Source organism: Streptosporangium sp. NPDC048047 (assembly GCF_040653115.1).
Classification (GTDB): Bacteria; Actinomycetota; Actinomycetes; order Streptosporangiales; family Streptosporangiaceae; genus Streptosporangium.
This window is the reverse complement of sequence record NZ_JBEZNH010000050.1, coordinates 1-56,399: the sequence shown is the minus strand read 5'-3', so window position 1 is coordinate 56,399 and position 56,399 is coordinate 1. Positions and strand designations below refer to the sequence as shown.

Annotated in this window: 55 protein-coding genes and 1 pseudogene; 22 read left to right on the top strand and 34 right to left on the bottom strand. The window is 69.2% G+C overall.

The genetic code is table 11. The annotated features are described in order from the left end of the window. Window positions 1–90: 90 nt before the first annotated feature. A complete protein-coding gene (locus AB0D67_RS30790) occupies window positions 91–678 on the bottom strand; it encodes a hypothetical protein (RefSeq protein ID WP_362943822.1) in 588 nt (195 codons plus the stop codon). Between the two features lie 208 nt (window positions 679–886). Here AB0D67_RS30790 and AB0D67_RS30785 point away from each other — a divergent pair, with 208 nt between their 5' ends. From AB0D67_RS30785 to AB0D67_RS30760, 6 genes are all read left to right on the top strand, one after another. Next, window positions 887–1,549, top strand: coding sequence for a hypothetical protein (locus tag AB0D67_RS30785; protein WP_362943819.1), 663 nt, complete (start codon window positions 887–889; stop codon window positions 1,547–1,549). Window positions 1,550–1,844: 295 nt separating this feature from the next. Next, window positions 1,845–3,461 carry an MFS transporter gene (locus AB0D67_RS30780; protein WP_362943816.1) on the top strand — a complete coding sequence of 539 codons (1,617 nt, stop codon included), beginning with the start codon at window positions 1,845–1,847 and terminating at the stop codon, window positions 3,459–3,461. Between the two features lie 47 nt (window positions 3,462–3,508). Continuing rightward, window positions 3,509–3,988 (top strand): S-adenosylmethionine decarboxylase, encoded by a 480-nt coding sequence (locus AB0D67_RS30775; RefSeq protein WP_362943813.1) that lies wholly within the window; start codon window positions 3,509–3,511, stop codon window positions 3,986–3,988. After that, on the top strand, window positions 3,985–4,614 hold the full coding sequence (locus AB0D67_RS30770) for a biliverdin-producing heme oxygenase (protein WP_362943810.1): 630 nt from the start codon (window positions 3,985–3,987) through the stop codon (window positions 4,612–4,614). Before AB0D67_RS30775 ends, AB0D67_RS30770 begins: the two co-directional genes overlap by 4 nt. Before the next feature lie 63 nt (window positions 4,615–4,677). Beyond that, window positions 4,678–5,727, top strand: a complete 1,050-nt coding sequence (locus AB0D67_RS30765; protein ID WP_362943807.1) for a hypothetical protein — start codon at window positions 4,678–4,680, stop codon at window positions 5,725–5,727. Between the two features lie 159 nt (window positions 5,728–5,886). Next, the gene (locus AB0D67_RS30760; RefSeq protein ID WP_362943804.1) at window positions 5,887–6,498 is read left to right on the top strand and encodes a chorismate pyruvate-lyase family protein; all 612 of its coding nucleotides are present in this window, start codon (window positions 5,887–5,889) and stop codon (window positions 6,496–6,498) included. Window positions 6,499–6,690: 192 nt separating this feature from the next. Here the strand turns inward: AB0D67_RS30760 and AB0D67_RS30755 are convergent, their stop codons facing one another. Genes AB0D67_RS30755 through AB0D67_RS30735 form a run of 5 tightly spaced genes read right to left on the bottom strand, consistent with a single transcriptional unit; the run spans window position 6,691 to window position 13,514 of the window. Continuing rightward, window positions 6,691–8,325 carry a helix-turn-helix domain-containing protein gene (locus tag AB0D67_RS30755; RefSeq protein WP_362943801.1) on the bottom strand — a complete coding sequence of 545 codons (1,635 nt, stop codon included), beginning with the start codon at window positions 8,323–8,325 and terminating at the stop codon, window positions 6,691–6,693. A gap of 2 nt (window positions 8,326–8,327) precedes the next feature. Beyond that, the gene (locus AB0D67_RS30750; RefSeq protein WP_362943798.1) at window positions 8,328–9,401 is read right to left on the bottom strand and encodes a DUF917 domain-containing protein; all 1,074 of its coding nucleotides are present in this window, start codon (window positions 9,399–9,401) and stop codon (window positions 8,328–8,330) included. A 10-nt stretch (window positions 9,402–9,411) separates the two neighbouring features. Beyond that, window positions 9,412–10,548 carry a DUF917 domain-containing protein gene (locus AB0D67_RS30745; protein WP_362943795.1) on the bottom strand — a complete coding sequence of 379 codons (1,137 nt, stop codon included), beginning with the start codon at window positions 10,546–10,548 and terminating at the stop codon, window positions 9,412–9,414. Window positions 10,549–10,562: 14 nt separating this feature from the next. Beyond that, window positions 10,563–12,119 (bottom strand): hydantoinase/oxoprolinase family protein, encoded by a 1,557-nt coding sequence (locus AB0D67_RS30740; protein WP_362943792.1) that lies wholly within the window; start codon window positions 12,117–12,119, stop codon window positions 10,563–10,565. A gap of 57 nt (window positions 12,120–12,176) precedes the next feature. Then, window positions 12,177–13,514, bottom strand: a complete 1,338-nt coding sequence (locus tag AB0D67_RS30735; RefSeq protein WP_362943789.1) for a cytosine permease — start codon at window positions 13,512–13,514, stop codon at window positions 12,177–12,179. Between the two features lie 503 nt (window positions 13,515–14,017). Between AB0D67_RS30735 and AB0D67_RS30730 the strand changes: the two genes are divergently transcribed. Continuing rightward, a complete protein-coding gene (locus AB0D67_RS30730) occupies window positions 14,018–15,133 on the top strand; it encodes a hypothetical protein (protein ID WP_362943786.1) in 1,116 nt (371 codons plus the stop codon). Between the two features lie 767 nt (window positions 15,134–15,900). Here AB0D67_RS30730 and AB0D67_RS30725 read toward each other — a convergent pair. The 5 genes from AB0D67_RS30725 to AB0D67_RS30705 all read right to left on the bottom strand — a co-directional run bounded on the left by AB0D67_RS30725 (window position 15,901) and on the right by AB0D67_RS30705 (window position 19,641). Beyond that, complete coding sequence (locus tag AB0D67_RS30725; RefSeq protein ID WP_362943782.1) at window positions 15,901–16,185, bottom strand: hypothetical protein; 285 nt, start codon at window positions 16,183–16,185, stop codon at window positions 15,901–15,903. An 85-nt stretch (window positions 16,186–16,270) separates the two neighbouring features. After that, a complete protein-coding gene (locus tag AB0D67_RS30720) occupies window positions 16,271–16,963 on the bottom strand; it encodes a GNAT family N-acetyltransferase (RefSeq protein WP_362943779.1) in 693 nt (230 codons plus the stop codon). Then, window positions 16,960–18,321 carry a hypothetical protein gene (locus AB0D67_RS30715; protein WP_362943776.1) on the bottom strand — a complete coding sequence of 454 codons (1,362 nt, stop codon included), beginning with the start codon at window positions 18,319–18,321 and terminating at the stop codon, window positions 16,960–16,962. Before AB0D67_RS30715 ends, AB0D67_RS30720 begins: the two co-directional genes overlap by 4 nt. A 109-nt stretch (window positions 18,322–18,430) precedes the next feature. After that, window positions 18,431–19,129, bottom strand: a complete 699-nt coding sequence (locus AB0D67_RS30710; RefSeq protein ID WP_362943773.1) for a hypothetical protein — start codon at window positions 19,127–19,129, stop codon at window positions 18,431–18,433. A gap of 281 nt (window positions 19,130–19,410) precedes the next feature. Next, a complete protein-coding gene (locus AB0D67_RS30705; RefSeq protein ID WP_362943770.1) occupies window positions 19,411–19,641 on the bottom strand; it encodes a hypothetical protein in 231 nt (76 codons plus the stop codon). Window positions 19,642–19,737: 96 nt separating this feature from the next. Between AB0D67_RS30705 and AB0D67_RS30700 the strand changes: the two genes are divergently transcribed. Both AB0D67_RS30700 and AB0D67_RS30695 read left to right on the top strand, forming a co-directional pair. Further along, complete coding sequence (locus AB0D67_RS30700; protein ID WP_362943767.1) at window positions 19,738–20,025, top strand: hypothetical protein; 288 nt, start codon at window positions 19,738–19,740, stop codon at window positions 20,023–20,025. A 391-nt stretch (window positions 20,026–20,416) separates the two neighbouring features. After that, the gene (locus AB0D67_RS30695; RefSeq protein WP_362943764.1) at window positions 20,417–20,704 is read left to right on the top strand and encodes a hypothetical protein; all 288 of its coding nucleotides are present in this window, start codon (window positions 20,417–20,419) and stop codon (window positions 20,702–20,704) included. Window positions 20,705–20,876: 172 nt separating this feature from the next. Here the strand turns inward: AB0D67_RS30695 and AB0D67_RS30690 are convergent, their stop codons facing one another. Next, a complete protein-coding gene (locus AB0D67_RS30690) occupies window positions 20,877–21,242 on the bottom strand; it encodes a hypothetical protein (protein ID WP_362943761.1) in 366 nt (121 codons plus the stop codon). Between the two features lie 392 nt (window positions 21,243–21,634). Here AB0D67_RS30690 and AB0D67_RS30685 point away from each other — a divergent pair, with 392 nt between their 5' ends. Further along, on the top strand, window positions 21,635–22,429 hold the full coding sequence (locus tag AB0D67_RS30685) for a neutral zinc metallopeptidase (RefSeq protein WP_362943758.1): 795 nt from the start codon (window positions 21,635–21,637) through the stop codon (window positions 22,427–22,429). 87 nt (window positions 22,430–22,516) lie between these two features. On the opposite strand, the gene AB0D67_RS30680 is transcribed toward AB0D67_RS30685, so the two are convergent. After that, window positions 22,517–22,732, bottom strand: a complete 216-nt coding sequence (locus AB0D67_RS30680; RefSeq protein ID WP_362943755.1) for a hypothetical protein — start codon at window positions 22,730–22,732, stop codon at window positions 22,517–22,519. Window positions 22,733–22,791: 59 nt separating this feature from the next. Next, a pseudogene (locus tag AB0D67_RS30675) lies at window positions 22,792–22,932 on the bottom strand (IS1380 family transposase); the annotation flags it as partial. A 218-nt stretch (window positions 22,933–23,150) separates the two neighbouring features. On the opposite strand from AB0D67_RS30675, the gene AB0D67_RS30670 reads away from it, so the two are divergent. Next, window positions 23,151–23,912 (top strand): aminoglycoside adenylyltransferase family protein, encoded by a 762-nt coding sequence (locus AB0D67_RS30670; protein ID WP_362943752.1) that lies wholly within the window; start codon window positions 23,151–23,153, stop codon window positions 23,910–23,912. A 140-nt stretch (window positions 23,913–24,052) separates the two neighbouring features. On the opposite strand, the gene AB0D67_RS30665 is transcribed toward AB0D67_RS30670, so the two are convergent. The 3 genes from AB0D67_RS30665 to AB0D67_RS30655 all read right to left on the bottom strand — a co-directional run bounded on the left by AB0D67_RS30665 (window position 24,053) and on the right by AB0D67_RS30655 (window position 27,179). Then, window positions 24,053–24,553 (bottom strand): NUDIX hydrolase, encoded by a 501-nt coding sequence (locus tag AB0D67_RS30665; protein ID WP_362943749.1) that lies wholly within the window; start codon window positions 24,551–24,553, stop codon window positions 24,053–24,055. A 182-nt stretch (window positions 24,554–24,735) separates the two neighbouring features. Beyond that, complete coding sequence (locus AB0D67_RS30660) at window positions 24,736–25,725, bottom strand: phosphotransferase (protein WP_362943838.1); 990 nt, start codon at window positions 25,723–25,725, stop codon at window positions 24,736–24,738. Window positions 25,726–25,772: 47 nt separating this feature from the next. Further along, complete coding sequence (locus AB0D67_RS30655; RefSeq protein WP_362943746.1) at window positions 25,773–27,179, bottom strand: tetratricopeptide repeat protein; 1,407 nt, start codon at window positions 27,177–27,179, stop codon at window positions 25,773–25,775. A gap of 884 nt (window positions 27,180–28,063) precedes the next feature. Here AB0D67_RS30655 and AB0D67_RS30650 point away from each other — a divergent pair. From AB0D67_RS30650 to AB0D67_RS30635, 4 genes are read left to right on the top strand one after another with little or no spacing between them, the layout of a single operon-like run. Then, window positions 28,064–29,263, top strand: coding sequence for a hypothetical protein (locus AB0D67_RS30650; RefSeq protein WP_362943743.1), 1,200 nt, complete (start codon window positions 28,064–28,066; stop codon window positions 29,261–29,263). Next, complete coding sequence (locus AB0D67_RS30645; RefSeq protein ID WP_362943740.1) at window positions 29,256–29,537, top strand: phosphopantetheine-binding protein; 282 nt, start codon at window positions 29,256–29,258, stop codon at window positions 29,535–29,537. Before AB0D67_RS30650 ends, AB0D67_RS30645 begins: the two co-directional genes overlap by 8 nt. Further along, entirely contained in the window at window positions 29,534–30,739 is a 1,206-nt protein-coding gene (gene fabV, locus AB0D67_RS30640) for an enoyl-[acyl-carrier-protein] reductase FabV (protein WP_362943737.1), read from the top strand. The genes AB0D67_RS30645 and fabV overlap by 4 nt, the downstream gene beginning before the upstream one ends. A 14-nt stretch (window positions 30,740–30,753) precedes the next feature. Next, window positions 30,754–31,320 (top strand): hypothetical protein, encoded by a 567-nt coding sequence (locus AB0D67_RS30635; protein ID WP_362943734.1) that lies wholly within the window; start codon window positions 30,754–30,756, stop codon window positions 31,318–31,320. 88 nt (window positions 31,321–31,408) lie between these two features. Here the strand turns inward: AB0D67_RS30635 and AB0D67_RS30630 are convergent, their stop codons facing one another. Next, the gene (locus AB0D67_RS30630; RefSeq protein ID WP_362943840.1) at window positions 31,409–31,534 is read right to left on the bottom strand and encodes a hypothetical protein; all 126 of its coding nucleotides are present in this window, start codon (window positions 31,532–31,534) and stop codon (window positions 31,409–31,411) included. Here AB0D67_RS30630 and AB0D67_RS30625 point away from each other — a divergent pair. Beyond that, window positions 31,490–31,840: a lasso peptide biosynthesis B2 protein gene (locus AB0D67_RS30625; RefSeq protein ID WP_362943836.1), complete on the top strand. Its 351-nt coding sequence runs from the start codon at window positions 31,490–31,492 to the stop codon at window positions 31,838–31,840. The two genes, AB0D67_RS30630 and AB0D67_RS30625, sit on opposite strands and share 45 nt — an antisense overlap. Further along, window positions 31,837–32,931, top strand: a complete 1,095-nt coding sequence (locus tag AB0D67_RS30620) for a methyltransferase domain-containing protein (protein ID WP_362943730.1) — start codon at window positions 31,837–31,839, stop codon at window positions 32,929–32,931. Before AB0D67_RS30625 ends, AB0D67_RS30620 begins: the two co-directional genes overlap by 4 nt. Window positions 32,932–33,431: 500 nt before the next feature. Here the strand turns inward: AB0D67_RS30620 and AB0D67_RS30615 are convergent, their stop codons facing one another. From AB0D67_RS30615 to AB0D67_RS30595, 5 genes are all read right to left on the bottom strand, one after another. Beyond that, window positions 33,432–33,605 carry a hypothetical protein gene (locus AB0D67_RS30615; protein ID WP_362943727.1) on the bottom strand — a complete coding sequence of 58 codons (174 nt, stop codon included), beginning with the start codon at window positions 33,603–33,605 and terminating at the stop codon, window positions 33,432–33,434. A gap of 529 nt (window positions 33,606–34,134) precedes the next feature. Next, window positions 34,135–35,361 (bottom strand): methyltransferase, FxLD system, encoded by a 1,227-nt coding sequence (gene fxlM, locus AB0D67_RS30610; RefSeq protein ID WP_362943724.1) that lies wholly within the window; start codon window positions 35,359–35,361, stop codon window positions 34,135–34,137. Between the two features lie 106 nt (window positions 35,362–35,467). Beyond that, complete coding sequence (locus AB0D67_RS30605; RefSeq protein ID WP_362943721.1) at window positions 35,468–36,733, bottom strand: lanthionine synthetase LanC family protein; 1,266 nt, start codon at window positions 36,731–36,733, stop codon at window positions 35,468–35,470. Further along, a complete protein-coding gene (locus AB0D67_RS30600; RefSeq protein ID WP_362943718.1) occupies window positions 36,723–39,593 on the bottom strand; it encodes a lantibiotic dehydratase in 2,871 nt (956 codons plus the stop codon). The genes AB0D67_RS30605 and AB0D67_RS30600 overlap by 11 nt, the downstream gene beginning before the upstream one ends. A 161-nt stretch (window positions 39,594–39,754) precedes the next feature. Further along, window positions 39,755–39,913, bottom strand: coding sequence for a hypothetical protein (locus AB0D67_RS30595; RefSeq protein ID WP_362943715.1), 159 nt, complete (start codon window positions 39,911–39,913; stop codon window positions 39,755–39,757). Between the two features lie 393 nt (window positions 39,914–40,306). Between AB0D67_RS30595 and AB0D67_RS30590 the strand changes: the two genes are divergently transcribed. Beyond that, entirely contained in the window at window positions 40,307–41,656 is a 1,350-nt protein-coding gene (locus AB0D67_RS30590) for a hypothetical protein (protein ID WP_362943712.1), read from the top strand. A 241-nt stretch (window positions 41,657–41,897) separates the two neighbouring features. Here AB0D67_RS30590 and fxlM (AB0D67_RS30585) read toward each other — a convergent pair whose 3' ends face one another. The 3 genes from fxlM (AB0D67_RS30585) to AB0D67_RS30575 form a co-directional block, all read right to left on the bottom strand. Then, window positions 41,898–43,130 (bottom strand): methyltransferase, FxLD system, encoded by a 1,233-nt coding sequence (gene fxlM / locus AB0D67_RS30585; RefSeq protein WP_362943709.1) that lies wholly within the window; start codon window positions 43,128–43,130, stop codon window positions 41,898–41,900. A gap of 286 nt (window positions 43,131–43,416) precedes the next feature. Next, window positions 43,417–44,091 (bottom strand): hypothetical protein, encoded by a 675-nt coding sequence (locus tag AB0D67_RS30580; protein ID WP_362943706.1) that lies wholly within the window; start codon window positions 44,089–44,091, stop codon window positions 43,417–43,419. A 140-nt stretch (window positions 44,092–44,231) separates the two neighbouring features. Further along, window positions 44,232–45,089, bottom strand: coding sequence for a hypothetical protein (locus tag AB0D67_RS30575; RefSeq protein WP_362943703.1), 858 nt, complete (start codon window positions 45,087–45,089; stop codon window positions 44,232–44,234). A 384-nt stretch (window positions 45,090–45,473) separates the two neighbouring features. Here AB0D67_RS30575 and AB0D67_RS30570 point away from each other — a divergent pair, with 384 nt between their 5' ends. Continuing rightward, on the top strand, window positions 45,474–46,241 hold the full coding sequence (locus AB0D67_RS30570) for a class I SAM-dependent methyltransferase (protein WP_362943700.1): 768 nt from the start codon (window positions 45,474–45,476) through the stop codon (window positions 46,239–46,241). A gap of 146 nt (window positions 46,242–46,387) precedes the next feature. Here the strand turns inward: AB0D67_RS30570 and AB0D67_RS30565 are convergent, their stop codons facing one another. Beyond that, entirely contained in the window at window positions 46,388–47,005 is a 618-nt protein-coding gene (locus AB0D67_RS30565; protein WP_362943697.1) for a hypothetical protein, read from the bottom strand. 127 nt (window positions 47,006–47,132) lie between these two features. Continuing rightward, window positions 47,133–48,059: a PASTA domain-containing protein gene (locus AB0D67_RS30560; protein ID WP_362943694.1), complete on the bottom strand. Its 927-nt coding sequence runs from the start codon at window positions 48,057–48,059 to the stop codon at window positions 47,133–47,135. A 317-nt stretch (window positions 48,060–48,376) separates the two neighbouring features. On the opposite strand from AB0D67_RS30560, the gene AB0D67_RS30555 reads away from it, so the two are divergent. Then, window positions 48,377–49,528: a hypothetical protein gene (locus tag AB0D67_RS30555; RefSeq protein WP_362943691.1), complete on the top strand. Its 1,152-nt coding sequence runs from the start codon at window positions 48,377–48,379 to the stop codon at window positions 49,526–49,528. Between the two features lie 462 nt (window positions 49,529–49,990). Beyond that, window positions 49,991–50,542 carry an NUDIX hydrolase gene (locus AB0D67_RS30550; RefSeq protein ID WP_362943688.1) on the top strand — a complete coding sequence of 184 codons (552 nt, stop codon included), beginning with the start codon at window positions 49,991–49,993 and terminating at the stop codon, window positions 50,540–50,542. A 147-nt stretch (window positions 50,543–50,689) separates the two neighbouring features. Here AB0D67_RS30550 and AB0D67_RS30545 read toward each other — a convergent pair whose 3' ends face one another. The 4 genes from AB0D67_RS30545 to AB0D67_RS30530 form a co-directional block, all read right to left on the bottom strand. Then, a complete protein-coding gene (locus AB0D67_RS30545; protein ID WP_362943685.1) occupies window positions 50,690–51,340 on the bottom strand; it encodes a 3'-5' exonuclease in 651 nt (216 codons plus the stop codon). Window positions 51,341–51,587: 247 nt separating this feature from the next. Next, window positions 51,588–51,851 (bottom strand): hypothetical protein, encoded by a 264-nt coding sequence (locus tag AB0D67_RS30540; RefSeq protein ID WP_362943682.1) that lies wholly within the window; start codon window positions 51,849–51,851, stop codon window positions 51,588–51,590. 212 nt (window positions 51,852–52,063) lie between these two features. Further along, complete coding sequence (locus AB0D67_RS30535) at window positions 52,064–53,839, bottom strand: hypothetical protein (protein WP_362943679.1); 1,776 nt, start codon at window positions 53,837–53,839, stop codon at window positions 52,064–52,066. After that, window positions 53,839–54,765 carry a hypothetical protein gene (locus tag AB0D67_RS30530; RefSeq protein WP_362943676.1) on the bottom strand — a complete coding sequence of 309 codons (927 nt, stop codon included), beginning with the start codon at window positions 54,763–54,765 and terminating at the stop codon, window positions 53,839–53,841. The genes AB0D67_RS30535 and AB0D67_RS30530 overlap by 1 nt, the downstream gene beginning before the upstream one ends. Before the next feature lie 72 nt (window positions 54,766–54,837). On the opposite strand from AB0D67_RS30530, the gene AB0D67_RS30525 reads away from it, so the two are divergent. After that, a complete protein-coding gene (locus AB0D67_RS30525; RefSeq protein ID WP_362943834.1) occupies window positions 54,838–55,146 on the top strand; it encodes a helix-turn-helix transcriptional regulator in 309 nt (102 codons plus the stop codon). Window positions 55,147–55,398: 252 nt separating this feature from the next. Here the strand turns inward: AB0D67_RS30525 and AB0D67_RS30520 are convergent, their stop codons facing one another. Together AB0D67_RS30520 and AB0D67_RS30515 are read right to left on the bottom strand one after the other, a co-directional pair. Then, on the bottom strand, window positions 55,399–55,920 hold the full coding sequence (locus AB0D67_RS30520) for a hypothetical protein (RefSeq protein ID WP_362943673.1): 522 nt from the start codon (window positions 55,918–55,920) through the stop codon (window positions 55,399–55,401). A gap of 166 nt (window positions 55,921–56,086) precedes the next feature. Further along, window positions 56,087–56,290 (bottom strand): metalloregulator ArsR/SmtB family transcription factor, encoded by a 204-nt coding sequence (locus AB0D67_RS30515; RefSeq protein WP_362943831.1) that lies wholly within the window; start codon window positions 56,288–56,290, stop codon window positions 56,087–56,089. Window positions 56,291–56,399: the final 109 nt, after the last annotated feature.

Sequence of the window (56,399 nt, the reverse complement as noted above, 5' to 3'; positions counted from 1 at the left end):
AGTTGTTATGCGGCCGCCCCGGATTTCCCGGGGCGTTTCGCATTTATGGGGCTAGCGTTTCGGCCTCCTGCAGGATGTGCTCATGGGGTGTCACGCCGCCGCGTCGCAACACACGCTGGTGACTTGGTCGCGTCGGACGAGTTGGCGGTAGTACTCCGCCACGCTGATGCCGAGGCAATCCGCGGCGGTGGAAGCCTTGCGGTAGATCTCCGCGTCGACCTGGAAGACCGCGTTGGATCCGCCGGGGGTGACGTTGGGAGGTTCGGGTGTCCAGGCGGGCCGGCCTTTCTCATCGACAACGTCGTTCCGGACGAGCTGGCGGTAGTACGCGGACACGCTGATGTTGTGAAGTGTCGCGCCTTGGCGAGCCAGCCGATCGACCTCGAGGTCGACCCGGAAGTTCATCGAGATCGCGGTTCGCTTCTCAGGGTTCGAGATGCGAGGTCCGTTGCCGCGCTGGGCGCGGCCGCGTGGTGCACCGGCCATGGGCGAATCATGGCGCATCGCGGATGGCATTGCACTATCAACGGCGGGGTTCGGCGTGTCGCTCGCAGGTGTGGTGGTGTTGTCGGAGCGTTGAGATGACGGTGTCTCAGGGGTGGTGAGCCTGTTGAAGGCCACCTTTGGGCGCCGGGTTCCCTGCTTCACCAGGTGAAACACGGATAGCTTCATGATCACCTTTCTCTCCCATCGCCGTTTGTCACAACTTGATAACAAGACTTGGCTTGTCACGTTTGCTTACTGACGTTGTCAATTCTCACTGTCTACACTCTCGATCACTCTTCTGACAATAGAGTCACTCCAAGAGTCAAGAGTGCTGTAAGACTCCTTCCGGGTGGCCCGTTTGTCGCACTTCGCAACGGAGGCACCACATATGGCCGCGGATATGACCCGGGTGATCCAGCGCATCGGAGCGCGCGTGATCCCTGCCGCCTCGATCGGTATCTCTCCTCTCGACGTCGGAGGAGTGCGGGTACGCGTACACCAGGACGATCAGGCCGACTGGCTGGCCACCCACACCCTGCTTCGCGAGCTGCGCCTGGTGGGCTGGGAGGTCAGCACCGACCGGGCCGGACTGCTGGTGCTGGGCTGGAGCGCCGCCAACCTCACTCATCGGATCCAGACGCTGCGGATCAGCGTCGGCGGGTTGAGCGACTGCGTGCGCACGGTGGCCACAGCGGTCGCGGCCGCCGAGAGTTACCTCGCGGCGTTCCCGGCCGCCTCCATGGAGGAGGTCTTGACCGCTGTTGTCGAAGAGGTTGAAGCCGCGCATCTGCGCTGGCCGGCTCGGGCCCGGGAACTGGCGGACCTGGAGCGTGCCTCAGCCGATCCTCTGGTCGGCATGTTGCTACGCCACAGCGTGACGCTGGAGCAGCAGGTGTTGGAGCTGTGCGGGCGGCACGTGACGTCAGCTGCCGCCGCCGTCACGGCGTTGTACGACGCCCACGCTCGGCAGCTGAGCCCGGACGGCGCCCGGCATCTGGCCCTGCGCAACGTCGGCGCATCTGCTGCCGCTTCGGATACGGCGGAGTTGGGTCGCGCTTCCTGACGACCGGTCGGGGCGGCCTCTGCCGGCGGCACGTGTCCACACAGGATGACCCCCGCCCGCCGCCGGCAGAGACCCTCCTGACCGGCACATCGTGTGGTCGACGCTCGTCCCTGCCTTCCGGGTTTTCTCCCCACCGGTCCCGGCGTCACCGCCCCACAGCACCTTCTCGTCTCCTTGGAGTGCCTCAATGGCCGCTACCAGCACCAGATCCCGCGCAGCCCGGCCCCGGCATGCGCCGTCCGCTGTGGGTCGCGCGCCGCGGCCGCGGCTGCTGCTCATGATGTGCGCGGGGGTCATGGCGATCACCATGGCCGATGTCGTGGCTGCCTCGTTCGGCTTGCCGCTGCTGCGGGCCGATGCCGGGTTCGCGGCGTCTGCCTCATCGGTGCAGTGGGTCTCCACCACGTATTTCGCCGCGTTCTCCGCGTCGCTGACGGTCGCTGGACGGCTGGCTGATGTGATCGGTCGCCGTACGCTGCTGGCGCTCGGCGCGGCTGGTTTCGCCGTGGCGGCGTGTGCTGTGGTGCTTGCACCCGGTTGGGGGGTGTTGCTGGCTGCGCGGGCGCTTCAGGGTCTGGGGGCGGCGGCGATGGTGCCGGCGTCGCTGGGCGTGCTGCTGAGTGACCTGCCGGTCGAGCGGCGGGGGCGGGCGATCGCGACCTGGTCGGCGGGCGGGGGGCTCGGCGCGGTGGCGATGCACGCGGCCGGAGGCTGGATCGCCACCTTCGGCTGGAGAGCTCTGTTCCTGCCCAGCGTGGTGATTGGTGTGGCGCTGGTGCTGGCGGCCGCCCGGCTGCCGCGCGGCACAGGTCGTACGACAGCGCTGCCGGATATGGCCGGGGTGGGTCTGCTCGCGGTGAGCGTGGCCGCGCTGGTGCTGGCGATCTCCAAGGGGCAGGAGTGGGGATGGGCCTCCCCGGCGTTGCTGGGATGCATAGGCGGTGGAGCCGGTGCGCTGGCCGGTGTGCTGGTGCGTGCACGGCGGCACCCGGTGCCGGCGATCGACATCGCCTTATGGCGACGGCGCGGATTCAGCTGGGGCTGGGGGCTGTCGCTGCTGTACGGCCTGATCTCGTTCACGGTGCTGGCCTGGGCGCCGATGTACTTGCGGGAGTGGGGCTACAGCGGCCTGAGCGGCGGCATGGTGCTGGTGCCGATGTCGGCGGCGGTGATGATCACCGGCTGGCTGGCCGGGGCAATCGGGCAGCGCTGCGGGATGAATGTGATCATCTACGCCGGTGGCAGCCTGATAGCGGTGGCCGGGGTGCTGGTGGTGGCCGACGGTTTCGTCTCCTGGGACGGATCGGCCCTGGCCGGGATCCTTGGCCCGGCGGCGCCGTCCTGGGCGACTCTGGTCGCCTCGGTGATCTGCGGGGTAGGTCTGGGCTGCCTGGCTACCGGCTGCTCCACCCTCAGTGCTCTGGCCGCGGATCCGGCGCAGTACGCCACCGCGGTGGGGGCGAGCATGACCGCGCGGCAGGCCGGTGGAGCCGTCGGCGTGGCGGGAGCCGCTGTCATGGTGGAACACCCCGTATTCGCCAGGCCGCTGGACGAGCCGATGGCCGGCTACCTGTCGGTGTTCGCCGCGGTGCTTGCCCTCGCGGTGGTGACGGCCGTGATGGCGCTGCTGCGTAGCCTGCTGAGCCGGGAGGGCACGCTGCGTGTTGCCCGGCCCGTCAACGGCGACCCGACCGAGATGATCGCGATCCCTCGCGCGACCCTGCTGGCGGTGCGCCAAGCGCTGGCCGAGGTGACCGACGCTGCTCATGAGCTGCTGCCGGTGAAGGGGCCTTCCTCCGGTTGCGGCTGCCACCCTCAGCTGGACACCGCGGCCTCGGCGTTGCTGCACGACCTGGACCGCTTCCACGCGCCGTCGCTGCGCTCCGCCGTTCCTGCGGCCATGCGCCGTTGAGCGGCCGCATGCCTTATCCCACGGTCGTTGCCTCGAAAGGGGTGTCCATGTCCGATGATGTGATCACACCGCTGCGCCCCAGCAGGTCGTCGCATGCCGGCAGTCTCCATGTGCTGGCCGCCCTGCACGGAGTGGCCGAGACCGTGCTGGGTGACGCGGCGCTGTTGGCCGATGCGCTGCATGAGGCGCTGTGCCGCGCGGGAGCACCCGCCGCCGAGAACGCTCAGCAGGCGCTTCCCCCGGGCATTGCCGTGCTGGCGTGGTCGGCCTCTTCCCACGCCATCGTGCACACCTGGCCCTCATGCCGACTCGTGCGGGCCGACATCGTCACCTGCGGTTCAGCCGACGCCGAGCAAGCGCTGCAGGCACTGATCCTGCGGCTGCAGCCCCAGTGGACCGAGCAGGTGATGGTCCGCTGGCTCACCGGCCCGATTGCGTCGCCGTCTGCGCCGAACCGGCGCCGCCATTCCCGCAATCCCACCTCACAGCTGCCCGTCAGCCCCCTTTCGTTCAGGAGCCCCTCGTGACCGTTTCCTCTCCCGCCTCTGCCGCTCCGGCCGGTTTCTCCAGCCACGTCATCCGCCAGATCTGGGAGGCGGTCCTCGCGGTGCACTCCGAGGAGGCTCATCAGCTGCACGCCTTGCGCGATGTGCGCGATGTCGACGGATACCGCGACGCGCTGATGTGCCTGTACGGCGTCCACCAGCCGGTGGAGGCCGCGTTGGCTGCGGCGAGCCCGCTGTGGAGGCCGCTGGGCGTCGACCTGGCGGGGGTGTGCCGTCTTGCCTCGCTGCGCAAGGACCTGGCCGCCGTCGGTGTGAGCGACGCCGAGTGCGCCGCGCTGCCTCGGTGCAGCATCCCGCCGATCCTGTCACTGCCGCAGGCGTTGGGGGTGACGTTCACGCTGCTCGGCAGCGTGTTCGGTGGTCGGAAAACCTGCGAACGGGTTGCTGAGATCCTTCCCGGCGCGCCTACGGGGTTCTTCAGCGACAGCGGCCCGGTGAGCTGGAAGCGCTTCGCCGAAGTCACCGAGGCCGCTCTGCCTGATCCGGCCGGCCGGGAGCAGGCGGTCCAGGCGGCGGTCGCCACCATGCGATGTGTGGCGTCCTGGGCTGCGGCCTGGACGGTATCCGCCCGTTCTTCCCGCGCGTAGCGGACGCGTCGCCGTCAGAGGCCTTCGTTGTCTTCGCCGCCTTCCATCCTCTCGAGGAGAGACATGCTCCATCCCCGGACCGCAGCGGTCGTGATCAGCAGCGCGGCGCTGCTGATCACGGCCTGCGCGACGTCTCCCGTGGCTGCCATCAGACCCGCACCGCCGAAAGCCGCCGACACGGGTGCGGCACCGCGCGCTGCTCAGCAGAGCCCGCTGCCTGAGGTCGCCGCGCAGCCGGCCTTGATCCAAAAGGAGGCCGCCACCGTTCATGCCCGCTACTACCGCCTTCTGAGGGAGATCTCGCGTCGCGGCGGAAAGGGCATCGAGCAGGCCGAGGCGGGGGCCGGTCTGCAGATGAGTCGTGCGCAGTACCGCATCGCCGAGATCGACAAGCGGCCGCGCAAGCCACCGACAGCGGTCGCCCGGACCCGCTTCTTCATCCCGCGGCCCGTCCCCGGGCAGCCACGCTGGTTCCTGGCGGCCGACACCCCCCGTGGCTCCCACGGGAGCATCCACCTGGTCTTCTCCGAGCGCCATCCCGGTGAGTGGCGGGTGGTGTCGGGCACCTACACCTCATCGCAGGACATGCGCCGGCTGCCTGATCTAGCCGTGGGCGTCGACGGACTGGCCGACGCGGTCGGTGAGAGCTCCCGGGGCACTTTGCTGATCTCTCCGCGGTCGCTGGCGCAGGCCTATGCCCGTTACATCTCGACCTGGGGCAAGTCTCACCGGAAGCTGTTCGCCACGGGCCGCAACACCAGCGAGCGCGTCGAAGAGGAGAACGGCGAGCGCGCTGCCGTGAACGGGCGGTGGAGCATGCAGCTGCGTTCCCGTGCGCTGCCCGGTGTCTACAGCCTGCGCACCGTCGACGGGGGGGCGGTGAGCTGGATCTGCCGCACGCAGGAGGAGGCCTTCACCTCACAAGCACCAGGAGTTTACGCCAAATTCTCTGACCCTGATATGCGGGCGCTGAGCGGCGGGGCGAGCTTCTATCACGAGGTCACCACCCGCAAGGTGGGCTGCTACTTAGCCGTGGTGCCAACAGCCGCCTCGGGCCGCAAAGTGCTGGTCGTGGGGGATTGGTCCAGCTGGATCAGCGTGGAGGGCTCCTAGTGGATCCGGAAACAGGGTGCAGCTTCCGAGCCGCTCTGGAGGTGGGCTGAAAGGAGTAGAAGAGTTCACTCAACAGAGCATCGTCAATGAATTAGGTACGGCGGAATGCGGCAGCCGACAGTCGATACGCCGACCCGTCCCGAAAAGGTGTTCCTATACATGTCCGTCGAAACGCTCGCGAAGCGAGCCGCTGCGTCTTCTTCTCCTGGGCCGATTACCCGCCTTGCCTTGGCTCACGATGGTTCAACGACGCGCTTTCTGACCTACCTGCTCGGCCAGCGTCTCCATGTTCGCGTCATCTCTCAACGCCGCCGTCCCGCCATCGCCGTACTGCCGCCCGTCGCGCGAGCTCAGTTCCATCCCGCCGCAGGCCAGTTCGCCATTGCGCGCCGCTCGCAACTGGTGCGCTCTGACGGTTCGGCCGTCTCAAGCAACAGAGTGGTGATGGTTAATCACCCAGTCGTCAATGAGGTCGTGCACGGTGGATCCACTCCATTGGGATTGGTTCTGCGTGACGGAGGGATTGAGCAGCGCCGGCAGATTCTTCAGTACGGTGCGCGCCGGCAGGCCTGGGCGCCCGATGCCGAAAATCTCCTGAGCCCGTGCCGGTCATATGTGATCATGATTTCGGGGAACCCGGTCTTCTACATTGAAGAGACGTTCCATCCGGACGTCATCCCTGCCGACGGCCTGCCGCTGGTACACTTGTCCGCCGGCGACAAGCTGGCCGCTTTGGATGATTTCCTTGATCAGCGTCTTATGGCGAGCTGAATGAAATGAATCGCGCCGGAGTCTTCGGTGACTTCGCAGCCGCAGGTTCTCATCTGTTTGCGGATACTCCCGATACGCGGCCCCGAGCAGAACGCTCAAGGACCGCACACTGAGGCTTTTCCAACCTGATCGCGAAGGTCGGCAGGGGAGGCGCCGGGACGGGTTCGCATGAGAAGAGGCTCACTATGAGCCTTAACTCAGGAGGCTGGTCATCTGAAATCCAGACGGTGGTCGTTCCCTGCCGCTGTTTTCAGTCTTGAGCGCTAAGCAGGCTAGGTGTACGACCATCCGGTTACGTTCCGATAAGGGCTCTCCAAGGAGCTCCTCGATTGCGGTGATGCGCTTGCTGACGGTATTGCGGTGCAAGGCGAGGCGCTGAGCTGTTTTGATAGCCGACGAGCCGGTGTTCAGGTAGACGAGTAGAGTCTCTCTCAGCTCCTCGGAATCCGGTGCGGTTAACAACTTTCCGAGGATCTGCCGGGCATTGGCGCGAAACGCTGGGTCGGTGTACCAGCTCGCGAGCAAACGCTCAGGCCCCAGGTCACCGATGTACTCGACGGCACCGGGTTGACCCGTGGAACGGGCGGCGATTGCCGCCTGGTGCGCTTGCGTCAAAGAGGAAGCGATCGCGCTAGGGCCGATGGCGGGCTGGCCTACTCCGCCCACCATAAGCAACTGGTCAGAGTCCCCGCTACGAGCGTTATGGATGGTAAGGGATTGACGCAGACGTGTCAGCAGTTGGTGAATACGGGTGGAATCAGGTTTAACGGGGCTGGTCACCCACAGCGACCAACCGTCGGCCCGGGTGAAAACGGGAACCTTGATTCCTTGGGTAGTCAGGATGTGCTCGAGATGTGTGGCGGTGGACACATCATCGGCGTTTTTATGGATGCGGCCATCGTGCCAGGTCACATGAATGCCCATATGCCAGCCGTCCAAGGTGATGCCGGCCGTGGCCGCTTGGCTGGCAACGTGCTCAGGTACGCGACGGGCGCGGTCTAGCTGCAAAATCTCAGCGAGCAGACTGTGGAGGCGGCGGCTGTCTCGTTCGGCGCGGAGCCGCTCCCGGGTAAACCACCCGGCGACGGCAGGCACAGCGGTCTGCAGAGTTGCGCGAGCTACCTCATCCCAAACTGGCCCGCCCTCGGACGCCTCGCAGGCCAGCCACAGAGTGTGGTCAGTGCCGAAGACAGGGCAGGAAGCCAGAATGTAGCCGGACACGCGCTCGACAACGGCGGCGGGGTGGCGGGTCACGTCTGTGGGACGCGCACGGTGCAATTGACCGGCGATGATGGTTCCCTCAGCTGTAACCAGAGCGGCCTGGGCATTGAGGATGCCGCCCACGATGTGGAGGATGCTGTCGATGGTGTCGGCACGGGCGAGCCTAGGGGCGGCGGTGCGCAAAGCTCGGGCGTAGAGGATGTCGGGGTTATGAGTCATCGCCAGCACGCGCGCGGCCACTGCGGGAGCCGATCGAATAGGTCCCGCAGCTAGCTGAAGCGCAACGACAGGCAATGCCAGGCGGTTGGCCAGGCGGATGGTGGCCAGGCTGACGGCTTCGAGACGGCCGACCACAACCAGCATGCGGCCACCGAGCTGGTAAAGGCGTCGGCAAAAGCTCTCGATCAGATGCTGGCTGCTCACGCCGCCGGAGTCATTGATGTCGATGATCGCTACCGCTGCAGGCGGCAGCTGGCTCAAGTCGGCTTCGGTATGAACGAGTGCAGCGTCACGGACGACATGGTCCAGGCCATCTGCGCCACCGAGCACCTGATGGCCGGTGAAGATGGGGTCATTGAGGAGGTCTCGTGCGGTGATCGCGGTCACGACTAGACGTCTTCCGTCGAGCGGCCCAAGAGGGGTTCTAGCAATCGTAGCCCGAATGAAGCCGGGGCAACCAGGTGGTAGGCGCTGGAGGTTCGCCATTGGCTGGGCGCGGGTAGCCGTATCACGTCGACGTGGCGCCCCGCCGTAACGTCTTCGGTGGTAATGCACTGCCAGGTGCGTGTATCGAGAAGACAGATGATATCGGGGACGCACGCGGTGACCTGGCCGTCGTCAATCGTTAGGAGGTATTCGTCGGCCATCTCAACCCGCAAGGTGCGACGAGGGTCGTTGTGGTGCTCGATTGACAAAGTGGCGCCGGTGCGGGGGGGGAGGTAGCGTAAGACTTCCAGTATGGTGCCGGAAAAAAGCAGGTCGGCGCTAGATGCGGTGAGCATGCCGACGCGGGCGCGAGGGCGGTGCTGGGCGTCGCGGAGCTTGCGGCCAAGAGCAATGGCCTTGCTATAAGAGCCGGTAATGGCGTGCTCAGCGGCTTGGCTGGCTCGCATTGGGTAGATCGCGTTGGCCGCCCAACCGCCCATGGCCGATATCGCGGCTCGCAGGAGCCTCTCGGCGGAACTGTTGTCTTGGGAGCTGATCAGCATTTGATTACCGCTGGGGTCGGCCAGCGCGATAGGGGTGGCGCTGAGTCCGCCGGCGTTGAAGGTGACTTGGTCAATCCCGTTGAAGGCTCGTCCCATTCCGTCACCGTCGACCAGAGGTAGCCCGGTCCACGCTGCGGCGGCCACCGCGACCAAGGCGTTGGCTCCGCCGATTTCGAAGCCGTGCACGGCGGCTACTTGAGTCTCGAGATGGTGGCCGATCTGGTGAACGGCTTGGACGAATTCCCTGCCCGAGGGCAGCCGCTCCAGCATCACAGTGATGGAGCCTGCAGCTCCTACGGGCACGACCAACGCCTCAGCAGGCAACTGCGTGGGATCGATCAGCCTGACGGGGCCGTACTGGGTGAGGGTGTGTCGCAGCAGGTCTGCCAGAGTGGTCGTATCACCTCCGCCGCCGGAGCCGAGCAGGGCAGCTCCGGCGGACAGGTCGTCGACGTCGACAGCCGAAATGATCATAAGCTCAGTTTTACTGGCTGGCTTGGGTCAGAGATTCGGCCTCGGCCGCGGCGGCGAGTTGTTCGATAGGGACATAGCGTTCGTTCAGCCCGAACGCGGTTGGGCCGAAGCACTTCAGCGCGGCGTCGGTACGCATGATCTCGGGGGTGGAGATCCCGTACACGGTGATGCGCTGACCGTATGCGAGCGCTTCGGTGTTGACCGGCTGGCCGGTTTCGCTGTTGAGCGTGCAGATCAGGTCGGGCACGATCGCCGCGACTCGTCCGTTGTGGCGGGCTATGAGGTGCTCGTTCTGGTAGGTGATGATCATTTGATCGTCTCTGTCGTCGAGGCCAACCAAGGTGACCTGACCACGGGTGAACCCCTCGACAGTCTTGCGGTCGACGTCGATCACCTTGCCCCGAAAGAGCGTCCGTCCATGTGAGTAGAACGTGTCGGCCAGGGTCTGCGTCAGTACGGCGAACGGATCTCGGTGATCGATGCGGGCCCTGCGCAGGGCGACCCCGATCTTCAGGGCCAAGCTGAGCGTGCCGGGCACCGCGGTGCGCCGGACGGTGGCCGCGTCCATCAGGAAATTGGCGGTATAAGCGGCACCGCCCATCCGGATGGTCAGCCCGCGAGCCAGCCATTCCATGCGCTCGTTCTGCACGGTCTCAAGGACACTAGTCTCACCGTGATCGGATGCGATGCCCATGGGGGAGCCGGAGATACCCAGGACGTTCCAGGTGACCATCTGCAGTTCCGGAAAGGCCCGTCCCATCCCGTCGGCATCAACGACTGGCAGTCCGAGTTGGGCGGCCACGACGAAAGGCATCATCGAATTCAGGCCGCCGCACTCAATCGGCATCACCGCATCCACGGTGCGTCCCACGTGGCGTTCCAGGGCGCGCAGCGCAGCCACTGCGGGCTGCGGAGAGGGTAGCTTCTCCACGAAGATCGTAGGTGCTCCCATCATCGCTGTGGCCACCACCAGCGCGTCATCGGCCAGCGCTTCGGCGCTGACCACCCGTACGGGGCGGCCGGTCCGCCGTAGCTGCTCTTCTACCAGCAACCGGCCGATGTAGGGATCGCCACCTCCGCCGGTGCCGAGCAACGCCGCACCGTCGGCCAGATCGTGCAGATTGTCCATGGTCAAGTCGAATCCCATGGTTGATCCTTTCCTTACGCCTGGCCAGCGGGGGTGTGTTCGAGATCACCGACGGCGTGAACCTGTATGCGCACACCGCCGGGCAGGTAAGCCACAGGGGCCTCGTTGACATCGACGATCTTGACGCTGTCGGAAGCGGCTCCTGCAGAAACAGCGATCCGCATCGCCTCTTCTCGAGCCTCGTCTAGCAGTTGCTCGCGCGTGCGGGCACCGATGGTGAACACGCGGTCGACGGAACCACCGACTTGACCGACCGCAGCGCCGATAGCGTTGGCCACCGCGTAGTGCTCGGGCCGGTGCACTGCCAACCCTCCGGGCAGGGTCTCGGGCACGAGCACGCTGCCGCCGCCGACCACGACCACGGGCAGCGGTTGGGCAGACACGCGCATCCGCTCGACGAGTTCGGCGACCTGGTCAGCCATCAAGTCGACGACACGCCGAACCATACTCGGGTTCAGATGCCGTACCAGCGCCGAGTCGCCCATGTCGGCCATGCCCGCGGCGACTGCGATGTCGGAGGCGGTGAGTTGGTCTCCTCCGAAGACCAATGCCTGATTGGTCAGCTCATAACCCACGCTGTCGGGCCCCACGGCCAGGACTGGCGCGGTGGTGACCCGGCTGCCGCCGCCCAGGCCGATCGACAGCACATCCGGCATGCGGAAGTTGGTCCTCACGCCCCCAATGTCGGCTTCACCGGTGGCCTGGCGTGGGTAACCGCCATTCAGCACTCCGACATCAGTGGTGGTACCGCCGATGTCGACCACCGCGCAGTCGAGGTTGCCGGCCAGGAACGCAGCACCGCGCATGGAGTTGGTCGGCCCTGAAGCGAACGTGCGCACCGGATAACGCCGGGTGTACTCGGCGTCCATGAGAGTGCCGTCGTTTTGCGACAGGTACAAAGGAGCGATCACTCCGACGGTATGCAGTGCCTCGATGAAGCCGTCGACGATCTCATCGGCCAGATCCCGCAGGCATGCGTTGATCACTGTGGCGTTCTCACGTTCCAGCAGTCCAATTCGGCCGATCTGGTGGGACATGCTGATGTGCAGGTGGGGCAGCTCAGCGAGAAGGATGTCGGCGGCCTCCTCCTCCAGACGCGCGTTGACGGGAGAGAAAACCGAACTGATCGCCACCGTGCCGATGTCGTGGGTGTGCAGTTCCTCCGCCACGCGCAGCAGCTCATCTCGCCGTAAAGGAGAGATCGGGCGACCGTCGAGTTCGTTTCCGCCATGGCACATGTGAATGCTCGGGTTGATGACCTGGTAGAGCCGACCGGGCCAGTTCACCATGGGAGGCAGTCCGGAAGTGGCGGGCAGTGCCAGCCGCACCACCGCGGTGCGCGCCAGGCGCCGGCCGGTGACGAGTGCGTTCGTGAAATGAGTCGTACCGATCATCACGGCTGTGATCTGGCTGTGGTCGATGCCGCTGGAGGTCAGCAGTTGCTGCAGAGCGGTAACCACTCCGCTGGTGACATCTGACGTGGTCGCTGTTTTGACCTCGGCCAAAATTTCGGCGTCGGTCATGAGAACCGCATCGGTGTGGGTGCCGCCCACATCGATCCCAACACGCACGGTTGGTGCTCCTATGTCTACTGAAGGTGCTGTTGATAGGGAGCGAAGGCAAGGAGTTCAGGCTGGCTCGGCCGGATGCCGGCGGGGGAAATCGGTCAAGCCGAGCTTGCCCGCGATCACATAGGCCACGAAGGCAGCCACCAGCGCGTTGAGCGCAGGGATGCCCCAGGCGAGGTACTTGCCGATCAGTGCGGCACCCAGCCAGATCACCAGCGTGACCGGCACCCAGTCGGGCGTAGCAGAGGGGAGGTCGCCTGTGGCGGCGGATGCCTCGAGCTCCGGGCGCCAGCGGCGTACCACGTAGTACTCGGCGACCATGATTCCGGCGACCGGTGGCATCGCGACACCGAGGAGGATGAAGAAGTCGATGAGGTGATTCATGATTCCAGCAGCGGCCAGGGCGGTGCCCACCGCGCCGAGGACGACGGTGATCAACACGCGTCCCGGTCGCAAGCCAAAAGCGGTATGCAAGACGTTGGCCATGCCCAGGGAGGCGGCGTACAGATTCCAGTCGTTGATCTTCAAGGTGGCGGTGACGAGCACGATGGTACCGATCACTCCAGAAGTGGTGGTGACGATGGCCAGAACGTCACCAGTGCGTAGCGCATGCGCTAAAAGCACCCCGACCAAAGCGATGACGTATTCTCCCAGCGTCATCCCGACCACGGTCTGCTTCACCACGTCGGCGGCACTGCGATTGAAACGAGTCATGTCCGGGGAGATGATCGCGCCGATGATGAAGCCGCCGGCGACCAGGGTGGCTCCTTCGGCCAGACCGAGCGATGGCCCGGGCGGAGCGGAGGCGACCAGGGCGCCGAGGGACTGCTTGGACAGCTCCACCGCGATCGCCCAGCCGGTGAGGGCAAGGAAGGCCGGCACGGTGATCCAGGCCGTCCAAGCCATGCCGGCGAAGCCGTGCATCACGATGGCGGTGATGATCAGTCCCGCAATGACCGACCACAGCCATACCGGTGGACCGCCGAGGAGAGAGGCCAGGCCGGCCCCCAGTACTGCCGATTGGACGCCGAACCAGCCGAGCAAAGAGGTGGTGATGACGACACCGACGACGCCCGCGCCGTAGCGGCCGAAACCTGTCCAGCGGGCCAGCAGGGTCGTCGACAGGCCCTCTCGCACACCTGCGATTCCGATTGCGATAGCCACGACTTCCAAAATGACGGTACCGAGGGTGATGGCCAGTACCGCCTCCCAAAAGCGCATGCCCATCCCGAGGGTGGCGCCTAAAAGGAATTGGGACAGGGCGCTGAGCATGCCGAATCGCTGGACGGCGATGGTCATCCAGCCGTATCGGGCTGAAGCCGGGACACGTTGCAGAGCGTAGTCATCGCGGGCCAGCCCTTCGTCCTGCGGTGCAAGCATGGCCCCTGAATTGGACATATGGCCTCCTTTGGTCCTCGCTTGGGCATCTAGGAGATGAAGGTAGGAGCCGAAAGGATCTTTGGGAAGAGGCACAATGCCCCCACAAGTGCCGACAATGATGCTTTCTGCACTAGAGCGGGACGCCGCCTCCCCGGCGTCCTGCGATCTGAGCGCCTGACCCGGCGACCACCTCCCGGCGGCCTGTTCGCCGGTCCTGATCTCCGAAAAGAGTTCATGTTCGCCCGAGGGCTGCCCCTCCCTCACACCCCCTCTCCGCAGAGCAACGGGCTGGGTGCGTGCCGTCATATTCAGTAAGACGTATTACCAAAACCTCCCTTAAACGGCCAGACGCATCCACTAACACTTAGATGGGTGCACTGCGTCTATTCCGATGCGCATGCCAATACGCGAGGGTGCTACACGGACATTGCAACCCAACCGCCGTCAATATGAGCTTCCTGCTCGACATCGGGGCAAAGTTGACAGGCGTTGACGGTCATCTCATAAGCAAAGGAGCTACCGTGACTGGAGCCACACCGGCCCGGGAGCGCGGATCCAGTCGGGCCGCCCGCATTTCAAACCGCCCCAGCCCGGCCGCTTCCACGCGCTCTTCGGCCACTCGGGGCGAAGAAAAGTACGCCATTCACTACCGTCCAGCCGAATCCGGGGTCGAAGAAGGAGCGGCGTACTGGAACGGACATCTGCTGTGGCGCTGGCAAGAAGTCGAAAGTGCGGTGAGCGCACCGACCAGCGACCTGCTGAGTCCTTGGAACCTCATCCTCGGCGAAGGGTTGTCGCTTCAGCACGAGCCAACGCCGTACGGTGCCGACCGCGACCGCTACATCAACACGTGGCGCAGCTGGGCCCTGGTGGCTAGGCAACTGCCGTACGCGACGTTCGCTCTGCCGGCGGGCGACGTGCTCACCTGGCGTATCGCGGTCGGCCTCACGACGCTGGTCTATGAGCGTGAACCCGATCCCCATCACCCTGGTCACGAGTGCGTCGTTGCCGGCCGACCAGAGACCTACGGGGAACTGTTCGACCTGGAGGGGATCTGCGCGGCCTATCAGGAGGTTTTCTCCGATGAGGAGGCTCGGCCGCATATTGCCGCCCTGCAGGAACACCGCGACATCCCGGTAGCGGCCTACGTCTCCACCGAATTGCCCTTACAGGGCGCCCCCGCCGCCGTTCGAGGGCTGACCCTGGGGCATCCGGTGGAGATGACGATGATGCATCTGCGGGATGCCGCGGCATCGGCACGCGGTGTGCAGGGAATCCCGCGGTGTCGTCACTGCGGCCCGCACCGTCGGATCAGTGACGTGGAGACTGCTCTGGCGCAGCAGGTGGTGGAGTTCACTCAGGCTTACTATGCGCCGGAATTCAGGCAGCAGGGCCGGCCGCAGACGGTGGAGGACCTGGCGGAGCGGCCCTACCTGATCAGCTACAGCTACCGGCGCCACCTCACCACGGCCATCCACCTTCGCCACCCGATCGGCACGCAGCTGCATGCGCTGATCTGCTGCCTGCTGCGCGCCCGAGATCCCCGTGGCGACGACACCGCCCCTGAGCGGCTGTGGGCCGACAACCAGGTCGACCTGGCGCACCTGACGGCCGAAACGGGCGGCAGGCGACACTAGGCCGACCGGCCGAGCAGGGTGTCGACTTCGGCCAGGACGGCCCGGGCTGTGTGAGCCGCTCGGGCCAGGCGCTGCACCGGCGGTGGCGCGGCAGAGTTCTTTACCGAGGTCCCGACAGCAGGCAGTACGACGGTCGGCTCCTGGTCGGGGGCGTGGAGATACGGCGGAGGCCAGATCTGTGAGCCGCCGTCCCGCCGCAGCTGGCGGTCGCGCGGGGGGAGGGGGTCGGGTCGATGGTGACGGCCCCGGGGACGGGGCGGTTCATGATCCAGGGGTGTCACCGTTGTCCTCCTTCACGGCAGCGGCAGCAGCTCGGTGGGTCCGGGGTAGGGCGGTTCGGTCCCCGCTGGAGGTGCCGGCGGCCCGGCTGATAGCGGAGGATGCGGCTGGTCGGGGCCGGACGGATCGGGTGATCGGTGGGGGCAGTCGGCGGGGTGACGTGCGTTTCGGTGAGGCGATTGCGGTGGGCAGCGGTGGCAGGCTCTGCGAACGACCAGCTTCTCGCTGCTCGGCCGCATCGACAGCGGCGCTAGAGCTAGCGTCTTGGCGATAGTGGCGTCCTCGGCCGCGGGCTCGGCTGCGGCGTAGTGGTTCAGCTGTTGCAGCACGGCGTGGCCGGTGCACTCCTGTGGAGGTGTCGTCATCACGCATGATCGCCGATTCTAGGTCAAGCCACCTATGACGTTACAAGTAAACACAACTAAAAGAAAAGCTGATAGTAAGGAAGCGGATTTCGCACCCGAACCGCCCCCCAGGCACCGCTGCGCCTAGCCAGGACCTCTCCCTGATGGAGAGGTCCTTGGGGTCACCACCGGCACGTCGGCGCGGGCCCGCAAGTGGGTGTACCAGGCGCGCAGCCCCTCTCCGAGTGGCCCGTCGATCTCGTCGGCCGCCTGGGCGGCTTGGTCGCGGTTGCCGTTCTTCCATTTCTGGTAGCTGGCCAGTACGGCAACCATCCCGTCCCATCTGGTGTGCCCCACCGGCAGGCCCGTCTGGATTGTGGCCAGCAGCTCGCCGAACCCTTCCCACGAGGTGGCCACCAGCGACTCCATGACCGCGGCCGGACCCGCCGGTGCGACGGCGGCGGCCTTATCTGCGCAGCGGCGGTGGCGAGTTTCGCGCCGGGGACTGTGGGCGTCAATGGGGGAGCGGGCGGTGTTCGTGCGGGGCGGCGAGTACGGCGAGATAGGTGCCGCCGGGGGCGAAGGCGCGGCGGATCCGCGCATCGGATGCCAGGGGTTTGACCGTCAGGCGGTGGCCGTCGCCGCCGTCGTCGAAGACGATCCGGTTTCCGTCGACGTCGAGGGTGACCGGCTCGCCGGGAGCGGCCGGCAGGTAGCCGCGGCGGCGATACCAGCGCAGCACCGGCCCGTCGGCGGAGCGGACTTTGGCGAATACCAGGCGGCATCCGGCCGAGCGCAGCTGCTCTTCTGCGGCGGCGAGGAGGGCGGTGCCGACACCTGCGCCGCGGGCGCAAGCGGCGACGGCGAGTAGTTCGAGTTCGGCCAGCGCACCGGCCAGGCGTCGCTGCCCGCTGGGGCCGAACTCGGCGTACTGGTCGATCAGCCGCACTGGCGGGCAGGTGTAGGCCAGCCCGAGTGGTGGGTCGCCGGGGGCTGCGGAAGCGCAGGCCACCAGCACCGATCCTGTGCCGTGCGGCAGCACCAGACGGCCGCCGTGGCGGTCGATCGCCGCGGCGAATGCTCCCGGCGTGGCCGGCACCGCGCTGTCGGCGCCGAGCGCGACCTGAGCCAACGCCTCCACCTGCGCCCCATCTCCCGGCCGCGCCAAGCGGATCATCGCGGAAGGAGGGTGTGATTCGTCGCTCACCCCTTCTCCATTTCGGCCTCGAGTTCGGTGTAGCGATACAGGCTCGGCTCCGGCTCCAGCGCGCGAACCTCCTCGAGGAAGGTCGTCCACACTTCCCGATCGGCCGGGCGCAGGTGACCGGTGGCGCGATACAGCTCCACCGCCAGAGCGCGCATCGCACCCGCGGTGCGGCAGTCAACATTGGCCGCCCAGGCGGACAGCGCCTCCTGCAGGAGTTCAATCGACATCAAAGGCCCGTAGGGAACCACCGCGAGGCGGGCGATTTGCTCCGAATCTCGCCATCCAGGCGCCTGCGCCAGCAGGCCGGGCACGTAGGGGGTGAAGTAGGGCACGAGGTGGCGGTCCATGACCTGGGCGCGGTTTTTGGTGGGCAAGGCGGTGAAGGTGGACTCCAGCCGGGGCAGTGCGGCACGCGCCTGGGCCAGGCGCACCATCGACAGGGCTTCGGCGCTGTCCGGCGGCAAGTCCTCCCAGGGGGAGGTGGGGGCCAGGCCGGTGATCAACTCATCGAGCCGGTCGGTGAGTGGCTCATCCAGCAGGTCCCAGAAAGCGTCGAGTTCGGCCAAGCGGGCAGCGGTTCGTAGCTGCTGTTGCCCATCGGCTGTGCTCAGCCGGTCTAGGGATTTCTTCAGCGCGGACGCCACCATGGCCGCGTCGCTGGTGGTGAAGGCGCGTAAGCACACCGCCATGCGGTCGGCCAGCACAGCGGGGGAGATCTCCAACGGTGCGGGGAGTTCGGACAAGGCGTGTTTGGCCGCCAGGTCAACGATCTTGCGCCGGGCCGTGGGCCGGACTCGGGTGAAGAAGGTCGCCTTCAGGTAGGCCGGGCTGGCGGAAAACAGCGGCTCGGCCACGTGGGCCATGAAGTCGTCGAGGACTTTACGGCCCTGGGTGGGCGGGTGGATGAGCAAGGAGTCCAGGGCGATCGCCATGTGCGCACGAGCGCTTTCGGGCAGCGGCTGGTAGGTCTCACCGAGGCGGCGCAGGGACGGATGTACGCACAGGTGCCGGTCTTGGCGGAGCCGCTCGAGTTCGCGGGCGGTGATGGTGTCGATGAGCTCCAGCTTGGCCGCGGTATCCAGAATGCCGCGCTCGAGGTTCTGCATGGCAGTGACACCGTCAGCGGCCAGACCTACGCCTTGGGAGATTTCCAGCTGGCGGTGGAACGCTTTGGCGGCGCCCTCTCCTTCGTCGGCCAGGCGGACGATCTTTTCGGTCAGGTCAGCCACGACGGAGATCCACGTCTGCCCGATGCCGGCGCGAAAGGCGCCGGCGTGGTAGCAGCGCAACGCCTCCTCCATCAAGGGACGCACGTCGGGGTTCCAGATGCGGTGGATCTGTCCTTCCAGATCGAGCACAGTGTCTTCCTTCGGGGGTCGGGGAGAGATGATCAATGATCGGCCGGTCTCAGCGTCGGCCAGGGCCACGGCGGCGTGCGCGTGGGGCCGCCTTCCACTGGCTGCAGCGTCAGGTGCGCTCGCCCCAGTGCGGCGGGCGGATTCGGGTGTACGGCGCGGACGGGCCCGTCCCAGACGATCGTTGCCCGCGGGGCTCTGTTGCCAGGTGCGGCGGGCGGGCGGGCGGCTGCGGTGTCAACCACCTCTTGATCGCTTCCGGTGGAACGCAGCCCCCCGCGTAGGGGGTGATAGCGCTGGCGATGGCCGCGGCCAGTTCGTCGATGGTCTGGACGAGATAGCGGGGCGGGGTGATCCAGATGCGCGGTGCGGCGCCGGGGTTGTCGCCGTTGCGATACAGCTGGGCATACAGGTGCCCCAGACCCTCCTCCTGGCCCCAGGTGCTGTAGTCGTCCCAGCCGGGCATCGTGAACGGTTGGATGGCGCCGATGCCCACCGGGCCAGTCCGCGCCGGCGACGGAGGCTGGGGCGTGGTGTACGCGGGCCCGTAGACGATCTCCCACCCGCCGTCGTGTTCGAGCACGTCCATCCGCACCATGGTCTTCAGTGCGCGCAGCAGGTCTCGGAACTGCTGGGTGTCCATCCCGGCGCGGGCCGCCAGATCCGGGATGTCGACCTCGCGTAGCTGCAATCCCATCACCGGCGACTGCTCGTCGGCCCTGGTGCGTTCGGCCAACAGCAGGAACACGCGCTCGGCAGTGCGATCAGTCAGGCCAAGGCTCTGCACGTATGCGATGGCTCGCTCGCTCATGCGCTTCTTCCCTCCGGTGCGCTTCGTCAGCGCCGACGGCTCCCACGGTAGGTGCTCATCTCCGGGATGTTCACGAGTTGGTGTGACGTGCGGTCGGAGCAGGGGTTTGTCGATCGACTCTCAAATTACAGATGATCGTTTCGCGGCCGCCTGCTCAATACCGGGAGGACGCCGGGTCGGGCCCGCTCATCCCGCACCGAGCCGGCGAAGACTCTCACCGGAGCGCGGTGAGGGCCTTCGCGGTGCTCGGGATGTCAAGAGTCGGAGGTCCTGCCTGGCGGTCAGCTCCAGGGAACGCAGATGACGTAGATGGTTCCGCTGGCTGATCCGGTGGCCCCGATTTCCCAGCCGCGTGGTTCCTTGGACACTCCGAAGACGGGAAGGCTCTGGTATGCCTGCCCCGCACCATTGTTGATCTTGTAGCCGCCGCCGATCGCGGACTGCCCGGGGTCGCACATGACGCCGCCGGAACCACCGGTGAAGGGAGCCTCCTTGACCTGGGCCCCCCTCACCCCTCCCGGATCCCCCTTCTCACCCTTGGGTCCTTGCGGCCCTTGCGGTCCTTGTGCGCCCTGCGGGCCGGTTGCTCCTGCCTCACCCTTGGGTCCTTGCGGACCGGTCTCCCCCGCCTCGCCTCGGGGGCCGGCGGGACCGGTGTCGCCCTGGGGTCCCTGCTCGCCCTGCGCTCCAGCAGACCCCGCTGGTCCCTGGGGCCCGGCCGGTCCTTCGGCACCCCACTGGACGGCGACCTCGGTCACGAGGCACTCGGTCCCGGGGTCGACGATCCGGGCGACGCGGGTGATCTTGCTGACGCAGGCGTGAACCTGCGGCGCGGCCGACGAAGCGGTGGCCATCCCTCCTACCGGTACCAGCGCCGCCGCCAGCGCACCCAGTGATGCGAGCGCAACCAGGCGCCCGCCCTTCCCAACACCCATAGCGGTCTTTCCTCCTTGGAGTGACCCGCGTTGCCGGCATCGACCGTCCTTGCGACGGGACGGACCGGTACCTCCTTTTGATCATGCGGCCGGATCAGCGTCAAGATCGGAATGCGACTCGCCGCCGCACCGTTCAGTGAGGCCACCGTGAGGAGGGGGACGCAGATCGCGTCTGATCCTCCCCGCCGTCGACGCGCTCCTGTGCGACCTCGCCACCCACTGACCAGCCCCGCCTTCAAGGGGGATGAGCGCGGCCGGTCCTGGGGCACCAACCTCGTGCCGTTCACCGGCCAACCAGGCGCACCTGATGGTCGTCTCACATGCGTCACATCCCCCAGATCGGGAGTGCTCCTTGATCAGACGTCTGCTCGTATCCGCCGCCCTGGCCGGGTCGGTCCTGGTCGTCCCGGCCGCCGCCCTGCACGCCTCCGCCATCACGGTCCAGGCGCCGGCCGCCGCCGTCGGCCTCAGCGCGGCCTGCACCTACCGGCGCGACGGCTATGTGTGGCGGTGCATCACGCCCGGCGCGTTCTGCCCGTCGGCCGCCCGCGGGAAGTACGGCTACGCCAAGGTCACCAACAGGCGCTATAAGTGCTGGAAGGCCAGTGGCGACACCCGGTGGCGGTGGAAGCGCGCCTAACCCCTGAACAGCACAGAGGGGCCCCGTCATTCGCGGGGCGTCCACGTAGTGGAGAAGACCGGGTGAGGGTTCGGTGCCCCGAGCAGGAAGGCGGAGCCGGCGTGTGCCGACGCCGTGAGGCGCCGCCCGGCGGAAGCCCGCACCGGCCCCCGGCGCTCCGCCGCTCGACTCCTCAGCTCGGGCGCCGGACCATCACCGCGGCTTGGGGCTGCGGCGCGTAGAAGCGCTCCACCATCGCGATCTCCTCTGGTGAGCACTGCCACAGGAACTTGACCTCGGAGTTCCGCTTCACCAGATCCACCGTGCAGGCCACGGCGGACACGACCGGGGCAGCCGCCGAACCGACCCACACATCGATTCCCTCACCGTCCCCTCCTTGTGTGTCCCTCAGGAAGCCGTAGTCGAGGGGATAGACGAAGCTCCTCACCGTGGGATGGGTCGAACCGGCAGGACGATCGATCACGATCTCGGCGGTGTTCACCAGAAGATCCGCCTGCTCCCACAGCGACAGGCGCGCCCACATCTCGAAATCAGCCACAGCCGCACCGTACTGGTCATGATCTGCCCGGGCATGGCCTCCGGCAGGGGCACTCCGGCTCCGAAATGATCCCGAAGAGTGCGCCTATCGCGTCGGCCTATCGATGGCTGAGGTGGAAACTGATCACCCCCTCTGCCGTCGACCCGGGACAAGCCGAGCGGACCAGGGCCTGGAGGTCAAGGTCGTTCGTCCGGTGGAGAACCGGTGTGCCTGCTGTCCGCCTTCGACCACGCCAGCGGCCTGTAACCTCCAGCGTTCTCGCTCAGCAGGCCACAACGTCATGCCGTGGAATCAGTGAGCGCCCCGGAGATGATGCAGTCCACGTTGCCCATTTGTGCGGCAGGGGAAGGGGGCATATGTAAAACGCCTACCATTTCTAGGCGTATGCCCTAATGTTCATCACCATGAAGATTCGTGCGATCATGGTGGCTGCCGGGGCATTCGCCCTGCTCTCCTCAGGTATGACCAGCGCCTACGCATATCCGGTCAGCGATGCCCCGGACTTGACCAACAACTCTCTCTACACCGCAGGCAAGCTCCCCGAGGCGGCATGTGCGAAGAAACCCGCCAAGGGAAAGACGATGGCCTCGGTCACGAAGCACGTCAACGCGGTCATCTCCTGCCTGAACGACACGTGGGGTTCCTATCTCAAGGAAGCCAATCTGCAGTTCGTCCCGACCCTGGTGGAGATGACGGGCAAGTACACGTCGGACTGCCGGGGGCGGACGCTGAACCCGAAGAAATCAGCGGTCTTCTACTGCGGGGGACACGCCAACTTCATCGTGCAGATTCGTTCTGACTGGCTCAAGGCGTCCGACGATGTTCAGATTTTCGCGCAGCTGAGCTCGGCATACGGCGAGCACGTGCTGAACATGGTCGACATCGCCGAGGCCTACAACGCCCTACACGCCGATGACGGCACTGAGATGTCCGAACAGCTTCGCCGTTACAACCTGCAGGCGCAGTGCATCAGCGGAGTGACCGCCAAGAGCCTATGGCCCGCTCTGGGCTACCCCGCCAAGGACGCCAAACGCCTGGCGGAGCTGGCGAAGGCCGGGGCGGGCAAGAGCAAGATCGACATATTCGGCAAGGGCGTCAACCTGGCCTACTGGTTCAACCGGGGCTACTCCACCGGCGACCCCAAGTCGTGCAACACCTGGACCGCCCCGTCCGGCAAGGTCGCATAGCCCGTCGCGACGAAATCCTGGTGCCGCCGTTTTCCCGTTCGACGGCACGGCTCTTGCTTCGCGGGCGCCGTGCCGGACATGGATAGGTCATCCGATGTACAGACCTTCGGCCGTACCAGCCAGGTAGCGCCGGATTCGCAGGCGCATCGACCGGCCCATGGTCAGGGAGTCGATCTCGTCGCCAGGCACCCAACGGACTTCGCGGGGCTCGTCGCTTGGTGCGGGTTCGCCGGCGACGGGCCGGGCGCGCAGCACGATGGTGAACTCCCGGCGGGCCTCATCGCTGCTGATGTAGCAGATCACGCGCTGGGGATCGGTGTACGTGCCGACCAGAGGGGTGATCTCACAGGTGATGCCGGGCCCGGCTCCCCGGAGCCACCCGGACCGTGGTCGACGAACGCGACCAGCGGGTGGCGGCCGACGGTCTTCTTCCCGGTCGCGGCGGCGTCCTGCTTGCCGGAGTGGGTCTGGACCAGCACGCCGTCGATGTCCACGGTCACCCTCGCCGGCCTGGCCAAGCCATCATTGCGACATCATGAACGATGCCGGAAAGGCGCACCCGGGAGGTTCACACCATCGGCGTAGGTGGCCCGCGCGGTCACCGGCGATCGCTGCCGGCAGCAGCAGGGGATGAACGCCAGCAGCTTGGAGCGCATGTAGCCGAAGCGGAGCGTCGTTGAGCAGGCATGGCCGGTGAGCAGGCGTGTCCGATACTGATGCGATGGATCAGCTTGAGCAGACCGTCTGCCTCGTCCGCGACGTCGTGGGGCCGGAGCTCCTGGGGACGTATCTCCACGGCTCCGCCGTGCTCGGGAGTCTCGCTCCGGCCAGCGACCTGGACGTCCTGGCCGTCACGCGGCGGAGTCTTGACGGGCGGGAGCGGCGGGCGCTTGTTGAGGGCTTGCTGGAGATCTCCGGCCTCACACCCGCCGTCCGGCCGGTTGAACTCACTGTCGTCGTCCAGTCCGAGGTCCGCCCCTGGCGGTTCCCGCCGATCGGGGACTTCCTCTACGGCGAGTGGCTGCGCGACGAATTCCAGACGGGCGGGCCTTCGCAGCCCGGCCCGATGCCGGACCTGGCCTTGGTTCTCACGGTGGTCCTGGCCGGCGACCATCCCCTGAACGGTCCGTCTCCCGCCGAGCTCCTGGACCCGGTGCCGCACGCCGACCTCGTCCGGGCGAGCGTCGCGGGAATCCCCGACCTCCTGGCCGACCTGGACGACGACACCCGCAACGTCCTGCTGACCCTCGCCCGCGTCTGGACCACCCTCGCCACGGGCGAGATCAAAACCAAGGACGCCGCCGCGGACTGGGCCATGGCCCACCTGCCGCCGGAACACCGTCCCGTGCTGGAGCACGCCAGGAACCTGTACCTCACCTGCCACTATCAGGACGAGGTCTGGAGCCAGGAGATGAGGACCCAGGTGCGCCCGCACGTGGACGACGTGCTCGCCCGCATCGACCACCTGCGCCAGCGAGCGTGAACCGCTCCCCGGATGCTCACCCCCGCCACCGGCCCGGCATGTTGTGCCGCCTCGTCACCCGCAACGGCGTCCGGGCGCCGCCCTTTTCCCGGTTGCACCCGGACCGGCGAAGCCGCACGAGCCTTCTGAGGAGCACCGGCTCACGGAGCCGGGTGGCCGTCCTGCAGGCAGGCCACCGTCTGGGCCTCCAGAGCGCTCAGGCACGCGATGACCCGCCGGGCCAGCCTCCCGGGCAACAGCGCCGCCAGCTGGTCCGGCGCCGCGAACATCCACCCGGCCAGTTCCTGCGGCGGCACCCTGATCGCGGCGATCTCCTCACCGGTGAGCACGCCGCCGTCGTAGACCAGGATCATCCCGTCCGGCCACCCGGGCCTGGGCGGCACCCAGTCCGCCCCCAGCAGCCGCCCCACCGGCCGGTCGAGACCAAGCTCCTCAAGCACCTCCCGGCGGGCGGCGACCCGGGGCGGTTCGCTGGCCTCGACCACCCCGCCGGGCAGCTCGAACAGCGGCTTGTAGGTCGGATCGACCAGCAGTACCCGCCCGGCGGCGTCGCGCAGCACAACCGTCGCGGCCATCCACTTGCGAGCCAGCGTCGCCGCATACGGGTCCAGAGGCACCGCCGGGGACTCGTCCATGGTCATAGCCCTGACCGTAACCCGGCCAGGTCACCCGCGGCCTGGGAAGGCAACCTCCCGGCCGGGATGCCGGACAGACGGGCCGTCCTTCGTGTCACGGGCTCGCGCCGTGGCCCTTGTTCGGGCATCTGCGAAAGACCGGCCGTCGACCGGCTGGATGCGGCGATGGCCTCAGGGCGGGGCGCCGATCAGTGCACGATGAAGGCCTGTTCCACCACGTTCAGGTGGTTGCTCCACCACTGCAGCAGGGCGCAGGAGGAAGCGAACAGGTGATCACATGAGGTGTCGGATCGGGCATAGTGCCTCCGCAGGTGCCACAGGTCGCACAGCTGATCCCACCAAAGGCAGCGCACCGCGCTCACGACTTGTTCGTCGGTGACCGCGACGACGGTGCGGTAGGCGGAGGCGAAGGCCGCCACCCGGGTCACGTCGAGCGCCCCGGACGGCGCGGCGAACATCACCGCGGCCGCGCGCGCCAGCTCGTAGGCGTAGGCGCGCCGCCCGAGGCGGTCCCAGTCCACGACCGCCGTCACCTGGCCGCCGCCGTCGTCCCACAGCACGTTCAGATGGTGAAAGTCCCCGTGGACGTACCCGGCCGGTTCCAGCTCGGCGCTGTCGTCGGGCCGCAGATGCCCGAAGCGCTCCAGCAGCGCGCGCCGGGCGTCGAGGTGGGCGCAGGCGAGCCGGTCGAAGGCGTCCTGCGGCGCGCGGCCGCGGACCAGTGCCTCATAGCGGTCGAGGTCGGTCTGAGCCTCGGCGAGGTGAGGGAGCCGGGGGCGGATCGGAGCGAGGCCGTCGGGCAGCGTCGCGGCCAGGGACAGATGGATGCGGCCCAGCAGCGTCCCGGCGCATCGGCACTGTTTCACACTCCAACTCCGGCCGGGCAGGTGCCGGCCGCGCACCCACGGTACGACGGAGAACAATCGTCCCTGGAGGATCAGGACGCTGCGCCCGTCGGTGGTGAGCCGCGGGCGGGGGACCGGGAGCCCCGCCTCGGCCAGCGCCGCGGTGACGCGGTGCTGGAATGCGCTCTGCGCGGCGTCGGCGTCGGTGATCTCTTTGACGGCGACGCTCCCGGACGTGGTGTCCAGGCGCCAGGTGCCGTTCATCAGCCCGGTGGTGAGCGGAGTCAGACGCCGGGCGGTCCCAAGGCCGAAGCGTGCGCAGAGCTCCGCCACGGGCAGGGCGGCGACACGCCCCAAGATCGCGTTTTTTCTCGCCCCGCTCAGATCAGCTCCCCGACCGGGCCTCGCGGCGCCTGAAGCGCGGACATCTCTTCCCGGAACCGGGTGACCAGCGGCGCACCGGGATAAGCGCGCTCCAGCACCGCCCCCAGGCTCGCCCCGCGCGTCACGATCGCCGAGGCGTACCGGGGCGTGGCGAGCGCCTGCAGACCGTACTCCACCGCCTGCTCCGGCTCTCCCAGGCGTGCGCAGGCGATGCCCAGGTCCAGCGTGGAGATCGCCCGCCGGGTCGGTGACAACCCCGGCTGCGCCGTGTAGACCTCCACCGCCCGCTTCGCGAAGCCGCGGGCTTCTTCATCTCGGCCGAGCCACAGGCTCGAGGTGGCCGCCACCCCCCACGCGCGCACCGCGTCCGCGCTGTAGAGGCCGGTCGCATACGGTTCGTGCCGCTCGGCCTGGGAGCGCAGCAGCGTGAGCGCCGTACCGGCCGCCTCCGCCTGGCCGAGCCGGGCGTTGATCCGCGCCAGCTGCCCGGTCAGGCGGGTCTGCGCCGCGCTTCCGGCCGGAGCCAGCAGCGCGCCCTGCTGCGCCGCCCGCAGCGCCGGGACGGGCTGGTCGTCGTACAGCAGCGTCGTGGCCTCCACATCCCACCCCCACGCGACCGCCTCCGCATGCCCGGCCTCGCCGGCGTGGTGGCGAGCGTCAGCGGCGTAGGCCAGCGCCGCCCGGACGTCCCCCCGGTCATCGGACGCCCACGCCAAGGCCAGCGACAGCCACGCCGCCACGACGTACAGCTCCTGCCGCTGCGACAACGTCATGCGCCGCCCGAGCAGCTCAGCGACCTGGCGGCGATCCCGGCGCGCGGCCTGCCACAGCTCTTCGGCGCCGTAACGGGAGTAGTTACGCCCGTAGTCGTCGATGACCTGCTGAAGGTAGGCGATGCTGCTCGGCCCCAGGTCGGTTTCCTCACTGCGGCGGGTCAGCTCTCGCGCCTCGCTTTCGGCGTCGCCCAGCATCGGCGCCAAAAGGGCACCCGCGCCTAGGCGCAGCGCGTCGCGGCGGTTCGTACGATCACCTCCACCTTCCGGAGGGTGCGGCGTGTAGTCGACGGCGAAGCCGAGCTGCACGGGCCCGCTCTGGAACAGGCGAGCAAGACGGTCCTGGTAGTCGGCGCCGGGGTGCTGGCCGTTCTCCCAGCGGCGCCAGGCCCGCACCTCGACTCCGCGCTCGGGCAGCCCCGCGGCTTTCCCGGCCTGCAGCAACTGGGCGACCGCCTGCGCCACCGTCCAGCCGCGCGCCAGGCGAGCGCTCTTGAGAGGGCTGTGCCCGCAGCAGGCCGCGATCTGCCGGGCGAGGTCATGCAGCACCGCAAGCGGCAGCGCGCCGCCGTGGGCGGCCACCGCGCGGGCGCGGATCTCTTCGGCGCAGCGCGCGTTGTGCGTCGGCATGGCAGATCTCCGCGGGGGGCATGCGCAAATGGTCGCACCCACCCTCCTCCGGCCGGCCAGATCCGACAAGGGGCACGCCGTGCCCTCTGGCCGGACCGTAGATGCCCCCCATGAGGGCGTCAATCGCCACTGGCGATACCCCCTGCTCCCGGCGGACAGTCAAGGCCCTACCTTCCGCGGAACCCCGGGCGGACCACCCAGGGAAGGAGACCGCTCGATGACACCTGATCCCTTTCTCCCCCCGCAAGCGGGCCTGCAGGCCGCGATACCGCCCCGGTATGACCGCCGCCACGTTGCCGAGGCCGACCGTCAGCAGCAGCGCTTTCCCGGCTGGCTCGTCATATGGGGCTTCTACAGACGAACCTTCACCGCATGGCACCTGGCCGACCCCCGCCAGTGCCGCAGCGTCGAGGCCCCGACCCCGACGGACCTGGACGCCTTGATGGGTGATGCCGAGTTCGAGATCTGGCGGGCCTCATTCACCCCCACCGCCGCTCCCTCACCCGGCGCGGCCGGTGAGGTCCGCCAGGCACCACCTCGTGGCCGCGAGATGCCCCGCCCTTCACCCCGCCGGGGTGCGCGCGCGGGGCGCCACGCTCTCGTGGTCACGAGCGAGATGTCCCTTGAGGGGGGTGTCATGATCGCGCGGCGGCACGCTGGGATCCGGGTCTCAGCGCATCACCGCGCCCCAGCCTCCTGCGCGCAGTAGCACCCGGCCGGATACCCGGGCGGGGACGTCGGGTCTCCCGCCCGCCCCGGCCACGGCGGGGGCGTCTTTGCCTAGCTGGCTCGGGACGCCCCCGTACCACCTTTCCACCTGCGCAGACGCGGCTACAAGCCGCCCGCGAAACGCTCCCTGACCTCCGCTCACATGGAGACCAACGATGATCAAAGAGGGAACCGCGACGTTCATCGACGGCCGCGGCCCGGTGACCCCATACGCCGGGAAATACGCGGTGAAAACCGCGGACGTGTTCGACCGCATCCGGGCCCGCTGGGACAACGTCGGCCTGGCCGACGCACCGTACCGGCCGCTGCGGATCGAGTTCGAGCTGACGACGAAATGCAACGACTCCTGCCCGAGCTGCGGCATGGGCGCACTGTCGCTCCAGGCCGGCCGGTCCCTGACCGACCGGCAGATCGAGCTGCTTCTGGGCGAGTTCGCCGACGTCGCGCTGCCGTGCGTGGCGATCACCGGAGGCGAGCCGTTCGTCGCGATGCGCGCCTTGCTGCGGTTCATGTCCCAGGCCCGCGGCTTCGGCGTGGAGGTCAACAAGCTCACCACGAACGGCATCTGGGGCTCGGCCAAACGGTGCGGTGCGACGTTCGACCAGCTCACCCAGGCGGGCCTGCTGGACAATGAGCTGTTCGTGCCGCTGCTGATGCTCTCCATCGGAGAGCAGACCACGCCGCTGGAGCACGTGGCCCGCATCATCCACCACGCGGTCACCGAATACACCGACCGGGACCTGAACGTCGCGATCTCCAGCCTCGCCGACCCTACCGACCGCGAGCACAAGATCTACGACCTGTTGCGGCTGTATGAGCAGACCTACGGCGACTTCCCGCACGACCGCGTCCACTCCACGATGCGGGTCTACCTGGAAAACGAGCGGCTGGAGGACCAGGCGCCGATCCACCGGCCCGGCAACACGTCGGTGGCCCGGTGGATGGACTCCTGCTACGACTGCTTCGCGCCCACGGTCGGCTCGTACGTGCTGCCCACCGCCCTGCTGAAAGCCTCCGGGGACCTGTACGCCTGCGCCGCGTTCAACGTGCCGGAGAAGCTGGGCTTCGGCAACCTGTTCCGGGAGTCGCTGCGCGCCATCCTGGCCCGCACCAACCGGTCGGACTACGTCGCCACGGTCCGCGCCGGCGGCGGCCTGAAGGCCCTGCACGCCGTCATCCCCCGTAAGGAGACCGAGCAGATGACGTGCGGGTCGTTCTGCGGCTCCTGCGCGCTCCTGATCGACGCCTTCGAAGAGCGCACCGGCACCACCACGCAGGAGGCGGCGCTGCCGTTCGTGGCCACCGACGCCCTGTTCACCCGCCCCTCCTCGGCCGCCGGAGGCCGCCGTGGATGACCGGCGCATCACCGAGGAAGTCACCGCCGCCGTGGCCACCGCCACAGGGTGTGCGCCACGCGACCTCACCGACACCGAATCGTCCCTGTGGGACCTCGGCGTCGATAGCCTCTCCCTGCTGGAGCTGACCCGCCGCCTCGAAAAGCAGTTCCAGGTGACCATCCCTGATGAGGAAACCGGCCGGACACGCACCCTCGGCGACCTCATCCGGACCATTCAGCGCCTCGCCGGTGAGGGGCAACCCGCGGGGCACGACCAGGAAGGCCCATCATGACGGCACGCCACATCGAACCCCGGGGCCGGGGGTTCCTGCTGTTCGACTCCCACCCCACCGGCTGCGGCCAGCTCGTCACCACGATGCGCGACCAGGTCGCCCAAGCGGCCCTCGACCCCCGGAAAAGCCGCCCCGTCGTGCTGGTCATCGGCTCCAGCGCCGGATACGGGCTCGCCGCGACCATCGCCGCGATCCGCCGCTACGGAGCCGACGGCGTGGGCGTGTGCTTCGAGCGGCCCGCCACCGAGCGGCGCACCGCGACCGCCGGCTGGTACCGCACCATCGCCACCGCCGACGTCGCCGCCCGGTCCGGGAGTAACTGGACGTTCATCAACGGCGACGCCTTCGCCGACGAGGTCAAGAAGGAAACCCTGGACCTGATCGCCGAGAAGTTCGGCGGCATCGACTACCTGATTTACAGCATCGCCGCGCCCCGCCGGACCGATCCCCTCACCGGCCGCACCCACCAGTCGGTCATCCAGCCCATCGGCGAAGGCTACGTCACCAAGACGCTCGACTTCAGCGGTGAGGTCCCGGCGTTGAAGCAGATCTGGGTGGAGCCTGCCACCGAGGCCGAGCAGGCCGACACCATCAAGGTCATGGGCGGGGAGGACTGGGCGTTGTGGGTGGACGCTCTGATCAGCCGGAACCTCCTGAAAAAGGGCTTCACCACCCTCGCGTTGAGCTACATCGGCTCGCACCTGACCGCGCCGATCTACCGGCAAGGCACCATCGGCGCGGCGAAGATCCACCTGGAGGAGACCGCCAACGTCCTCTACGACAAGCTCATCCCGCTCAAAGGCCGCGCCATGACGGCGGTCGCCGGCGCCGCCGTCACCCAGGCTTCCACCGCGATTCCCGGGATCGCGCTCTACACGAGCCTCCTGCGGGGCTTCCTGGACGAGGAGATGCAGTCCCCGCTGCGGCAGATGACCGAAATGTGGGACCGCCTGACCGGGTTTCAGGACATCAATCTGGAGTCGGGCTGGCGGATGCGCCTGGACTGGTGGGAGCTGCACCCGCTCATCCAGGAACAGGTGACCAAACGGTGGGAAGCCGTCACCGCCGACAACGTCGCCAACCTCGCCGACCTCCGCTGGTTCACCGCCGAGCTCCACCGCCTGTACGGCTTCGCCGTGCCCGGCGTGGACTATGCCGCGCCGTGCGAGCCGGACCTGCCCTGGCCCGCCCCCACCGAGTAACCACGGGAGACACCGTGACCACGACCACCGTGACCACGACCACCGCGAGCGCAGCCGACCGGATCCAGCGGTGCGAGGAGTACATCCACCGGCCCCGCACCCCGTACCTGGCGCGTAAGGCCCGCTACGACGCCGCCTGCCACCTACTGTTCAGCGCCCGCGCCCGCATCTCCAACGACGACATCCTCGCCGACGTCGGCGCCGGCATGGCGGAGCTGGACATGTGCCTGCGCGTGGACTACGGCTGGCGCGGCCGGTACGTCCCCGTGGACGGCTGGCTGGACGGCACGGACCTGGAGACCTGGACCCCTCCCCGGCCGTTCGACTGGTTCGCCTGCCTGGAAGTCCTGGAGCACCTACGCGACCCGGACCGGCTGGTCACGGCGATGCAGGCCCACGCCACCCGCGGCCTGGTCATCACCACCCCGAACCCCGAGGTGTGGGACGTGCTGAGCATGGACCCCACGCACGTCACCCCGATCAGCCGCACCATGCTGCACGACTGGGGCTTCACCACCACCCTGCACACCTTCTACGGCAAGTACCAGGACGGCATCGCTGGCCTGTGGACCCGGGAGTAAGCACAGCGCACCGCCCGGCCGTCACGGCGATGGCCGGGCCGTGCGCGGCCACCGCGGACACCTACCGACGCGGTGCCCTCTGGGCGGCCTACCAAGGCGAAGGAGCGGCCGCGCGGAGCATCAGCCGGACCAGCGTGCCGGCCTTGACCAGGCCGGCCAGGGACTCGGCATAGCCGGCGAGCCGCAACTCGAGCCCGTCCGGGTTCACCACCACCGCCGCGTCCCGTTTGCGGCCACGGCCGTGCACCGGCTTGCCGCGGCGCGCGACTGGGTGGCCGGCCACTGGCCGGGACGCGCCGCCCGCCTGGAAAACAGCCTCGCAACGTACCTGGCCCTCACGCTGCGCGGCCGCCACACCCGCTGGTGCATCGGCGTCCGCTTCACCCTGGCCGCCTCCCACGCCTGGACCACCACGGCCCCCGGGCCGCTTGGGGAATCCACCGGCCTCGACCGGCCGCTGCGCACTACCGTGTCGGTCGGCTCCCCCTACCTCACCTGCGAAAACGAAGAAGAATCATGACTCCTGACGCCCTCGCCGCCGCCGTGGCGGCCGTGCCCCGCCAGCACTACACCCACCACCCGGTGCACGGCAGCCCGCCGCAGACCACCGCGCAGGCCGCGATCGAGCGCGACATCCTGCGCGCCGCCGGGGAGGCGGACCTGACGGGCAAACACATCCTGGAGATCGGCACCGGCACCGGCTACACCGGGGCGTTGCTCGCCGAACTCGTCGGCCCGACCGGCAAGGTCGTGTCGGTGGACATCGACCCGGCGCTCGTCACCCGGGCGCGTGCCCTGCACGCCGAGCGGCTCTGCCCGGTCGAGGTGGTGTTCGGCGACGGCCACGACGGCGTCCCGGACCTCGCACCGTACGACGTGGTCATGGGCTGGTGCAGCCCCACCCACATCCCTGGCGCCTGGCTCAAGCAGGTCCGGCCCGGCGGCGTCATCTCCAGCCCCGTCTACATCGCGCCCGTCGCCCGTGCGATCGGCCACCTACGGGCCGTCGTCACCCAGGACGAAACCCCCGCCGGCGTACAGATCGGCACGGCGATGTACGTCGATATGGGGCAGGTCGTCAACGAGCACCTGGGCGTGCCGATCTTCTACAACGACGCCATGGACGACGGCGGCGCCTACGTCAGCGTCGCCTGGCGCGGCCAGATCGAGGGGCACGAGGCCGCGGCGACACTGAGCATGCTCACCTCACCCGGCCACCGCGAGAAGTACCCGCTCGGCAACGACGAGGCGCAAACCGCTATCGCCTGGCGGGACGCCCGCGCCTACCTGGCGGCACGGGCACACGCCGAGAAGGCCGTCAGCCTGACGACCTGGGGCAGCGGCGGACCGGGCTATGTCAGCGGCGTCGGGTTCTCCTCGGCGGACAACGCGGCCGTCCTCACCGTCGACGGTGAGGTGCTGGCCAACCGGCAGGACTCGCCCGCACTGGTCAAGCTGCGCGACCACCTCGGTGACTGGGAGGCGGCCGGCAGGCCGGATCTGGAGCGGCTGGCCGTGGTCATCGAGCAAGACGGCGGCGGCTGGCATGTGCGCGCGACCTGGCGGGCCAGCCGTCCCGCGGATGCCGGCGGATCAGAGGCCGGGAGCTGATCGAAGACGGCGGCCAGGCACCCACCGGGTCAGGTCGCCGCCCGTGCGGTCGCACGGGCAGCGCTCACGCGCTCGCCCTCCAATCTGGGCGCCACCTGCATAAACACAAGATCGCCGTCAGATCCGGGGCACGTCGTACAGCAGTCCCGGCCTGAGACTGGAGATGCTGTTCCGCTCTGGTGTTTTTCCCGAAGTTCGAACTTCGGAAAGAACTTCCGGCCGGAAGACGGAGGACTACTAGCGAGGGATCAGCACCCGACAGGGCTCTAAACTGGGGATTAGTATCGCAGGAGTTTGGGCGAGTATCCCGGTAGTTTCCGGGAGTTTGGGTAAACTCACTTAAACTCAAACTCGAAGAGGTACAGTCTCAGACTGTAAGGACTCTCAGTGCTCCTGAGACGAGCAAGGGCCCCCCGGCTCCTCCGCGTAAGTGGTTGTGCAGACCTGCGAAGGCGACCGGGAGACCCCTGCTGCAATGCTCCTGGGGTGACTTCCTGCAACTACAGGAGGTCATCCCAGGGGCGCCCCTCGGCGGCCCTGCGCAGCAGCTCGATCACGAGCCCGGCCAGGAGCCGTAGCACTAGGCCGATGCCGAACTTGCGGAGCAGTGCGCGAGCCTTCGAGGATCTACCATCGGACCCTCCGCCGGGGGCGGGGGGAACAGTCTCGGCCATAGCAGTCCTTCCTGCTGGGTCGTGTAGCGGGAGCCGCCTGCTGACGGAATTGTCAGCAGGCGGATACCGCCGCACGGAACGGCAGGAAAAGATCAGCGATCAACTTGAGACCGCTCATCACGGTAATGGCTCAAGGGGCTCCGCGACCGGGTTTTCCGATAAATGGGGCAGCCTGGATTTTCTTAGGAATGCCCGTTTCGGCCATTCAGGGAAGTAAATCCGGCAAATGCCCCGCGCCCTCGCGGCGGGGCAGAGCGCTCAGCCGCCGCCCGGCGGCCGCCCGGTCCCGCATCGGCGCGCCCCGGGCAGCGGCTTCGCCTCCAGCGCGCGGAGCAGCAGCCGAGCCAGCTTGCCGTCCCTGACCAGGCCGGCCAGGAGCGACTGCTGACCTTCACTAGGCCGTCGCGGCGATGATCCGGCCGACCTTGACGACAAGAGACCGTCGCGGGCGCACACACCGTCTCGGCCACGTCGTGGCCGCCCACCGTCAGGCCGGCGGGCTCACCCGCGGCCACGTGGTGCCTGGTCATCACTGGGGGACGGGCTGGACGATACGAACAACCACGTGCAGGTCGCCTTTGGCGATGGTCAGGCGGGCATCACCCGGGAGGGGGCCGCTGTCGTTGTCCGGGCGGAGTTCGACCAGCAGGTGCCCGTCGCCGCCGCCTGCGTGGTGCCAGGCATACACGCGGTCGGCGACGTGGCGGGCCAGGGACTCGGCGTCCTGGCCGTAGGCGGCGACCCCGATTTCGACCCCGGACTCCTCCTCGCCCAGGGGGCGGAGGGTGAGGTAGGCCACGGCGGTGTCGGTGGCGGCTCCCATACTGCCCCAGCTGTGCTGCGGCGGCGTGAGGCCTGCGGCGGTGGCGTGGCCCATGACCAGCACGCGGCAAAAGCTCGGCAGGTCGGCCAGCCACAGGTCCAGATGCTCGCACTGGCCCCACGCATCGCTCACCCCGGTCCACAGCAGGACCGGGGGGCGGTTGAGGGCGTCATGCAGGGCGGCGGGGTTGATCGCCCGGTCGTCATCGGTGCGTAGCACCACCAGGGGCTGCCCGGCCGGGCCGATGCGCATGTTGTGTTCGGCCACACCACCGTGTCCGCGCATGGGGATGAAACCGCACTCGTCCGCTGACCGGCTGCGCCAGATGCCATCGTCGTCGAGTTCGAAGGCCAGCGAGCGGGTCAGTCCGTTCAGGCGCAGCGGCACCACGATCCGGCCGCCTGGGGCGAGCTGGTTCCGCCAGGTGGCCGGCACCTGCCAGGCGCCGGCGGTGACGATGATCCGGTCGTAGGGGGCGTGGGCGGGGTAGCCGTGGTCGCCGTCCGCGCAGATCACGCTCAGATGGGAGGGGCCGAGTTCGGCGAGCGTCCTGGTGGCGTCCGCGGCGACGCGGGGGTCGATCTCCACCGTCGTGACGGCGCCGGTGGGGCCCACCAGGTCGGCCAGCAGGAGCGCGTTGTATCCCGGGCCGGTACCGATTTCCAGGACCCGCTGTCCCGGCTGGAGGTGTAGTTGCTCCAGCATGGAGGCCACCACGGCGGGCGCGGAGACGGAGCTGATCGCGGTCCCGGCCGCGTCGGTGTGGGTGACCACAGCCTCCTGGGCGTAGGCGCGCTCCAGGTCGGTGCCGGGCACGAACAGGTCGCGCGGCACGTGACGCATCGCGTGCGCGACCGGGCTGTCCCCGGTGATGACGCACCAGTCGATGAGCTGGCCGACCATGGCGTTGCGAAGTGCTTCAGCGCGGGACATCGGCTCAGTCTAGGGGGGTGGCGGCGGAGGCGGCGGGGGTTTCGTCGGCCATCAGATCGTGTCCTTCAGCGGTGATCACGGGTGGCGGTGCCGGGGGCGCAGGGGGTCATGACAGCAGGAGCAGGCTGTCCCAGGGGGAGGTGATCGGATGGTGCGGCAGGTGCGCGTAGTCGGCCAGCGCCAGCGCCACTCCGGCGGAACCGGTCAGCAGGCCCGGCAGGTCGTCGATGCGGTTCTGGTCTTGATGCTGCCAGCCGAACCGGTGGTGGCCGGCGAAGCGGCGGGTGATGGTTCGTGCGGCGTGGTCGCGGCCCGGATGATCATCCGGTAGGGCGGCCAGGACGCCGGCGTGGCCGTGGCAGAAGGTCACGCCGTCGGTGTCCCAGGCGGCAGGTGGCTGGGCGCCCATGGTGGCGGTCGCGTGGTCGGCTGCCGCGCGCAGGGCGGGGTCGGCGAGCGCGGTCGCGGCCAGGCGCAGGGCGTGGGCGATCCCGGGGGTGCCGTAGCACCAGGCGTGCCGTCGCCCATGCTGGGAGGAAGCGGAGGCGCCGTCGAGCTGGTCGCCGTCGATCATCGGTGGCCAGGTGCCGTCCTCGTCGTGCCAGGCCAGCAGCCACTGGGCGGCGGCGCTGAGGGCCTGGCGCTGGGCTGGGCTGGATCGGCCGGTCAGCTCGGTGAGGGCCAGCAGGGCGAGCGGGCCGGCGATGCCGTGCGCCAGGCCGGTGTGGGTGGCTCCGGAGGCCGGGATCCCGGTGCTGCCTGGGAGATGGCCGGTGTGGGGGATCCACCAGGCCGGCCGGCCGTCATGGCGGGTGGTCAGCAGGTCGCTCAGGAAGCCGGTCGCCGCTGCCAGGGCGGGCTCGGCGTGGCGGTGACCGGTTGATGCGGCGGCGAGCAGGACGCGGGCGGTGCCGGTCAGGCCGGTCAGGACGTCATAGTGACTCCAGCGCAGCGCGCCGGGCGTGCGCAGCGCGGCGCGGCAGGCGGTGGCGTGGTCGCGTGTGCGCGCGGCCAGCCAGGTCACCGCCTGACCGGTCGCCTCGGCGAGCGGCCCGGGATCGGCCAGGTAGGGGGTTCCGACGACCAGGGAGGCGGCGATACCGCCCGGCAGGCCGCAGATGCCCGGATTCTGCCCGCGAATCGTTCGGGCGGTCTCGATGGCCGCGTGCCAGTGCCGCAGGGCGGCGGCCTCGAACGCCGGATCGACGGCGGCCAGCCGGGCATGCAGCAGCGCCGTTCCGGCCAGCCCGTGGGAGAGGGTGGCCGCATCGCGGCCGGGCAGGGCACGGCGGACCGTCGCAGGCTCCAGCAGCAGTTCAGCGCAGGCCAGTACCTGGGCGCGGCACGCGCGCGTCAGCGCTTCATCGGTCATGGTGCCTGCTCGGGCGGGCGATGAGGTCGGCGGCCAGGGCTCGGGCCAGGGGTTCGGCCGCAGGATCGATGCCGAGCCGGTTGGCGTGCATGTGGATGACCGCGGAGGCGACCTTGGCCCGCTGCTCGGGCTTCAGCCGCTCGCGGTAGCAGTTCAGCGCCGCGATCAGCGCCGGCCGGTGCGCGCCGCCGGGCAGGCCCCCGGTGCTGTAGCCGTCCGGGTCGTGGTCGGCGGCGCGGGCTGCCGGGCGCAGCGCGTTCACCCGGTTACGTCCGGCGCGCTCCAGGTGCCGCCCGGCCAAGGCCCGCCGATCGCCGGCGGCCAGGATCCGGGTGATGAGCGCCGCGGTGTGCGCGGCGAACACGATCCGCTCCTGGCTGCCAGGGAGCGCGGCGACGGCGGCCAGCACGAGGTGGCTGTCGACGGAGAACACCGCCTCCGCGTGGCCGAGGGCCTCCCGGCCGCCGTAGCGTTCGATCTCCGGGTCGTAGGAGGCCAGGGTCAGGTCCCCCAGCAGCCGTTGGGCGATCATGTCGCTCGCCCAGGCTGACAGGGCGGGCAGTACGTGGCCGCCCAAGGCGTGCGGCCGGCCGTGGAAGCGGATCCGCAGATGCGGGCCATGCTGCGGATCGTCGTAGCGCAGAAAGAACCAGCGATCGACCAGATCGCTCACCTGCGGCAGCCACCTCGACAACGCTGTGAGCAGGTCGTCGTGCTGGGCGGGCGCGGCGGGCATCACGCACGACAGCCATGACCCGCCGGGCAGATGCAGGTGGGCGGCGCGTGGCCGGGCGGGCGCCGGCTGAGTCTGAGGCCGGGGCGGGGATGCGGTCAAAGGGTGGTGGGTGAGGGGGATGACCACCTCCACGGCGTGGTGGCCGTCCGGTCCGGCCGCCACCGCGCGGACGGCGTCCGGGCCGCCCGGCTGTTCGGTGACCGCCGTCAACCCGCGCCGGACGTAGCGGCGCAGCAACTGCCGATCCTCGGGGTGTTCCACATCCAGGGGCAGGTTCCGGTCGCCGTCGGCGGTGACCACCACCCGGTCCGGCGGGCAGGGCCCCTCAGTACGCCAGGCCTCCAGCGCCTTCTCCCATCGGGCGGCGGAGGGGGCGGCGGCGATGAGCGCGGCGGGCAGCCGCCAGCGCGCCGGGGCCACGATGGTGGCGCCGTAGCGGATCCGGGGCTGGTACGGCAGCGCGTCCAGCGCTCCCCAGTCCCAGTCGTGCCACGGGCGGCCCTGCTCTCCGATCAGCCGGAGCAGGCGGGCGGCGGGCGGCAGAAAGCGGCTGTTCAGCCGGGAGAACAACAGCGGCGTCAACCGGCGGCCCAGCCGCGCCGACCAGGCCTGCAGGCGCGCCCCGTCAGAGACGATCAGCACATCAGCGGCCGCGATGGCCTCAGGGCCGCCGGGCAGGCCGATGGGCAGCGCGGTAGCCCAGCCGGTGGGCGGGGCCAGCCCGCCTACCTCCGCGACCCGCATCCGGACGGTGATCTCGCAGATCTGGGCGCCGTCCTGCCGGGCCGGGCCGGGAGAGCCGACCGGCAGCAGGGACGCGAACCGGCCCAGGCTGGAGCCAGCGGTGTGAGTGATCGCGGTGATCGCCAACTGGAAGCGGCCCTGGTCACGGTCGTAGGTGCTGGCGGCGATGACGGAGGCGTACACCTCCGCCGAGGAAGGCGGCGGCTCCTGCTCACCCGGTGGCGTCAACGCGGCGACGTCGGCGTCGGTGAGCACGATCTCCCGCTGGCCGGCGGCCAGCGCCCGGCCCAGCAGGTGCGCCAGATGCTCCCGGTGCCGGTCGCCGGGATCGACCGGCCGCGACAGCGTCGGCGCACCGAGGCCTAGGGTGGGATCGACGACCTCCTGCAGCGGTACGGGCCGATGCGGCCCGTACCGCTGCAGGAAGCGGGCATGGTAGTCCGCCAGCGGATCGGGCCCGGAGCTGATCCGGGCCAAGACCCCGGCCGCCTGAGCCGCTTCGGCCAGCAGGCCGTCCGCCAGATGGATACGGGCGTCGGCGACCGTGTCGACGATCAACGGCCGCTGGCAGTGGACGACCTGATCGGCCACATTGTGCGCCTGTCGCAGCAGCGCGAGCCGGCCAGGGTGTCCGGGCGGCTGCTGGTCGGCATCGAGCAGGAGATCCCGCAGCCGAGTCAACGCCTCGCGGTGGCGTGAGCGGGCGGGCAACTGCTTGACCAGCCAGGCCAGCGGGTCGTCGGTGACGTCGGCGGGCAGCAGGCCGCTGAGCAGGAACCCGTCGGCGGCCAGGGTCATGACCGTGTCGCGGATCAGCTGGCCTGGCACCTGGGGCCAGGTGCCGCCGATCGCCTCGATCAGCTGGCCGCCGGATGCTCCCCGCTCGCAACGGGTCAGGATCAGCTCGGTGACGGCGGTCGCGGCGACGGTGATGCGTCCCGGGGCCGCGGCGGTATCCCCTGCGGTTTGACCCTCAACCTCCAGCCGGTTCCCCCGCCGGGTTACCGCAGGCGAGCTGGTGAAGACCGCGGCGTCGAAGGTGGATTGTTCGTCGGCCAGCAGCAGAGCGCAGGCCAAGCTCAGCCAGCGCGGGGCGGGATTGGTGCGCGGCCGGTGAGCGGCGCCGACCGTCATCGAAGAGAGTGGACCCCCTGTGGTGGCAAGGCTGACCCCGGCGAACACCCCGGAGGGGACACACCGATGACGGGCCCGCAGCTCATAGGCGCGGAGGGTCTGGGCCATCCGCTGGTGGAGGCCCGCCGCGGCCGCGCCATGCCGCTCCTGGGCCTGCAGGTGCCGCGAGGACAGGAACAGACCCTCGGCCAGCAGCGGGCCGGCGGACGCGGCGGCGTGGCGTTCAGCCGATGAAGCGGCGGGCATGAGCGCAACCCGGGCCCAGACGGCTTCGGGGCTGCAGACGAAGCCCCCACGCCCCGGGCTGTTCCTGGAGGTCATGATGTGCTCGCCTTTCTGAGAAGGGGCGCCGGTGGAAGGGGCCAGGACGCCGTGCTGCCTGTGCCCCTCCACCGGCGGATGGGGAATCAGCAGCCCTTGCTGCACCCGCACGAGTTGCACGTCTTCGTGCAGCCGTTGTTCGTGCAGTTCTCCGAGGCGTCCCGCAGCATGGGCGATGCGTCCTCCTCGACGCGACGGTCGAGGTCGAAGAGATCGGCAGCCGATGCCGTCAGGGTGGCGGTCATGATCACTCTCTTTCGTCGTGGATGGATCGGTGTGGAGCGCCTGCGGGGTGTGGTGGGGGCGCCCAGGTGCCACGCGATGAAGGTCCGCGTGCACGGGCCTCGCATGATGATCCGGGCGGCAAGAGCCGCTGCTGACGGTCGGCCCCGGCGACGTGGCCGCGGTCATCTCGCGGCCGGTGAACACCGGGCTCAAGCGTCATCGCATGGTGGCCTTCCCCTGGTGGGTGTCGTGTTTCCAGCACAGCCGCTGAAGCCGCGCGGCAAAAGAGGTCAGCCGTTGCCTTGGGTTGCGTTCCGGTTGCCCGGGGTTGCGTTGCGGCTGCATGCTCGTGACGGCGAACGCCTCGGGGACCACACACTGCAGAGCACACCCTCAAAGGGGAGGGGTCGCACGTGAACGCTCCGGTGGAGCCTCATCCGCTCACCACGCTGATCGCCCGCCGCCACTGGACGGCGAGCATGTTCTTGACCAGGGTGGATGCCCGCCACCGCGCCCTGGGACACGGCGGGATCGGCACCCGCAAGGAGAAGGTCTGCCGTTGGGCGGCGGGAACCACGCCGTACATCACCGTCCAGCTCGCCATGGCCGAGGTGTTCGGGGTCGACCGGCGGGAGGTCCACCATCGGGGCTGGCCCGATTGGCTGTTGCTCGCATTCCACGACGACCACGCGGTTGTGGAATCTGCCTGGAGCCCGGCGGGTACCGTCAAAGCACTGGAGAACCTAGGAGGACCGGTGGATCGTCGGGGTTTCCTGGTCACCTCAACCGGCACGCTCGCCGCGATCATCGCCCAGTGGGCGACCGCTCCCTCCTCCACCAGCGCCCCCACGGCCGGCCGCCGGGTCGGCCACCAGGTCGTGAAGCTGTTCGATGCGCGCCTGGACGCATTGCGTCACCTGGATGATCAGGTCGGCTCCGGGCAGGCGTACGACGCCGCGACCGCTGAGCTGCGGCTGATCACCCGGATCCTGACCGAATCGGCCCACACCGACGACATCGGCCGCCGCCTGTATGCGGCGGCCGCCGAGGCGTCCCGTCTGGCCGGCTGGTGCGCCTATGACGCCGGGTACACCGCCGCCGCCGAGCGGCACTTCATCGCCGCGCTGCGGGCCGCGGCCAGCGCCGGTGACGACACGATGGCCGCGATCGTGCTGGCGTTCTGGGCGAACCTGCGCTACGCCCGCGGTGATGCGCGCGGAGCTTTGGGCCTTCTCGACGGCGCCCTGTCGGCGCAGCAGAAAATCACCTCCCCGCGGGTGGTGGCCATGCTGCACGCCCGCCGGGCCCGCGCGCATTCCAAGGCAGGAGAGTCGGTGGCGGCTTTCAAGGCGGTCGACGCCGCGCTGGCCGCCTACGATCGTGCCGGCCCGGCCGCCGAAGACCTGCCGGGCATGTACTGGGTGACCGCCGGGGAACTGCATCAGGTGGCGGCCAGCTCAGCGCTGACGCTGAAAGATCCCCGGCGCGCTCTGACGCACTTCTCCGCCGCCGTCTCCCACCATGACCCCTACGATCCGGACAAGGAAGCCCGCGGCGCGGCCATCTACCTGGCGCGTAAATCCGCGGCGCACCTCGCGCTCGGCGACGTCGACGCCGCGCTGGAAAGCGCGCACGAGGTGGTCGGCCGCATGGGCGGGGTCGACTCGGCCCGCGGGTCCAGCACGCTGGACGAACTGCGGACCGAACTGGGCAAGCACCAGCAGGTCCGGGCGGTGCAGGAGTTCCTCGGCCTCACCGCGTAACAGACGACGCCGCGCACCCTCGTCCTGCCCGGCGCACGCTCGGGATCTCCTCGCACAGGGGATCCGCAATGACCTCATCATCCGCAGCGCCGAGGCCGAGTCAGGCTTCGCCCCGGTCTCGGCAAGGTGGGGGGTGACATCGCACAGGCCGACCCGACCTACATCCGCCACCTATCGTTCGCCGCCGCCGACTACAGATCACCGGCGCAGGCCATGAAAGCCGGGCCGTCTCCTCGTGCGGTCAGCGCCAGCTCAGGACCAGCTGGGTGTGCCGTTTGCGGAAGATCCGGCCGACCGCCGGGGCAGGCGGGCGGGCATCGGCGGGGTAGAGGGTGAACGCCGGGGCGGGGTGGGTGCGCCAGTCGCGGTCCCACACCTGAACGTGATCATGAAGGGTGTGGGCGAGTTCAGCGGCGGCGGGCCCGTATCCGCAGACGCCGAACTCCCACCGGCGCTCCGGCGTCTCCTGCGCCTGGAGCGGTTCGCGGATCGCAAGGTAGGCGAAACTGTCGGCGGTGATGAGCACCGGGCAATACCAGCGCATCGCCAGCAGAGGCAGGCCGCAGCCGCGCTCGGGGTCCTGCCAGATCATGCCGAACCGGTCATCGACCGTGGCGATCCACAGGTGCATCGAATCGAACGGCTCACCCCGGCTGATCGTGACGCCGGTCCACAGCTCGACCCGCTCACTGGCCAGGGCCCGATCCAGCGCCGCGACGTCGAGGGCGGGGCCTTCTTCCAGCGTCAGTCGCACCGCGCCGTCGGCCAGGAGAGCCTCCTGGTCGGGCAGCGCCCCGGCTCCTTGGACGGCGACGAATCCGCACACCGTGGGGTTCTCGCCGACGAAGTGGTCGCCGTCTCGGACGAAGGTGAAGGAACGACTGATCGTGGAGAACCGCAAGGGCACTACCATCCGGCCGGCCTGGGCGAGCAAAGGCCCCCACGGGATGTCGAAGACGCCCACCGTGACGATGATCGCATCGAAGCCGCCCTCGGGAGCGTGCTCGGCGGCGGCATGCTCGGCATCGCCCAGCACGACCCGCACCTGCGCATAACCGGTCTCGGCCAGAAACCGCTCCGCCCGTTCGGCGACGAACGGGTCGATGTCCATACTGACCACCAGACCCTCCGGGCCGACGATCTCGGCGATGAGCGCGGCGTTGTAGCCGCCTGAGCCGACTTCGAGCACCTTCGCACCGGCGGTGAGCTGCGCGGCTTCGAGCATTTCGGCTTGGAGCCAGGGCGCGCTGATCGAACTCGTCGCCCGGCCGTCGGGGCCGCGTTTGGTGACGACCACGTCCTGGGCGCAGTAGGCGGCCTCCAGCGGCGCCTCGGGCGCGAACCTCTCGCGCGGTACCGCGGCGAAGGCCGCTTCCACCTCAGCAGAGCGGATGAAGCCCCGTTCTTTCAGAGCGGCGACCATGCCGACGCGCAGCAGCTCAGGAGCGGTGGAAGGCAGGGTGTCGTTGGTCATCAGCCGACCGTAGCCGCTGCGCATCCCGGTTTCCGGGAAATCGACCACCTCCTGAAAGCCTGGTCCGGGTCGGCCGCGGGTAGCGGCCCTCACCGCGGTCACCGCCGCCGTCCCGCGCAATCTCGGCGGCCCGGTGAAGCCTGCGGGGCGTCGCATGAGCCGTCGCCGAGAGCACCGTGGCCGCCGGTCGGCGCGCGTCGACGTCGCCGAACCGACGGCCAGCCGGATCAGCCGAGGCGTCTCCATCACTCGATGGGTCCGGGGACGAACGCCGGTGGGGTGCCGCTCAGCCTTCTTCCCGCCGTTCGTCGACGACCTGGGTCGCCAGCGCGAGCCGCGGCTTGTGGTAGGCGTCGGCGATACGGTCGTTCTTCGTTCGGCAGTGCATCCCTGGGATGGCCTGGCAGGTCTCGCAGTGCTCCTTGAGAGCCTGCGCCTGGATCGCTGCTCGCCGGGCAGCGGCTCGCCGCTCGGCGGCGCGCGACGACTCCCATTCCTCCAGGCCGGGCAGCCCGTTGAGACCGTCGAGGTAGGCGATACCCCGCTCCTCGTCGTTCCATGGCAGGTCCGCGGCCGCCAGCATCAACACCTGCCGCAGTGACAACACCGTCGATAGGCGTTTGCCCCACTGTCCGCGGTCGCAGCCGTGCGCTCGCGCGCCCCAGGGCGCCCGGTCGGGCAGGCACGGCCGAAGCGGCTGCCCCTCGGAGATGATCGTGTCGGCCTGCGCGACGTCCCGGCTGAGGCGGGCGAGTTCGTCGGCCATCGCATCCAGCCGGTCGGAAACGTTCGCGCCGAGCTCGATCGGCACCGCAGGGGTCTCCGCGGCGATGGCGAGCTGACGCAGCCACACCGCGGCGGCATCGAGGTGCACGGCGAGCTCATCGAGGGTAATGCGGTCCCTGGCGCGCAGATGCGCGGTGGAATCCGCAGCGGTGGAGGATTGCTGCCCGGTGCTCACTGGAACCGCGCCCGTCCGAGGACGGCCAGCAGCTCACCCGCGGTGAGCGCGGCGGTGAGCGCATCGAGCGGCGTGGCATGGTCGCCGGCGTCGACCGGCCCGCACAGCAGCACCTGCTGGGCGCGGTCGACGAGGTTCCACTAGTCCTCAGGCAGCCGGTCGGGCTCGGCGGCCACCCACAACTCGAGGTCGTCGAATCCCTCGGCGTCCACGTGGACGATCTCCCGCAGGGAGCGGGTAGCGATGTCCATGCGGATCCGCCAGGTGGCGTCGAGGGCGGGAACGACGCTCAGGTCCCACGGCTGCCACCGGCACCGGCCACGCAGGTCTTCGGCGCCGGCGTCGGCCGTGGCCGGCTGCAGCAGCAGCACCGGCAGCGGCCCGTAGGAGGTGGTCACCGTGCCCGGGGAAAGCCGGTAGCCCGGCGGCCGACCGTCTGTCTGGTCGTCTGTCCGGGCTTGGGGTTCACCCTGCCCGGCCGCGTCCAGGTCGAGCAGAAGCGGTGTGACGTCGGCCCCGCCGAGGGCCCAGTGGTCAAGCGCGTCGTCCAGGAGGTCGGTGACCTCTTTCGCTGACATGCGGTCGATGGCGGCCATCACCGCGGTGCCGCCGTCGCTGTCGCGTGCCGCCCTCACCAGCGGGTGCCAGGCCCGGGTGGCGGGGGAGGCCAGCGGGCCCGCGGTGGGCCACAGGCTGTAGACGGCACCGGCCAGAGCCGCGATCGTGGCGCGCTCTTCCAGCAGGCGAGGGATCAGAAAGTCCTGGCACGGCCAGCATCCGGCGCGGCACGCCCCCACGATCGCCGCGGCGAGGGGGAGGTCCACCGGCCGGTTCGCGGTGTACGGCAAGCCGGCCAGCGCCGACACATCCGGGGCGGGGTGGTGGTGAAAGACGGCCGGGTCCTCAGCCAGCATCCGGCGGCGTGCCTCGGCGTAGGGGAGGTTCTCGCGTTCGGCGAGCCGGCGCACGGCTCGCTTGAACGCCTTGTTGTCGGTCACGGCGATCCTCGATCCGCGGCGGTCCTACGCACCTCCGCGCACGACGATCGAACCCCTGCGGAGTAACGCGATTCCGGGAACCTTGTCCTCGCCGCTGCGGTGCGCGGCGTAGGCGCGCGGTACAGCTCGGAAGCGGGCCAGCGTAACGGCCACTGCGGAAAACGGTAGCGGGCCCGGTGGCAGTTGTCACTCGGCAAGCTTTGGACACGATAACCGCTGCGGCGGGGGCGGAGACGACCGTCTGGTCGCCGGGCGCGGTCATAGCATCGGCCGAGGGCGCAATGCCGACGCCCTGGCCGATGATGGTGGCCGATGCATGCCCCGGGAATGACCCAGGGCTCCTGAAATAACGGCGAGCCGCAAAGTAGCGGTTGGATATTCAGCATGTCTGATCGCGCGCTGAGCTTCGGTGGAGTGGCGGAAGCCTACGAACGGTTCCGGCCGGGATATCCCGTGGAGCTCTTCGACCTGGTGATGGCCTACGCTGCCCGGCCGGTCAGCACCGCCTTGGAGATCGGCGCCGGGACGGGCAAGGCCACCCGCCTGTTCGCCGAACGAGGGATCGCGGTGACTGCGACCGACCCCGATGGGGCCATGCTCACCGAGCTGCGCAGACACGTGCCGGCGGACGTCAGGACCATGCAGGCCGCGCTGGAGGACTTGCGGCCGGGAAAAAGGTACGGCTTGGTCTACGCGGCCGCGGCGTTGCACTGGACGAACCCGGAGGGCCGTTGGTCACGGGTGGCTTCGCTGGTCGAGCCGGGCGGCGTGTTCGCCTCGTTCGGGGGCCCGATCGAACTGGCCGACCCGGCTGTGCAGCAGGCGGTCCGCGCGGCGCGATCACCGTTCCTGGCAGATGACGGTGTTCCCTCTCCGGACGGGACGCCTCCGGAGGCGGAGATGCAGTGGCCGGGTACGGAGCTTCAACGGTCGGAGTGGTTCACCGATGTCCGGCAGGCCGCGATCGAACGCCGTCTGACGCTGACCGCTCACGACTACATCGGTCATCTCTCGACCGTCTCGGCGTATCTCGTCCTGCCGGACGCGGAGCGCGAGCAGGTGTTCAGCCAGATTATCAAGGTTCTGCCGGAAACGGTCGAGATCATCGCCGACATCACCGTCCACCTCGCGCGTCGGCACGGCGAGCCTTGACGGTATGGCCACACACCTGATCTCCTGGTCGGGCTCTTGGCCTCGCTCCACTTTGCGGCTCGCCGTAGCCTCATGGGTTATTTCTCACATTCAGGTGTGGCCGGACGGGTGGCGGTTGAAGACAGCGCCGGATGGAACCGGCCGCCTCAGCCCAGAGGAGAAACGCTCTTCCCGCGTCGTGGCCTGGGGGCGGTCGGCGCGGGCGGCGATGGCGTGCCACAGGCGGCTTCCGTAGCGTTGCCCGCAGGTGCAGCCGCCGTCACGGCGTTCGCGGTACCCGATCCGACGGTGGCCGCGGCGACCAGCGCCGCGGGTGTGAGGCTCCGGCTTTTCCAGGTGGACAGGGCGCGTTCGTCCAGCGGTACGCCATCACCCAGCAGGTCATCCCGGCTGACCACGGCCAGCAGCAGGTCCGGTGGCAGGCCGGGGCAGACGGTGAGCGCCAGCAAGGTGCACCGCCGGTGCATTGCGGCGCTGGTGGTCAGCTCGCCGTCGGCGTCGGCGAGCACGTAAGCGTGCTCGGGCAGCGGAAAGCCGCAGACCTGGCAGAGCCACTCCTCCTGGCAGCGCCGCAACCGCTCACCGTGCAGCAGCGCCCAGTGCGCGCGTCCCTGGTCCACCGGAGTGACCCAGGGCACCGGAAGGCCGTCGTGCCGGGGCCGCGGCCAGCCGGCCGGGCAGGGATCGACACCACCGGCGCGGGTGGCTGCTTCCCGGGCCTTCCACACCTGCGAGGGCGGCGGCATCGGGGATCGGCTGATCATGACTCCTCCCGCATAAAGACGGATAGTACTGAGGTTGACGGCCCCTCCACCCGGGCCGGCGGGATCACCTGGCCTGACCGGACTCGATCGCCGGGCCGCCGCCCGATGCGGCCCGGCGGCCCGGCGGTCAGCGTCGCTCGCAGACCCAGCCGTCGCCGTCACGGTCCTCATACCAGTCGTATTCGGCATCGACGCCCCGCTGGTAGTCGCTGTAGCCGTGGGCGTTGGCTTCTTTGCAGGTAGCAAAGTGTGGGTCGTCGCCTGCCGGAGGTGGGGGCGTCGTCTGCTGAGCGAGCGGCGGGTCGGCCGGTCGCGGGTCGGCGGGCCGAGTGCGCTGCGTCGGCGGCGGAGGTGGGTCGGCGGGCCGGGTGTGCCGGGCCGGCGGCGGTGGTGTGACCGCGGGGGGCGGCGGTGCGGTGCTGGGCGGCGGCGCCGGGGGGCGCTGCACCCGTAAGGTGACGGTCGTATCGGCGAGAAGGCGTGTTCCGGCCGGGTGGGATTGGCCGGCCACGGTCCACTGGGAGGCAGCGATCACGGATTTGCCGTTGGTCGCCTCCAGGGTGATGGCGCGCACGCCGAGGTTCTGTAGGAGGGTGCGGGCCTCAGCGCCGTTTCGGCCGGTCAGGTTCGGCATGATGATCACGGTGACCGTGGCGGTGACGGTCGCTGGAACGGGCTGGGCCGGCGCGGTGGCCACCACCGGCGGCTGGGCCGGGCTGATGGTGCCGTACGGGGTGGGCATGGCGGTCATCGCCGGGAGGCCGGTGGCGACCGGGGCGGGCGCGGGGCCGCGAAACGGGGCGGTCAGCACAGCGAGTGTCAGCACACCTAGCAGACCGGCCCGGATGACCTTGCGCTTGGGGGCGGTGTGCGCCGGACCGAGGTAGACGCGCGCGACGGCGCGCGCCCAGCGGGGCTGCGCCGGTTCCTCGATCCACAGCTGCCAGCCCGGCGGCGGGGGCGGCCAGGACGCAGGAGGCCGCCATCCGGGCGGCGGCGACCAGCCCGCGGGCGGGGCGGGCCAGGTGGGCGGGGGGTTGTAGCGCGCGGGCATGGGCGGGCCTTCGGATCGGGGGAAACGCCTGACGATCGGGGTCGCGCCCCCTCTCAGCAGGGACTGCCGAGACGGTGCATGAGTTCGACGTGCGCCTGATCTTCGCGGTTGACACCGCAGTGATCAACGGCCAGGTGATGCTGTCTGTGCTTCAGAAGGGGGCAGGCAGGTTCTGGAGGCGGGCAGCCAGGTGCGGCAGCGCCGCGTCTGCTTCGTCGACACCGATGCGCAGGTGGAGCTCCAGGCTGTGGGCACCCCGGCGGCCACGTGGGGCGGCCTCCGTCTGCTTGCATCCCCGAAATCCCAGGGAGACCTCTGTGCTCAGACGTCTGCTCGCCACCACCGCTGTGGCCGACAGGGCCATGCGTCGTGAGATTGCAGGCATTGAGTCCCTGACCTGCGCGGCCGAGGGCGGACGGAGGTCTCTTGCCGTGTCGGTCTGCGCGGCTAACCTCGACAGCATGGCACCCCCTGTCAAGGCTGAGACTCTGCGCGGCATGATCGCCGAGACGCTCGCTGAGTGGAAGTCCTACGAACTCCCCGCCCTTTGTGAGCACCTCGGCCTTGCACCCGGCACAGAGGATGAGGCCTTCGCCAGCAAGTTCCGCTACGTGATGGCCCGGCTGCGGCCGCTCTCATTGCCGCAGCTGGTCGCCGTTGCACAGCGGTTCCTCGACGAGCACGATGACGCCAAGTTGGAGCAAGCCCTGGTCTGTCTCGGTGCCGGCGGCGTGGACGGAGAGTTCAAGAATCTGATCTTCGCGGCTGTCGGCCCGAAGCCGGAGATCGTGCTGCGCAGCGCCATCAACAACGACCTACAGATCGTCAGGAACGCCGACAACTGCCTCGTCTACTCACGTTCCCTGAAGGCAGAGGGTCTCACCTGGCGAGACCTCACCTCCTGGTGGCGGTCGACCGTCCCTGAGCTTCACGACGCTGACGAGGTCAGGGTCTCCCAGCACCTCTACCGGCGCTTGAAAGCGTCCATGGAGTCGCCTCCGGAGCACCTCTTGTTCGATGTCTACTGCAGCTTCTATCCCCAGCCCGGCGGGGATGATCTTCCGGCGCTCATTCCGCAGGTCTATCTGCACTACGACCTCGCCCTGCGGCCTCCCCCTTCCCGGCCGGGGCCGCTGCGGCGCCAACGCATGGACTTCCTGCTCTTGCTGCCGCATCGCAACCGCGTGGTCATCGAGGTCGATGGAGTTCAGCACTACTCCAGGCTGGCCGCCGATGCCCCGCCGCCCGATTCACCCGGCTACTTCGAGATGGATCCCCAGATCCGGCGCCCCGATACGCGTAAATACTCCGAGATGGTTTCAGAAGATCGAAATCTCCGGCTTGAGGGCTATGAGGTCTATAGATTCGGAGGCGGCGAGTTGACGGCTCCTGGCGGGAAGAGGGTGTTGGCTGATTTCTTCGGCCGCCTGTTCGCGCGTCACAACATCGCTTTCTCCCGGTCCGCGTAAACCGCCCAGGCGCCTTCGGCCGCCAGCGGTGGCCAGAGGTGACGGACTCCTGGCGGGACGATCGATGAACTCGGGCGTTCGGCAGCGCCGATCGTGGAGACGGGCCACGATTCTCAAGATCTCGTTTAACGCTCGGTGTCCTCGACGCTCTCCTCTCTGACAGAGCAAGAGCGCCCCGGTCGGAGCGGCTCGACGATGGACGACAGGAGAGAGCATGATCGACCCTTTCGCGCTGGCCGCCATGGCCTATGGCGGGCAGCGCCTCCTCGACACTGGCGAGCGGATCGCCGGGCGCCCTGGAGCCGGAGAGATCCCCGTAGTTTCGGCCGTGAATCCAGCGAAGCTACCTCTGACCTGCGGTGTCTTCACAACGAGCCAGGCGGTCCAGACTGAGTCGTCTTCCTGTAAGCGCAGGTCAGGTCTACTTCATTTGAGGGCTTGTTGATCTCTAAGGTGGGGCTTGTGGATGCTGTCAGGGTCAGTGAGTGGACGCGGCTGGGGGAGCTGGACGGGCCCGCGGGGTTCTTGACGGTTCGTGGCCATCGGTACCGCTACCCGGATGGCCGCGAGGACACCTGGGACATCCTCGTGGGCGGCTCAACCGTCGCGATCGTCGCGGTGACCGAGGACGAGCAGGTGGTGCTGGCCCGTCAGTACCGGCCCGGGCCGGGGAAAGTCCTGCTGGAGCTGCCGGGCGGCAACGCTGACGGCGATGAGCCGGTCGAAGTCGCGGCGGCTCGGGAGCTGCTGGAGGAGACCGGCTATGAGGCGGCGACGCTCGAGGTGGTCATGCAGACCTTCCTAGCGTCGTACGCCTCGCAGCGCCGCTACGCGGTCTTGGCTCGTGGGTGCCGCAGAGTCGCTGAGCCGGACCCGGGTGACGGCGAGTTCGTCGAGACGGTGCTGATGCCGGTCGGCGAGTTCGTCCGGCATGTTCTCGGCGGGCAGCTGACCGACACCGACATCGCCTTCGCGGGACTGACCGCCGCTGGATACCTGAAGCCAGCGGTTTGACCCTACGCGCACCTGCCGCTGAGCGTGGCCGTGATGTGTCCGGTGGTGGGAGGCATGCCGGCGCGTAGCAGATGGGGAGCGGCGCAGAGCAGGGGGTCGGCGGTCACTGGCCGACCGTAGCCGCTGCGCATAGTGGTTTCCCGGAAATCAGAAGAGCTGTTCCTGGTCGCCGTCGACGACGCACAGACGCTTAGGGGGGATCCCGGCGGCGGCGTCCAGGTCGTGCATGGTGGGCCAGCGGCGCGTCGCAGCGTTCTCGGCGAGGATGCGGCGCAGCACCTGTGCGGTGACCTCCACGTCCGGCATCGCCCGGTGCCGGTCGGCGGGGACGGGGATGCGCAGGAAACGCAGCACCTCATCGAGGGCGTGGGAGTGCAGCTCCGGGTAGGCGAGGCGAGCCAGGCGGACGGTGTCCAGCAGCGGAACGGCCGCGAGGGCCGGACAGTGCGCCCGCTGGTGGGCGATGAGGTTTGCTTCGGTGGCGGCGTGGTGGGCGACCAGCCGGTACGGCGGCGCGGTCAGCATGGCCTCCAGCCGCGCCATCACGTCGTCAGGTTCAGCGGCGACGGCCAGCATGGCGGGGGTGATGCCGGTCTGGCGGACGTCGAAGTCGGTGACCGGCACGTCAGGGGGAGGTTTCATCAGCGATTGGAACCGCCAGGCCTCCACCAGTTCCTCTTCCTTGGGGGTGAGGGCCAAGGCGGCGACCTCGATGGGGACGGCCGGTCGTCCCGCAGGTGTCAGAGCCTCGAAGTCGATGACGACGAAGGTGTGCCTCAGGTGGGTGGGGTGGTCCATGCCAGGGCCTTTCGCTGGATCGTTCGGGTGCGGCTGCGCAGCTCAGGCTCAGTGCCGGTGACGCTGAGCGCGACGGCCGCCGTTTCGGCGGCGGGCAGGCCGGGATCGGTGCCAAGGCCGCGTGCCCGGCCCGCGGCCGCCTGGCGGCGCGTCAGCGATCCTGCTGATTGTCGTTCTTGTCCGCCGGTGACGGGGCTTGCCGACTCCGAACCGGCTTAAGCCGCTGCGAGCGCTTCGCGTAAGCCGCCTACGTGTCAGCCGTTGGCGGACCCTCGGCGAGGGGGCGCAACCGCATGACCAGGGCGGGGTGCAAGACAGTATTCTCGGCGGTGAGGCGGAGCATTTCCCGCCATACGGCGGCATGGGAGAGAACGGGGTTGCCCGACAGCATCGCCAGATGGTCGGTGAGGTCTTTGAGGGTGCGGTAGTCGGCTTCCTCCAGGTCAACGGTGATGCGTATCTTCCGGGTGCCTTGCCGGGCTGTTCTTGAGATGGCCTGATCATGTGTCACGAGTGCTCGTCTGATCGTGTGGATCGGGCGGGCTCTCTTCGTTTCCGGACCCGTAGCCGTGCTCGCCGGGCGGTTCGAGGCCGGTGCGGCGGTCGTGGCAAAGGGCTCGGGTGGTGTCCGGTCGCGTCGAGGGCAGGGCGAACCGGCCGGTGGGCATGCTCGCGCCGGCTCCTTGGGATGTGCTGCCGGGACGGGCCGGGGTAACGATCTGTTCAGGGCCGGTCGGGCGGAGGTCTGCCGCTGTTGCCGGTGGTGTCGTCGATGCCCGGCTCGGCCGGGAGGCCGTCCCCGGTGAGGGACGACGGCCGGGGTTCAGGGTTGTGGACCTGCCGCCAGGACAGCAGGATCTTCTGGTTGGCGACGCAGACCATGAGGGCGACCAGGATGGTCTGGGCGACGCGACCGTGGGCGAGCCGGTTGGTCGGGTCGGCCAGGTTGATGACCTGGCCCTTCAACCTGCCGTTAATGCCTTCGGTATTCGCTCGGATGGCCTTGAATGCGCCTTTCCAGACCGGGCTCAGGTAGGGCAGGTCCTGGCGGAGCTTGTCCTTGTGGCCGAGGTCGCCCGGGCGCAGGGTGATGGTCTGCTGGGTGCAGATCGTCGGCAGGCACCCGTCGTCGCTGCCGGTCTGCGGCAGCAGGGCGGTGGGCTTGGCGGCGGCGTGCGCGGCCCGCTGCCGTGCGTCGGTCAGGTCGATGCGGGTGCGCGGGCCGCGTGCCGCCGCTCTGGCCTGGGCGAAACGAGGACAGTTCACCGACGGGGCGGTCCCGGCGGCCGGGCACTGCAGGCGAAGTCTCCCCTCGGCGTCGGAGGTCTGCTTGACCTTGAGCAAGTACGGTCGGCGCGCGTGGATCAACGCGGTGAGCTCGTCGTCGGGAGCGCGGACGGCGGCGTCGTCGAGGCCGGTTGTGGCGTGCAGGAGCGGATCGGGCATCAAGGGGCAGGCCAGGTTGCCGTCGACCAGCAGCGCGCCGTGCACCGAGCCCTGCAGTCCGCGCTGCTCGACCCTGTAGTCCAGGGCGAGCCGGTAACCGCGCCTGCGGGCGGGCCGCGCGAAGTGGTCGGCGCTCTGGTCGGTGTAGGCGCGGTCGACGGCGAGCGTGCCGGTGGGCAGGCCGAGGGAGGCGATGGCGTCCAGAGCGGTGATCGCGGCCGGGCCGACGCGCCGGTGCGGGGTGTCGAGGACCAGGCCGAGCGCGAGTTGCGGGTGGGTGCCGAGCGTGTCGCGGGTGCGGGCGGCGGTGGCGAGGGTGGCGCTGTAGCCGAAGGTGGGCGGGCCGTCGCCGGCGCTGTGGTGCCAGCCTGCGGTGATCTCGATCGACGCCACAGGTTGACCTGTGGAGCGGCGAAGTCGCGGTGGTCTGGCCCAGGTGGGGATCGCGGTGGCGTCGATTCCGACGTCCCCGCCGTAGTGCGCGAGATAGCCGCGGCCTCGGGCCCGGCGGACCGGGGTCAGCACGAGCCGGGTCACGATGTCTTGCAGCAGGTCGCGTTTGCGCTGGTGCTCGGGCTCGTCGTCGTCCCAGGCGGAGGTGTAGGCGTCGGCTTCGGCCGCGGTGAGGCGGCGGCGCCGGTCGACGCGGACGACATCCAGCCCTGTGGTGATCTTGTCGAAGGTGCGGTAGAACCTGCGCGACAGCGCGTGCTGGGCGTGCCGGTCATCAGGGTCGATGTCGGGGATCTGATGGCGTCGGCGCGTGGCCGGGCTGAGACTGAAGGCCGTCAGCCGCCAGGCGTCCGCGAGCTGAGCGCTGCCGGTGTAGTAGACGGCGAGCAGCAGGCCGAGCAGCACGGTGCGGACCGGCATCCCGGGAGGCCCGGGCCGGTGCGCGAACTCAGTCTCGATCACCTCGATGACCCCGGTGTCGGTGAGCAGGTCATCGAGGTGGGCCGCCATCGCGTCCGGGATCAGCAGGGGCGCTTCGGTGACCGGCCGGGGACGGCAGGCGGCCACCCGCGTCGTGCGGGGACGCGACCCGTCCGCCATCAGCGGCCGCGCAGCAGCTCGGTGGCGGTGCGGGTATCCAGAGGCGGGACGAAATGGCTGTAGCGGGCCAGCGCGCTCGGGGCGAGCCCGGCCGCCGCGGCGACCACGGTCAGGTCGATCCGCGCACTGAGCAACTCGACGATCCAGCCGGCGCGCAGCCGCCGCGCCGACAGCGGGGGAAGGGCTCCGGTCGGGCGGTGCGTCCAGGTCCACGAGGCCACGAGGTTCTTGGCGTAGGCGGCCGTGCGGCCGGGCCGGAACAGGTACCGGTCCCCGCCGGTGAGCGCGGTGTCGGCGGCGACGGCCAAGTCGTGTTCGAAGGCCGCGCGGGCGACGATCAGCCGGGTCGTGCCCGGCGCGGCGACGATGACCGTCCCGTCATCGAGGACGCGCACATGGCTGCCGCGGACGGCGGCGAGTTCGGCCGAGGTCAGTCCGCACCCGGCGGCCAAGGCGATCAGCGCGAGGGCATCGCTGCGGGTTTGGCCGCGAAGGTGGGTGGCCCACCCGCGCAGCCGGGCCAGTTCGACCGGTGTGTAGGGGGCGGTGCGCTCGCTGGGGGCGCTGAGTGCGACCGGGGTGCTTTCCCCATGCTGTGCCCAGGCGAGCGCGGCGCGGACCTGCCGCAGCCACGACCGGTAGGTCTGCGCGGTGCGCGGGGCCAGGTCGGCGCATCCGGCCAGCACAAACGCGTCGATCGTCTCGTGCCGCAGCCACACATCCGGGTCGGCGGGCAGCCCGTGCCCATGGCACCAGATCGCCAGCCGGCCGACCGCGTGCAGCAGCCGCTCGATGCGGTAGCCGACCCACGGTGCGGACGCGGCCACGGTGACGCGGACCTGATCGGCTACCGTCTCCCAGCCGGGCGAGGCGTTGCGCGGCCGATAGCCAGTGATCTTCGCCGAGGTGTCCGGGTCGAGGGTCACACTCCATCCATAGCGGCTGGACAAGCAGCCGTTACAGTCGCGGGTGACATCCACCGATAGGAGAACTTCGTGATGGTCGGAGGACGCGCACGCTCGGCCGCCCCGCGGGAGCTGGCCGAGGACCCGCAGGCCTGGCCCTACGCGGACCTGACCCCTCATCCCGCCGCCGCCGTCGTCCAGGCCATCGCCGCCACCTTGGCCGGCATCCTGGCCGAGCGCCGGCTGAGCCTGCGCGGCCTGGCCGCCGCCTCCGGCGTCAATCGCCAGGCCATCGCCGACCTGCTGGCCGGGCGGTCCTGGCCGGACGTGGCCACCATCGCCCTGCTGGAGACCGCGCTCGCGGCCCGGCTGTGGCCGGAGGGCCCCTCGGCGCCCCGATGACGGCGCCGAACGCCGTGACGATCTCGACGGCATGGTCGAGCCTTCCCTCCGCCGCCCCGGAAACCCGGACATCCGGGCATAGCGGCCGTCGTTTGGCTCGACAGCCTCCAAGCGATCACCTAGCGCGTTACGCTCGGAAGGCGCGAGCCTTCAAAGAGTTAGGTCTTCTGGGCGCTCACGCAACCCGGTGCCGTCGAGTAGCAGCTCGGCGGCACCACTTTTCGATCCGGTCATCCAGACCGGCACGTCGGCTCAGTCCGTGGCGGTGTCCCCCTCGCCGGTGAACCCGTTCACTCCGGATGCGATCGTGAACAGGCCCTGCTCACGCTCGACCAGCCAGCCATCGTTCACCAGCCGCTTGAGCCGCGCGCGCATCCCCTCCACCCGGCCACGGACGTCCTGCTGACCCAGCGCCCGCACCACATCGCGCGCCCGCAGCGGCTTGTCGGAACTGGCCAGCAACACCACTGCCTCCTTGCGCAGCCCCCGCAGGGCCGGACGAGCCGATCCGGGAGCCTCTCCGAGCCCGGCACCGTGCGCGGCGACATCGTCGTGGCGGTGACCGTAACCGGCGGAATCACCGGGCTTTGTATCGCCTGGCTCGGCATCGGCCGCCAGCACGGCCAGTTCCTCACGCGCGATGGACAACCGCTCCAGGCGCCGCTGCGCGGTGGCCAGCCGCTCCTGAAGCTCCTCCAGCTGCCGGGACAGCTCGGCGCATTGCTGCCGTGTGGCCTCCTCGGCCCGGCCCAGCCTCGCCAGCAACGACGTCACCATCGCCTCCCTCGCAGCAGCCCCAGATCATCGCCATCACTCAACGCATAGATGCAACTCCACACTGTAGGCGGCGATGGCATCGCTGACCCCCAAGACTGCAAGATCCCTCACCGAACACCCGAAGGTGGAAGCAGGATGAGGACGGCGCTGCGGCATCGGGGGCTTAGGCAACCGTCCCGCTCAAGGAATCCCCGAGAGTGGTCGTCATATACAAAACGCTGCGCCCGGATCGCTCGCGGGCGACCAGCCCGCTCTCGCGCAGTACGCGAAGGTGTTGTGAGACGGCGCTGGGCGTGATCCCGAGCGCTCGAGCCAAGTCCGTCGTCGTTGCGGGGGACCGCAGTGCCTCAAGCAGTTCGGCCCGCACCCGACCGAGCAGCCGGACCGTGCTGCCGGCGGGCGCCTGCGTTCCGGCGGTCCACAGCGCCCCGACGCCTCGTGCCGGATAGCGCACTGTGGTCTGGGTAGACGTCCTT

Bases quoted from the DNA above. Each gene is read 5' to 3' on its own strand.
- AB0D67_RS30785 (WP_362943819.1), top strand. From the start codon at position 887: ATGACCCGGGTGATCCAGCGCATCGGAGCGCGCGTGATCCCTGCCGCC.
- AB0D67_RS30780 (WP_362943816.1), top strand. From the start codon at position 1,845: ATGGCGATCACCATGGCCGATGTCGTGGCTGCCTCGTTCGGCTTGCCG.
- AB0D67_RS30775 (WP_362943813.1), top strand. From the start codon at position 3,509: ATGTCCGATGATGTGATCACACCGCTGCGCCCCAGCAGGTCGTCGCAT.
- AB0D67_RS30765 (WP_362943807.1), top strand. From the start codon at position 4,678: ATGCTCCATCCCCGGACCGCAGCGGTCGTGATCAGCAGCGCGGCGCTG.
- AB0D67_RS30760 (WP_362943804.1), top strand. From the start codon at position 5,887: ATGTCCGTCGAAACGCTCGCGAAGCGAGCCGCTGCGTCTTCTTCTCCT.
- AB0D67_RS30750 (WP_362943798.1), bottom strand. From the start codon at position 9,401: ATGATCATTTCGGCTGTCGACGTCGACGACCTGTCCGCCGGAGCTGCC.
- AB0D67_RS30745 (WP_362943795.1), bottom strand. From the start codon at position 10,548: ATGGGATTCGACTTGACCATGGACAATCTGCACGATCTGGCCGACGGT.
- AB0D67_RS30735 (WP_362943789.1), bottom strand. From the start codon at position 13,514: ATGTCCAATTCAGGGGCCATGCTTGCACCGCAGGACGAAGGGCTGGCC.
- AB0D67_RS30725 (WP_362943782.1), bottom strand. From the start codon at position 16,185: ATGGAGTCGCTGGTGGCCACCTCGTGGGAAGGGTTCGGCGAGCTGCTG.
- AB0D67_RS30710 (WP_362943773.1), bottom strand. From the start codon at position 19,129: ATGAGCGAGCGAGCCATCGCATACGTGCAGAGCCTTGGCCTGACTGAT.
- AB0D67_RS30685 (WP_362943758.1), top strand. From the start codon at position 21,635: ATGTTCATCACCATGAAGATTCGTGCGATCATGGTGGCTGCCGGGGCA.
- AB0D67_RS30670 (WP_362943752.1), top strand. From the start codon at position 23,151: ATGGATCAGCTTGAGCAGACCGTCTGCCTCGTCCGCGACGTCGTGGGG.
- AB0D67_RS30665 (WP_362943749.1), bottom strand. From the start codon at position 24,553: ATGACCATGGACGAGTCCCCGGCGGTGCCTCTGGACCCGTATGCGGCG.
- AB0D67_RS30655 (WP_362943746.1), bottom strand. From the start codon at position 27,179: ATGCCGACGCACAACGCGCGCTGCGCCGAAGAGATCCGCGCCCGCGCG.
- AB0D67_RS30650 (WP_362943743.1), top strand. From the start codon at position 28,064: ATGATCAAAGAGGGAACCGCGACGTTCATCGACGGCCGCGGCCCGGTG.
- fabV (WP_362943737.1), top strand. From the start codon at position 29,534: ATGACGGCACGCCACATCGAACCCCGGGGCCGGGGGTTCCTGCTGTTC.
- AB0D67_RS30620 (WP_362943730.1), top strand. From the start codon at position 31,837: ATGACTCCTGACGCCCTCGCCGCCGCCGTGGCGGCCGTGCCCCGCCAG.
- AB0D67_RS30615 (WP_362943727.1), bottom strand. From the start codon at position 33,605: ATGGCCGAGACTGTTCCCCCCGCCCCCGGCGGAGGGTCCGATGGTAGA.
- fxlM (WP_362943724.1), bottom strand. From the start codon at position 35,361: ATGTCCCGCGCTGAAGCACTTCGCAACGCCATGGTCGGCCAGCTCATC.
- AB0D67_RS30605 (WP_362943721.1), bottom strand. From the start codon at position 36,733: ATGACCGATGAAGCGCTGACGCGCGCGTGCCGCGCCCAGGTACTGGCC.
- AB0D67_RS30600 (WP_362943718.1), bottom strand. From the start codon at position 39,593: ATGCCCGCCGCTTCATCGGCTGAACGCCACGCCGCCGCGTCCGCCGGC.
- AB0D67_RS30595 (WP_362943715.1), bottom strand. From the start codon at position 39,913: ATGACCGCCACCCTGACGGCATCGGCTGCCGATCTCTTCGACCTCGAC.
- fxlM (WP_362943709.1), bottom strand. From the start codon at position 43,130: ATGACCAACGACACCCTGCCTTCCACCGCTCCTGAGCTGCTGCGCGTC.
- AB0D67_RS30570 (WP_362943700.1), top strand. From the start codon at position 45,474: ATGTCTGATCGCGCGCTGAGCTTCGGTGGAGTGGCGGAAGCCTACGAA.
- AB0D67_RS30565 (WP_362943697.1), bottom strand. From the start codon at position 47,005: ATGATCAGCCGATCCCCGATGCCGCCGCCCTCGCAGGTGTGGAAGGCC.
- AB0D67_RS30560 (WP_362943694.1), bottom strand. From the start codon at position 48,059: ATGCCCGCGCGCTACAACCCCCCGCCCACCTGGCCCGCCCCGCCCGCG.
- AB0D67_RS30545 (WP_362943685.1), bottom strand. From the start codon at position 51,340: ATGGACCACCCCACCCACCTGAGGCACACCTTCGTCGTCATCGACTTC.
- AB0D67_RS30535 (WP_362943679.1), bottom strand. From the start codon at position 53,839: ATGGCGGACGGGTCGCGTCCCCGCACGACGCGGGTGGCCGCCTGCCGT.
- AB0D67_RS30525 (WP_362943834.1), top strand. From the start codon at position 54,838: ATGGTCGGAGGACGCGCACGCTCGGCCGCCCCGCGGGAGCTGGCCGAG.